Source organism: Pseudomonas abyssi (genome assembly GCF_003444685.1).
GTDB lineage: Bacteria > Pseudomonadota > Gammaproteobacteria > Pseudomonadales > Pseudomonadaceae > Halopseudomonas > Halopseudomonas abyssi.
In genome coordinates, this window is sequence record NZ_LMAZ01000006.1 from 38646 (window position 1) to 87821 (window position 49176).

The following is a 49176-nucleotide window of genomic DNA, read 5'->3' on the forward strand; positions in this document are numbered from 1 at the left end:
CCCGCGTAAACGGGAGGAAAGCCGGTGCCCACTCGACCATGTGTTTGGAAATCAAAACGTCACCCGACCAGCCTCATCAAACTTGAAATCAATAACCACGTCATCCCCGCGCAGGCGGGGATCCATCACTGTGCCCAGCGTCTCGGTGGATTCCCGCCTGCGCGGAAATGACGAAAATTCAGCAAGCATCGATCAATAGGGCTTCGCTTAAGCCGATCTTAAGATTCGCCCGCCATTCTCCTCCCCAACATGAGGAGGAATGCCATGTCACAGACCCCGGTTCCACAGGCTCGGCAGCTCGCCCGCCTGGGCGATGACGCCACCCTGCTGCACGCACCCCAGCATTCCGACTGCCGACTGCGGTCACGGCTGGAGCACTTTATTCACGATTGCTTTGCCGTCACCTACGGTGCCGACGTCCAACAATTCATGCCGGAACTGCTGGGCCTGTGCCAACTGGGCGAACTACGCGCCGGTGTCGGCATGCGCGGCGGTGCTGAAGGCCCGCTGTTTCTCGAACACTATCTGGATCAGCCGGTGTGCGACGCCATTCGCCAGCACACGGACCTGCCGGTGCATCGTGAGCGGGTTGTCGAGGTCGGCAATCTGGCCGCGCTGGCACCCGGCGCGGGCCGTCTGCTGATCATCGCACTGACCCACTACCTGGCAACCAGCGGATACACCTGGGTGGTCTTCACCGGTACGCCGATGCTGCTCAACAGCTTCCAGCGCCTGACCCTGAGCCCGATTGACCTGGGCCCGGCCGACCCGCTGCGCCTTGGCGAGGCTCGCTTGGAGTGGGGCAGCTACTACGCCACACAACCCCGCGTGATGGCCGGTTACATCCCCGAAGGCTTCAACCAGCTGCAGCGTCGGGGTCTGTTCGAGCGCATGCGCTACCAACCCGATTACCTGCAAACTGGCCCGGAGATCGCCAATGATTGCGCCTGACGTACTCTGGCACAGCCTCGACCGCTTCGCGGCTGAGCGCCCCAACAAGCTCGCGCTGAGCGACGAGCAGGGCAGCATCAGCTACGCCGAGCTGCCCGCCGAGATCCAGCGCCGCGCCGAACATCTGCGCGCCGTCGGCTGCCGCTGCGTTGCACTGGCCCTGCCCAACGGCCGCGAGTGGCTGCTGTGGGATCTGGCGATTCTCAAGGCCGGCCTGACCTGCGTGCCGATTGCGCCGTTCTTCACCCGCCAGCAACGCGCGCATCTGCTGACCAGTGCCGGGGTGGATACCGTGCTGGGCATGGCTGACGACGCCGCAGAGCTGCAACCGTTGGGATTTGCCGCCACGTCACTGGGCTGGCAGCGGGCACCGATCAGCGTCGGCATCCCGGCCGGCACCGCCAAGATCACCTTTACCTCCGGCACCACCGGGACGCCCAAGGGCGTCTGCCTGTCTGCCGAAGCCATGCTGCAGGTCGCCGACAGCCTGCGTGAGGCCTGCTCGCCGGTTGATCCCCAACAGCACCTGATTCTGCTGCCGCTGGCCGTGCTGCTGGACAACCTGGGCGCCATCACCGCGCTGCTCAACGGCGCCAGCATCAGCGTACCGACCGACACCGGCCTGCAGGGCGCGCAAATCAACGCGCCACGCCTGCTCAGCGTGTTGCTGCAAAGCCAGCCGCATAGCCTGATTCTGGTCCCGCAGTTGCTGCAGGGGCTGTTGCAGGCAGCTGATGCGGGCGCGCCGCTGCCACGCAGCCTGCGCTTTATCGCGGTTGGCGGCGGTCGGGTTGCACCGTCACTGTTGGAGCGGGCGGCCAAACACGGTCTGCCGGTGTTTGAGGGTTACGGCCTGTCCGAGTGCGCCTCGGTGGTCTGCCTCAATCGCCCCGACCACAACCGCCCGGGCACGGTCGGCCAGCCGCTGCCGCACGTACAGATTCGCTTGGCCGACGACGGCGAGATCATGGTCCGCGGTGCCCGCGCGCTGGGTTATCTCGGCGAGCCGCCGCTGACCGTCGACGAATGGCCGACCGGTGATATCGGCAAACTGGAGGACGGCTACCTGAGCATTCTCGGCCGCAAGAAGAACCAGTTCATCACCGCCTACGGCCGCAACGTCAACCCCGAATGGGTCGAGGCCGAGGTCGCCGCCCATCCAGCCATTGCCCAGGTCCTGGTCTACGGCGAAGCCCTGCCGGTCAACGTGGCACTGATCGTGCCGCGCAGCCCGGCCTTCCGCGTAACCGACATAGAAGAGGCGATTGCCCAGGCCAACAGCCGCCTGCCCGACTACGCCCGCATCGGCCCCTGGCTGACCGCCAGCGAACCCTTCACCCCAGACAACGGCCTGCTGACCAGCAATGGTCGCCTGCGCCGTGAGCAGATCATTGAACACTATCGTCCGGCCCTGTTGGGCCTGCTGACCGAGGACATTGCGCTATGACTTTCTTTGAGCAACTGCAAACCGAAACCACCAGTGAGCGCGAATACCTGTTCAGTTCGCCGCTGATCCAGGCCGCCCTGCGCGGCGAGGTGCAACGCCACAGCTACATCGCCTTTCTCGCCCAGGCCTTCCATCACGTACGCCACACCGTGCCACTGCTGATGGCCTGCGGCTCGCGATTGGACAGTGACCACGAATGGGTGCGCGAAGCCATGGCCGAGTACATCGAGGAGGAAATCGGCCATCAGGAGTGGATTCTCAACGACATCCGCGCCTGCGGTGGCGACGCCGAGGCGGTCCGCCACAGCACGCCGGCGCTGGCCACCGAGCTGATGGTCAGCACCATGTACGACCGTATCAACCGACTCAATCCGATGTCGATGCTGGGCATGGTGTTCGTGCTGGAAGGCACCAGCATCGCGCTGGCTACCCAGGCTGCCGGCAGCCTGAAAGAAGGTCTCGGACTGCCGCCGCAGGCGTTCAGCTACCTGACCTCGCACGGCTCGCTGGACCTGGAGCACATGAAGTTCTTCGAGCAACTGGTCAATCGCATCGACAACGACGCCGACCGCACCGCGGTACTGCACACCGCCAAGGTGATCTATCGGCTCTACGCCGAGATGTTCCGCAGCCTGCCCGGCTCGGTTGAAGAGGAGGTGCGCCATGCAGCTGTCAGCTAGTCGCGTGCTGCTGACCGGTGCGACCGGCGGCATGGGCCGCGCCATCGTAGCCGCGCTCTGCGCGCGGGGAGCGCAGGTGCTGGTCGTCGGCCGCCAGGATCAGGCGCTGCAGGCGCTGGTCGAACGCAACCCGTCCCAGGTCAGTTGCTTGCAGGCAGACCTGCGCCGCCCGGCCGACCGCGCCAGCGTGCTGCGCCAGGCCCAGCAGTTGGGCAACATCAACCTGCTGATCAACGCCGCCGGCATCAATCATTTCGGCCTGTTCGAGAACATGCAGGAGCAGGCCATCAACGACCTGATCGAGACCAATCTGACTGCCACCCTGCAGCTGACCCACGCTCTGCTGCCGCTGCTGCGCAGCCAGCCGCAGAGCTGCGTAGTCAATATCGGCTCGACCTTCGGGTCCATCGGCTACCCCGGCTTCAGCGTCTACTGCGCTACCAAGTTCGCCCTGCGCGGTTTTTCCGAAGCGCTGCGCCGGGAGCTGGCCGATACCAACGTGGGCGTGCTCTACATCGCTCCGCGGGCGACCCGCACCGAGATGAACAACGCCGCAGTGGAAGCCATGAACGCCGAACTGCAGGTCAGCATGGACAGCCCCGAACTGGTCGCCGAGCGCTTGGTTCAGGCGCTGGATGCCGATCTGCGCGAGGTCCATCTGGGCTTTCCTGAGCGACTGTTCGTACGCCTCAACGGCCTGCTACCGCGACTGGTCGACAAGGCCCTGCGCCGCCAGTTGCCGACTATCCGCCATTACGCCACACCTTCTGTTCACACCAAGGAGCACTGATCATGTCCATCTGGGTTCGTTATCTTCTCGCCGGTCTGCTGGCCACGTTCAGCCTGAGCACCTTTGCCGCCGATATCGCTCCGCTGCAAAAACGCTGGGCAGAAATTCAGTATCAGTTGCCGGAAAATCAGAAAGCCGATGCCTTCGAAGCACTCGCAGCCGAGGCCGAACAGGCCCTGGCAGAGGAACCGGACAGTGCGCCACTGCTGATCTGGCGCGGCATCATTCTCAGCAGTTGGGCCGGCGCTGAAGGCGGGCTCGGCGCGCTGGGCAAGGTGAAGGAGGCCAAGAGCCTGTTCGAACACGCTTTGCAGGTTGATCCCCAGGCCCTGCAGGGCTCGGCCTATACCAGTCTGGGAGCACTCTACTATCAAGTGCCCGGCTGGCCGATCGGCTTTGGCGACGACGAGCAGGCCGAGACGTTGCTGCAACAGGCACTGGTGCTGAATCCGGACGGCATCGACAGCAATTTCTTCTGGGCCGATTACCTGATCGACCAGAAGCGCTATGCTGAAGCCCGCAGCGCACTGCTCAAGGCGCAGGGCGCTGCACCGCGCCCGGACCGTCCGCTGGCCGACGAAGGCCGCCAGGCTGAAATCCGCGCCCGACTGGACAAAATCGCCAACAGGTAATACATGCGACTGCTGCTGGTAGAAGACGATACCTCCCTCGCCGAGGGCATCCTGACCTCGCTCAAGGGCGAGGGCTATACCCTAGACTGGCTGCAGGACGGCGCCAGCGCGCTGCACGCCCTGAGCAGCGAGCCCTTTGATCTGGCCATCCTCGATCTGGGCTTGCCGCGGATGGACGGCCTGCAGGTACTGCGTGAGTTGCGTGACCGCCATCAGGCCGTACCGGTGCTGGTGCTGACCGCCCGCGATGGCGTGCAGGACCGCATCGCCGGCCTGGATGCCGGCGCCGACGACTACCTGATCAAGCCCTTCGACAGCGCCGAGTTGAAGGCCCGCATCCGTGCCTTGCTGCGACGCAGCGCCGGGCGCGCCGAGCCACTCATCCAACTGCGCGGGGTTACCCTCGACCCGCAGAGCCAGCAGGTCACGTTTGAGGGCCGCAACGTCAACCTGTCACGCAAGGAGTTCGTGCTGCTGCATGAACTCATGGCCCAGCCCGACCGGGTACTGACCCGCGACCGGCTGGAGCAGTCGCTGTATGGCTGGAATGAAGAAGTCGACAGCAACACCCTGGAAGTCCACATCCATCACCTGCGACGCAAGCTGTTCAGCGGACTGATCCGCACGCTACGCGGCGTCGGCTACATGATAGAACGCGACGCATGAAATCCATCCGCAAGCGCATCCTGATTCGGGTGCTCGGGCTACTGCTGGTCGGCACCCTGATCATGGGCTGGGCCAGCCATCATGATTCTACCCATGAGGTAGAAGAACTGTTCGACGCCCAACTCGGTCAGAGTGCGCGGGTGCTGATCGGGCTGCTGGGAGCCTCGCAGGGCCAGATTCCGACCGAACAGCTGGCCCAGGCGCTGCTGGAAACCACCGGCGAGCACCCCAAGCTCGGCCACCGCTATGAAAGCAAGCTGGCGTTTCAGGTCCGCGACGCCAACGGCACCGTGATTGCCCGCTCCTTCAACGTGCCGCAGCTGACTGATGCCGACTGGCAACCGGGTTTTGCCGACCTGCAACAGGAAACGTACCGGTGGCGCGGCTACGTGCTCGAGTCACCGGACAGCGCTCTGGCGGTCTGGGTCGGTGAGCGCAGCGATGTGCGCGGCGAACTGGTCGACAAGATCGTGCGCGGCACCCTGGTCCCCGATCTGCTCGGCATCCCGCTGATGATGCTGCTGGTCTGGTTCGCCATCGGCTCCGGACTCAAGCCCCTCGACCAGCTGGCCCAGCTGATCCGCCTGCGCGAACCGAACAGCCTGCAACCGATCGTACTGGGTGACCTGCCCGCCGAACTGGAACCGGTGCAAGCCGCGCTCAATCGCATGCTGGAGCAGTTGCACCAGTTGCTGGCCCGCGAGCAGCGCTTTATTGCCGATGCGGCCCACGAACTGCGCACCCCACTGGCAGTCCTGAAGATTCACACGGAAAACGCCATGCAGGCCACTGACCCGGGCGAGCGCGAACAGGCACTGCAGCACCTGCGGCAGGGGGTCGAACGGGCCACCCGACTGATCTCGCAAATGCTGACACTCGCCCGGCTGGCCGATGATCAGCAGCGCCAGCGCAGCCCGGTCGCCTTGCTGGAAAGCTGCCGCGATGAAGTCGCCGAACTGCTGCCACTGGCGTTGCGGCGCAATCAGGAGCTGGAGCTGATCAGCGACAACGGCCTGCCTGACAAGGTCGATATGGAGCCGGGCAGCCTGAGTACGTTGCTGCAGAACCTGGTTGGCAATGCCATCCAGCACGCGCCGGACGGTGGCCGGGTACTGGTCAGCCTGCAACGCCGAGCCGATCAGTTGCTCTTGCGGGTCGAAGACAGCGGTGACGGCGTACCCGAGGGTGACCGCGAGCGCCTGCTGGAGCGCTTTCATACCCAAGGTAACAGTCAGGGTGCCGGGCTGGGCCTGTCCATCGTGCAGCGCATCATCGAGCGTCACCAGGGCAGTCTGTTGCTCGGTGACAGTCCACTCGGCGGCCTGCTGGTGCAGGCCAGCTTCCCGCTCGGCACACCCGTGTCCGGCTGATCGTGCGTCATCACACGGGCAGCACGCACTGGTATCAAGGGATCAGTTGGCCGATACTCGGGCGCGTTCAAGATGCCCAATAACAACAGGAGATCCGACCCATGACCACCTCGCGCTTCGATCTGACCGGCAAGACTGCCCTGATTACCGGTGCCTCCAGCGGTCTCGGTGCCCACTTCGCCCGCGTACTGGCTGCCGCTGGCGCACGCGTGGTGCTGGCCGCCCGCCGCGCCGATCGCCTGTCGGCGCTGGTGGACGAGCTCAAGCAACAGGGGCATGAGGCGATGGCGGTCACCATGGACGTGACCGACGCCGACAGCGTTGACGCCGGCTTCAGCGCCGCCGAGCAGGCCTTCGGCGTGTGCGACATTCTGGTCAACAACGCCGGCATTGGCGATCCAGTGCCCTTCCTGGACATGGACGAAGGCAACTGGCGCAGCATGCTCGACACCAACCTGGACGGTGCCTGGCGCGTCGCCCACCGCGGCTGCAAGGCGATGGCCGGCAGCGGCCAGGGCGGCAGCGTGATCAACATTGCCTCGATTCTCGGCCTGCGCGTCGGCAAGGCGCTGGCCCACTACGCCGTCGCCAAGGCCGGCGTGGTGCAGCTGACCAAGGCCATGGCGATGGAACTGGCCAAGAACGGTATCCGCGTCAACGCCATTGCCCCCGGCTACTTCCGCACCGAAATGAATTCTGACTACTTCGATACCGAGCATGGCCAGACCTACGTGCGCAGCAAGGTCCCGATGGGCCGCCTGGGGCTGCTCGACGAACTCGATGGCCCGCTGCTGCTGCTCGCCAGCGAGGCGGGCTCGTTCATGACCGGCACCATCATCAATGTGGATGGCGGCCACGTAAACAACAGCCTCTGAAAAGCCCCGCCGGCGGCTGGCTCACAGCCGACCAAACCGCTATGGTCAAGGGTGCAGCTTCTGCCAGCGAGTCCAGATGACAGCACCCATGACCACACCCGAGCACACCCGCAACGGACGCATTGCCCTGCCCTTGGGCATGCTGCTGTTGACGCTGTGTTTTCTCTACCTGGGTATCAGTGCCTGGCAGGAACGCGACCGTACCTGGCGCGCGCAGCAATACGGCCGGGCCGAAGCGGCACTGCGTGACCTGCAGCAGGAACAGCAATCCCTGCGCCTGCAGGCTCGCATCGCCGCTTTCAGTCTCAGCGAGGACCCGGACACCCTTCGTCTGCTGCGCCGCATCAGCTATCTGGTCAGACTGCATGGCCTGCAAGATCCGGAAGTTGCGCGCCTGCGCAGCCAGTTGCAGGACGACCTGGGCGGCTTCTGGCAACTACTGCAGCAGGCCGGTGCCAAGGAACTGCAGATTCACCTGGCACCCGATGGCGTGGCGCTGCTGCGCATGCAACGCCCGGAGCGTTGGGCCGACCCGCAGGACGCCCGGCGCTCATTGCTGCGCCGCAGCCAGCAAGAGGGCGCGACAGTCGACGGCTTGGCGCTCTATCCAGAAGGAGCCAGCGAGAGCGCAGTGGTCCCGGTGTTTGCCAGCCAGGCACCCAACAGCCGGGTGATCGCCACCTTGCAGGTCGGCTTTTCGGTCTTTGCCCAGCACCGTGACGATGGCCAACAGGCACTGGCACTGCTGGTACGACCCGCCAACAAGCTCGCCAGCACGCTGCCCAGCGTGCAAACTGACCGTTGGCTGCTGGCCGACAGCCCCGGGCCAGTCAAGCTCGATGTTCTGCGCCGGGCCGCCCAGGCCCTGAACGGTGCCAACGGCCCACAACTGTTCAGGCACGATGATCGCGTCTGGCTGGCCGACCTGTTGCCACGGGCCGCGTACCGGGTTGAACCCAGTGCCGGACTCGACGACGCCGCTGTGCTGCTGTGGCGCGACATCAGCGACGCCTACGCCGACCACCGCAACGCCTTGCTGAGCCAGGCCGGCAAGTGGCTGCTGGCCTGGCTGGTCGCCATAACCCTGTTCACCCTGCTGTTGCTCTACAGTCGCAACACTGCTCGGCGGCAAATGGCCCAGCACGCTGAGGCCATCGATGCGCAAAGTCAGCGCCGCGAGCGCGATCGCCGCCTGCTGGAGATCATCAGCCGCTCCCAGTCGGACTACATCCAGCAGAATGACTTCGGCAACGGGCTGCAGCACCTGCTGGAACAGATTCTCGCCCTGACCCACTTTACCCGCGCCGACTTCCTGCAGCTGCAGCCAGACGGCGACGGCAACCAGCGCCTGCACACGCTGAGCAGCACCAGCAGCGAGCCCCTGCCCGAAGCGCTGCAGCCCGGCCTGCAGCGGGTGCTGCGCGACGCTCACCCCGAGCAGACCACCGCCAACCCGGACAAAGGCGCCCCCAGGAGCCTGATGCTGCCGCTGATCTTCGCCGGTCGGCAGCTGGGGGTGCTGCTGCTGTCCGGCGACGAGCACCCCAGAGACCCGGCGCTACGCAGTTTTCTTGCCCCGCTGCAGACAGCACTCGGCCAACTGCTGCACGCCCAGCGCCAGCAGCAGGACAACGAGGCCATGCACCAGCGCCTCGAACGCCAGCGTCAGGCACTGCGGCAGCTCAACCGGCTGGCCGCCGACCCGGGTCTGAGCTTGCAGCAACGGCTGGTGCAGCTGCTGGATCTGGGCTGTGACTATCTGCGCCTGGACCTCGGCTTGGTCAGCCACATCCAGGACGACCGCTATCGTGTCGAGGCTGCCAGCAGCACGGGGGATACGCCGCCTGTCGGCAGCCTGTTCGACTTCTCCCAGACCTACTGCAGCCTGACCTGGCAAGCCAGCGATGTGCTGGCCATCGACCGTATGGGCCAGTCGCGTTTCAGCGGCCACCCCTGCTATAGCCAGTTCGGCCTGGAAAGCTATATCGGCGTGGCCCTGATCGTTGGTGGCCAGCGCTTTGGCACACTCAACTTTTCCAGCGCCAGCCCGCGCAGCCAGCGCTTTGATGAAGCCGATACCGACTTTGTCCGCCTGTGCGGGCGCTGGTGCGCCGGCCTGCTGGAGCAGGCTGCCGCCCAGCAGCAACGCGAGGCGCTGTTGCAGCGCTTCCACAAGCTGACCCTGCACCTGCCCGGCATGGTCTATCAGTATCAGGTCGATAGCAGCGGACACAGTTGGTTTCCGTACGCCAGTGCGGGCATCGCCAATATCTATGACCTGACGCCCGAGCAGGCCGCACTGGACGCGCAACCGGCGATTGACCTGATCCACCCCGACGACTGGCCGCAAGTACAGGCAGATATCCAGCGCTCCAGTATCGAGCGTTCCGAATGGCGTTCCGAGTACCGTGTGCGCCACCCCAGGCTGGGCGACATCTGGGTGGCCGGCTACGCCAGTCCGGAGCGACTGGAGAATGGCAATCTGGTCTGGCACGGGTTTATTGCCGACATCAGCGAGCGCAAGCAGATCGAACAGCGGCTGAACGAGGAGCGCGCGCGGCTGGCGCGGATCATTGATGCCACCCATGTCGGCACCTGGGAATGGCGCCTGGACGACAACACGTTAGAAGCCAGCCTGCGCTGGTACCAGATGCTTGGCTATTCGCCCGAGGAGTTGGCACCGCTGTCTATCGACACCTGGACCAACCTGATGCACCCGAACGATGTGCCGAGCATCCGCGCGCAGCTGTACGCCCACCTGCGCGGTGGCAGTGACCACCTGAGCTACCTGTGCCGCGCACGGCATCGCGATGGCCGCTGGATCTGGGTACAGAGTCAGGGCCAGGTGACCGAACGGGACGCGGCAGGACGCGCCCTGGCCATGAGCGGCATTCACAGCGACGTCAGCGCCGAAGTGCGCGCCAGCGAAGAGGTGCGCGAAGCACGTACCTATCTGAGCGCCGTGATCAACGCGTCCACCGAAGTGGCCATTATCGCCACCGACCCGGACGGCGTGATTACCCTGTTCAACAGCGGTGCACAGCGACTGCTGGGCTACAGCAGCGAGGAGGTAGTCGGCAGCGCCACGCCAATGCAGTTCCACCTGCCAAGCGAGCTAGCCGCACGCAGCAGTCAGCTCAGCGCCAGCAGCGGACAGCCGATCGAAGGCCTGGATATCTTTCTGCACGAGCCTCGCCAGGGCAAGTCCGATGTACGCGCCTGGACCTATGTGCGCAAGGACGGCCGTGAACGCCAGGTGCGCCTGACGGTCACCCGCATTGCCGACGACAACGGCCAGTTGATCGGCTTTCTCGGCATGGCCAGCGATATCACCGAGCTGATCTATACCAGCCGGGCGCTGGCAAACAGCGAGTCACGCTATCGCGGCATGGTCAGCAACCTGCCTGGCGCGGTCTATCGTTGTCACGCCAACGAGAGCTGGACCATGTCCTACATGAGCCAGGAAATCGAGCGTATCAGCGGCTACCCGGCAAGCGACTTTATCAACAACGCCCGGCGCAGCTACGCCAGCATTATTGTCCCCGAGGATCTGCCTCTCACTCTGCAGTGCCTGGCACTGACGCCGGACAACCCCAGCTTCGAACTCAATTACCGACTTATCCACGCCGACGGCCATCAGGTTCAGGTGCGCGAGAAGGGGCGCGGCGAGTTTGCCGCCGACGGCCAGCTGCTGGGCTTTGACGGCTTTATCTGGGACGCCACCGAGCAGGCCCGCGTGGAGCAAATGAAGAGCCAGTTTGTATCGACCGTCAGCCATGAACTGCGCACACCGCTGACCGCCATCATCGGCTCGCTCAAATTGCTCCACGGCGGCGCCCTGGGCCAGCTACCCGACAACATGCAGGGCCTGCTGGGCATCGCCGTGCAAAACAGCGAAAACCTGCACCGGTTGATCAACGACCTGCTGGACATGGACAAACTGGACGCCGGCAAGCTGCAGATTGAGCTTGTCCGCCAGCCGCTTGAGCCGCTGCTGCAACGGGCACTGCAGCTGAATCAAAGCTACGCCGCGCAGTACGGTGTGCAGCAGCAGTTGGGCCAGGTGGATGCGGTCGAGGTCAACGTGGATGCGCAGCGCCTGGGGCAGGTGCTGGCCAACTACCTGTCCAATGCAGCCAAGTTCTCCAATGCCGGCGACGCCATCACCCTGAGCGCCGTGGCAGAGAACGGCTGGGTAGAGATCAGCGTGGAGGACCGGGGTATCGGCATACCCGAGCAGGAGCAGCCGCGGATCTTTGACAAGTTTTTCCAGGTCGACAGCTCCAACACGCGCAAGCGCGCCGGCTCCGGCCTCGGGTTGGCCATCAGCCGCGAGCTGGCTCGCCGCATGGGCGGCGATGTCGGTTTTGTATCGACCGCCGGTGTCGGCTCGCGCTTCTGGATCCGCCTGCCCCTGGCCGACGTCGCCGCAGACGACCTGCGGCAGCTACACTGACGGGCAAGCCAAGGAGTCTATGTGAGCGACCACCAGAACACCGCAGACTACAGGGAAGCACGCCGGCTGGAAGCCTTGGCGCGGCTGCAGATTCTGGATACACCCAGCGAGCAGGCGTTTGACGACCTGACCGAGCTGGCCGCGCGCTGGCTCGACACGCCCATTGCACTGGTGTCGCTGGTCGATGATCAGCGCCAGTGGTTCAAGAGCCGCGTCGGTCTGGCGGCCGAACAGACACCCCGCGAGCTGGCATTCTGCGCCCATGCCATTCAGGCAGCTGGGCTGTTCGAGGTGCCCGACGCCGCCCGGGATGAGCGGTTTTGCGACAATCCGCTGGTCACCGGCGAACCCAACATCCGCTTTTACGCCGGTATGCCGATCGCCAGCCCGGACGGCGAGCTGGTCGGCACCCTGTGCGTCATCGACCGCATGCCGCGGCAACTGAGCGCCAGCCAGCAGGATACCCTGCGCCGTCTGGCGCGCATCGCCGAGTTTCAGCTGCAACTGCGCCTGAGCCTGCTAGACAGCGAAGACCGCGCACTGGAACTGGAGCACCAGGAGGCACTGAACCAGCGCCTGCTTGGCTCGCTCAAGGCCGGCGTGGTGGCCTGCGATGATGCCGGCAACCTGAGTCTGTTCAACAGCGTCGCCCAGCGCTGGCATGGTACCGATGTCATGAAGCTGGCCGCCGCCGAATGGAGCCGCTACTACGACCTGTATCAAGCCAACGGCACAACCCCGCTGCCGAGCGACGCCGTCCCGCTGCTGCGCGCCTGGCGCGGCGAGCCGGTGGAAAATATCGAGATCTGCATTGGCGCTGTCGGCCAGCCCATGCGCCACGTACTCTGCAGCGGCGGCCAGTTGAACCCGGAGCGCGGCGGTCCGGGCGCCGCCATCGTGGTGATGCACGACATCACGGAAATTCGCCGGGCCAGCGACCTGAAAAGCCAGTTTCTGGCCACCGTCAGCCATGAACTGCGCACCCCGCTAACGGCCATCAGCGGCGCCATCGGCCTGCTACGCAGCGGTGCCACCGGCAGTCTGCCGCCAGCCAGTGAACGCCTGCTGCGGATCGCCCAGGAGAACAGCCAGCGCCTGAGCGAACTGATCAACGACCTGCTGGACATGGAAAAGCTCGAAGCGGGCCAGTTAGACCTGCAGCTGAAGCCGCAGCTGCTGCGCCCGATCGTGCAACAGGCGCTGGAGATCAACCAGCCGTACGCGGCGCGCTATCAGGTAAGCTGGCAACTGGAGCCCGGCAGTGCTGACCCCATGGTGCGCGTCGATGAACGACGGCTGCAGCAGGTGCTCAGTAACTACCTGTCCAATGCGGCCAAATTTTCCCATGCCGGCGGGCTGATTCAGGTCCAGCTGCTCATCGAGGGTGACGAGGTTGAGGTACAGGTCGTCGATCAGGGCATCGGTATCGCCGAAGAACAACAGCCCCTGCTGTTCAACAAGTTTATCCAGCTGGACAACAGCAATGCACGCCAGCGTGGCGGAACCGGGTTGGGGCTGGCAATCTGCAAGGAACTGGTGGAACGCATGGACGGACAAGTCGGTGTCCGTTCGCGTGAAGGGGCAGGGTCGTGTTTCTGGTTCCGCCTGCCCTTGAGCCGGGCCGTGCTGTGAGGCGCAACACCCCAGCATGGCCAACTATCCACATTCAGGAGACAGGCATTAGATGACCGCACTTGAACGCATCATGCATATCGAAGACGACCCATCCATCCAGGAGGTCGCCCGCGTCGCCCTGGAAGTCGTTGGCGGCTTCACCGTGCGCAGCTGCGATTCCGGCGCCGCCGGTGTTGCCGCCGCCGACAGCTTCGCGCCGCAACTGGTCCTGCTGGACGTGATGATGCCTGGCATGGACGGCCCGCAAACCCTGACAGAACTACGTAAACTGCCGGTCATGGAAGGCGTACCGGTGATCTTCATGACCGCCAAGGCGCAAACCCAGGAAGTCACCGCCTATCGGGCGCTCGGCGCCGCCGGTGTCATCATCAAACCCTTCGACCCGATGACACTATCCGAGCAGATACGCGCCATCTGGGAGCAGCAGCATGGCTGATAACCCTCAACTGCAGGCGCAGCTGGCCGCCATTGAGGCGCGTTTTCGACAACGCCTTGACGACGAGCTGGACACATTGAACGACCTCTGCGCCCAGCTGCACGACGATCCCAGCGCCCTGCGCAGCCTGCGCGACCGTCTGCACAAACTGGCCGGCTCCGCCGGTACCTTCGGTTACGGCGAGCTGGGCAGAGTGGCCCGTCAGCTCGAACAGCAAGCGCAAACCCAGCTTGACGCCAAGCAACCGGACGCAGCCGTGCTCACCGACCTGAGCAGCGCCGGCGCGCAACTGCGCCCCCTGTTAAAGCGCGACGAGCAGCGCCAAGCCCAACCCCAGCAACTGGACGCCGGCATCAGCGACGAAGACCGCCATCGCCACGTTGGCCTGCTGATCGAGGAAGACGATCTTGCCAGCCAAATGACCCAGACACTCGACAGCTTCGGCTATCAGGTCACCCGTCTGGCGTCACCCGAGGCACTGCATACAGCGGCCCAACTGGATGCCCTGATCATCGACACCAGTCCGCCAGGCAGTCGCCTGCTGAGCCACCCGGTATTCCAGCAGGCGCCCGGCCAACTGCCGCCGCTGCTGATCATCAGTTCCCTCGACACCTTCAGCAGCCGGCTGCAGGCGGTGCGCGCCGGTGCAGTGGGATTCTTCACCAAACCGGTCGACCTGCCACTGCTGGAACGCCGGCTGGAACGCGGCTTCAGCAGCCAGCAGGGCGGCCCTTTCCGCGTACTTATTGTCGACGACGATACCGAACTGACCGCCCGCTACCAGCTGGTGCTCAGCAACGCCGGTATCCGGGTAGACACCGTCTCCGACGCCAACCTGCTACTGGACAAGATGCACAAGTTCATCCCTGAAGTCGTGCTGATGGACCTGAACATGCCCGAGTACAGCGGCCCGGAGCTGGCCCAGGTGATCCGTCTGGACGATGACTGGCTGCGGGTGCCGATTGTCTACCTGTCTGCCGAAACCAATGCCGAGCGCCAGATGTCGGCCCTGCTCAAGGCCGGCGATGACTTTATCACCAAGCCGATCAGCGACAGCACCCTGCTGACCACGGTCTATGCCCGAGCCCAGCGCGCACGGATGGTCAGCGACGCGCTCGCCCGCGACAGCCTGACCGGCCTGCTCAAGCACGCCGATATCAAGGAGCAACTGGAGCTGGAGGCGGAGCGCGCCAAGCGCTCCCACGCACCGGTCAGCGTGGCGATGATCGATATCGACCACTTCAAGAACGTCAACGATAGCTACGGCCACGCCTGCGGCGACAACGTCATCCGCGCCCTCTCGAACATGCTGCGTCAGCGCCTGCGCAAGGTGGATCGGCTGGGGCGATACGGCGGCGAGGAGTTCGTCGCGGTGCTACCCGGCTGCAACAGCGACGACGCCTATCAATTGCTGGAAAGTATCCGCGAAGCGTTCAACGCTCTGCAGTTTTCCTCGGGCGGGCAGCAATTTCACTGCAGTTTCAGCGCCGGCATCAGTGCCTGTGAGGCAGACGCCTGGGCCGACGAAGAGCTGCTTGAGCGCGCCGACCGCGCGCTTTACCGAGCCAAACAGAGCGGCCGGAATCGGCTGTGTCGTGACGACGGAGTGCCTGATTGAAGGTATTGATTGTCGAGGATGACCCCTGGATTGCCGAGCTGTTCAGCCTGGTGATTCGCGACCTGGATGCCAACACGGATGTAACCCTGTTCGCCAGCGCCGTCGCAGCACACAACTATCTGCGCGATACCACCCCGGACCTGCTGATCGCCGACCTCAACCTGCCAGACGGCAGCGGGCTGGATGTCGTGCGTACGCTGGCGCGCAAGGCGCCCGCCAGCCTGAGGCTGCTGACCACTGCCAACATCAGTCGCCAGCTGGTGCTGGACGCCCGCGCTGCGGGCATAACCGAGTTCATCGCCAAGCCATTCAAAGTCGATAACCTGCGCGGCCGCCTCGCGCGCCTATTCAGCACAGAGCTGACGGCAACCGCCGACATGGCCAGCATTGGCGATCTGCCGAGCTTTCTTCAGGCCCGTCTGCAGAGCCCACTGCGCCTGGCCTGGAGCACACCAGCGCGCCAGCAGCAGGCCGCCGCCAGCGCTGCTCAACTGGACCGCGCCGGCTTTATCCAGTTGGCTGAGGCCGAGCCGCTGCTCACCGTTGTGGCTCTTAACCGGGCCAATCGCCAGCTGGAGCGCGGACGCGACACCTGCCTGAGCCCAGAGGATGCCTGGGAGCGCCTGGGCCAGACCGCCTGCCGCGAGCTGGTGCAACGCCTGGCACAGGCTCGTATAGCGCTGGAGCACCCGCTGCTGCAGCAACTGGCGAGCGACCTGGCTGGCCAACAGCAACGCCTCGGCGAGGCGCTAACCCGGCTGGGCGCAGAACGCACAATACCCGCCGGCGCGCTGCGCACTACCCTCACCTGCAGCCGCCTGGGTGAGCTGGCGGTTATCAGCGCGATCCAGCACTTTCTCAACTACGGTCAGCAGGCCGACGAGGCCAGCATGCGTGAGCTGATCAACCAGCACGCCTCGGCCTTCGGCAACAGCATCAAGATCCAGCAGCAGCTCCCCTTCCTGCTGCGCGAACTGACCGGCGCACTCTTTCATCTCCCCGCCACAGGCCTGCGCAAGGATCGCATCCTGCTGCGCATCGCCGCACTGGAAACCGGCTTTGCCAGCCCGGAGCCGGCCCAGCTTGAGCAATTGCGGAGACTGATCAAGCTGAGCGCTACAGCCGCTGTCGACATCCTGCCCGCTGACGCCTGAATGGCGCAGCGTCTGGTCCCGCGGAATTATTGGAGCTCATACCGGTCTCTTGCATAGCATCCTGATTGGCGCGCCGGCTGCGCTGGCTGGCCTCTGCGCCGGCCCTCATTGGCTGAAGCAGCACTACGGCCGCGCCGCAAACCTCACCATCGAGAGGACCGCACGATGAATTCAGACGTTGACAGCAGCATCCCTTCGATTGGCCTGGGCACCTTTCGCCTCAAGGGCGAGGATGCCTACAACGCTGTGCGCACCGCGCTCAAGCTGGGCTACCGGCATATCGACACCGCGCAGATCTACGACAACGAGCAGGACGTGGGCCGCGCCATCGCCGATAGCGGCCTGCCCCGTGAAGAGGTGTTCGTCACCACCAAGATCTGGACCGACAACTTCGCCGAGGGCAAGCTGATCCCCAGCCTGCGCGAGAGCCTGGACAAACTGCAATTGGAGCAGGTGGATCTGACCCTGATCCATTGGCCATCGCCCGGCGGCGCGGTACCCATGCAGGTGTACCTGAACCAGTTGATGGAGGCCCGCGAGCAAGGTCTGACACGACTGACCGGGGTATCCAACTTCACCATCGACCTGCTCAACGAAGCATTCGAGCTGGTCGGGCCGGATAACATCGCCACCAACCAGGTGGAGATTCACCCCTTCCTGCAGAACCGCAAACTGGTCGACTTTGCCCGCGAAGAAAACCTGCACCTGACCGCTTACATGCCACTGGCCGTCGGCAAGGTGATGCAGGATGAAACCCTCGACCGCATCGCCGAGGAGCACGGCGCCACCCCCCCGCAGGTAGCCATGGCCTGGCTGATGCAGCAAGGCATCGCGGTGATTCCGTCCTCCACCAAGCGTCTGCATCTGGAGAGCAACCTGGAAGCGGAGCGCGTGCGCCTGAGCGCCGATGACCTCAATTTTATTGCACGTCTCGATGCCGGCGGGCGCATCGCCAACCCGGACTTCGCCCCCGAGTGGGACTGATCCCTGCACGCAGCCCCCACCTGCTGGTGGGGGCAGACAGGTCAGTCACCGCCCCCGCCGCAACCACCATCGCCGCCGGACGAATCACCTCCGCAGCCCCCGCCACACCCCGAGCTGCAGCCGATATGGCCGGCACAATAGTCATCACCCGGTGATCGCTTGCAGTCGAGCGCGTAGCGAAACCCGTCGGCAATATTGAGCTGCGCATCAATGGCAAACAGCAGCGGCAGACGATGCGCCGCACGCGGCCGCATGCCCTCACGCAGGCACGACAGCCGCCAGGCCGTCTTGATACCGACCTGGGCGCTGGTGGGCGAGCGCATGGCTTCAGCCGGGGTATGGTGCAGGAAGCGGCCAAGCGCCTTGCCGCAGAAATGCTCGTACTTGCGGGTAAACAGGATGAACTCGTGCCAGGCGACGTCCACGGCCTGGGATGGCATCGAGACCATGCGCCGACCGGCCATGTTGCACAGGTGGAAATACTCACGCAGCCCCTGCATGACCCGCATCACCTCGGCGTCGCTCAGGTGCGGATAGGTCTTGCCGACTTTCGCCGCAATTGATTCGGGAAAACGGTAGCTGTCGATCAACCGCTCGCGTCGGGCCTGGCGTGCCTTGCGGTAGGCCATATACAGCACAAACAGCACAATCGCCGCCAGTGCCAGGGAAATAAGGTTGTCAGCGCGCATACAATGGTCCGTCCTTGTCCACAGGATGACCGCAGCATAACCGATGCACGCAGCCTGTAGCGGCTCTGGCTACTCAAGGGTACAAGGTGGCCGAGGCTTTAGCCTCCACCACCTTGCCATCCCCTCAGCGATTCTCCTGCAGCCAGCGGCCCAGCACGCTGCGTTCTTCATCGTTCATGCCGCTCATATTGCCCAGCGGCATGTAATGCGTCGCTACCGCCGCCTGGTAGACCTTGTCGCCGTACTGCTTCAGGTGTTCCAGGCTGTCCAGGACGATGCCGGCCGGCGGGGCCTGGAAGGCCGGGCTGGTCGGCTTGGCGGCGTGGCAGGCCTGACAGTGGGTGGCCAACAGCTGGCTGATCTCGGCGTTGGTCACCGGAGTCGGTGCCGCCGCAGCGCCTTCACTGTCGGTCTGCGCCGAGCCGTGACTGTGGGTCGCCACGGTAGAAGGGGCGCTCGGCGCCATGGCCCAGATCAGGGCGACGGTGGCCAGCGCGCTGACAACCAGAATCGACGGCTTGAACTGGCCCTGATTGCGCAGGTTGAAGAAGTGCCGCGCGTAGGCCGTGATCGCACCGATCGCCGCCAGCGCCAGCCAGCCGTGGGCATGGGCATAGAACATCGGGTAGTGGTTGCTGATCATGATGAACAGCACCGGCAGGGTCAGGTAGTTGTTGTGACGCGAGCGCAGCATGGCGCGCTGGGCCAGCATGACGACCTCTTCACCCGGTTTCTCGCCACGGGCCACCGCATTCACCAGCGCGCGCTGGGCCGGCACGATGCCGAGGAAGACGTTGGCGACCATGATGGTGCCGATCACCGCGCCGACATGGATGTAGGCACCACGACCGGCAAACACCTGATACAGACCGAAGGCAACCGCCACCAGAATCAGATAGAGCACCACGCCGAAGGCCATGCCGTTACGCGACAGTGGGCTGCGAATCAGCGCCTCGTAGATCACCATCACACCAAGCAGGGTGCTGATACCGATAGCCATCGCGCCGGCGGCGCTGAGATCCAGCTTGCTCGGGTCGATCAGGTAACCGGGGTTACCGAGGTAGTAGACCACGAACAACAGCGCCAGACCGCTCATCAGGGTGCTGTAGGCCTCCCACTTGAACCAGTGCAGGTCAGTCGGCATCTGTTCGGGGCCGACTTCGTACTTGGCCACCTCGTAGAAACCACCACCGTGAATGGCCCAGAGGTCACCCTTGATGCCTTTTTGCTTTTTCCACGCTGGCGGCTCACGCAGGTTGTTGTCGAGCCAGACGAAGTAGAACGAGGCGCCAATCCAGGCAACCCCGGCAATCACGTGAAACCAGCGGATGATCAGGCTGAGCCAATCAGACAGATAGACCAGCATGGGCTGCTCCTTGTACGGCGGCGCGGTCGTACCGGCATTGGCCGGCGATGTAGGTGCGACGGATGCTGCGATCGTCGCCGAGGATCATCAGGTCGAACAGAATGCCCGACAGATCGCGCTCGGCGCTGTGTTTGAGTTGCTGAATCGGGCTGGCGGCGCGGTCGATGATCAAAAAGTCCGCCATCTTGCCAGGTGCCAGGTTGCCGGTCTCGGCCTCCTGATGCAGCACCTTGGCGTTGCCGAGGGTCGCCATGTAGAAGGCCTGGAACGGGTTGAGGCTCTGCCCGCGCAGCTGGCAGACCTTGTAGGCCTCGGCCATGGTGACCAGCATCGACAGGCTGGTGCCGCCGCCGACATCCGACGCCAGACCGACCTCGACATTCGCCGCGCGGGCGCTGGCCAGATCGAACAGGCCGCTGCCGAGGAAGGTGTTGGAGGTCGGGCAGAAGGCGATGCGGGTGCCGGTTTCGGCCAGCCGGGCGCGGTCGGCATCGTCGATATGAATGCCGTGCGCCAGCACGCTGCGCGGGCCAAGCAGGCCAAAGTGGTCGTAAACGTCCAGATAGCTGGCGCGGTCCGGGAACAGCTCGGCAATCCAGGCGATCTCGGCCTTGTTCTCGGCCCAGTGGGTCTGCATCAACAGGCCCTCGGCCTCGGTCATCAGCTTGCCGGCGTAGGTCAGCTGCGCATGGGTCGAGGTCGCGGCAAAACGCGGGGTCACGGCGTAGCGCTGACGGCCGGTACCGTGCCAACGGGCGATCAGCTCGCGGCTCTCCTCATAGCTGGCCTCGGCGGTGTCGCGCACGCCGTCCGGGGCGTTGCAGTCCATCATCACCCGGCCGGTGGTAATTGCCATGTTGTAGTCGTGCGCAGCGCTGAACAGCGCTTCACTGGCGACCTTGTGCGAGGTGCTGAACACCAGCGCCGAGGTGGTGCCGTGCGCCAGCAGCAGGTCGAGGAAGACCTTGGACTGCTTGGCCGACCAGTCGGCATCGGCAAAGCGCGATTCGGTCGGGAAGGTGTAGGTTTCCAGCCACTCCAGCAGCTGGGTGCCGTAACTGGCCATCACCGCCAGCTGCGGCATGTGTACGTGGGTGTCGATCATGCCGGGCATGATCAGCCCCTCCGGCGAATGCTCGACCGGGGTGCCTGCGGGAAGGGTCGGCAACAGCTCGGCGGCGTCACCGACCGCCTGAACCCGGCCATCAGCAACCACCAGCAAGCCGTCGGTGAAGTAGCTGTAACTGGCCGGATCGGGCGTGCCGAGGCCCGGTTCGGACAAAAAGTGCAGCAGCGGGCCGCGGAAGGCCGACACGCCGACGGCATCAGAGTTGGTCGTCATCCTAGCTCCCCCGGTAGGTCGAGTAGCCCCACTGGTTGAGCAGCAGCGGCACGTGGTAATGGGCCTGCACGTCGTCCAGGCGGAAGGCGATGGTGACCTGCGGGTAGAAACAGCGCAGGCCCTGGGCCGCGTAGTAGCCGTCGGTGTCGAAGGTCAGGCGGTAGACACCGGCGACCGCTTCGCTGCCAAAATCGTTCAGCACGCGGCCGTCGGCGTCGGTTTCGGCTGCCGCCAGGGTGATCCAGCTGTCGCCCTGCCGCTGTTCAAGGGTGATGCGCACACCGGCGGCGGGCTTGCCGCTGCCGAGGTCGAGAATGTGGGTGGTAATCGGGCTCTTGCTCATAGCAGCTTGTCCAGACGAATGTGGGTGATCTTGGCCTGTTCTTCGGCAGCGATACGTATTTCCTGCTCGCGGCTGTTGGGCAGGCGTTGCTCCAGCAGCTCAAGCATCTGTTCGGCGCTCTTGCCGGTGGCACAGACAATGAAGATAAAGCCGAACTTGTCGAAGTAGGCGTCGTTGCCGTCTTTCAGGCGCTGCAGTATCTCATCAGGCGCAACACGCGCGCCGGCCTGCTCGCCGCTGGCCAGCGCTTCGGTGCTGGCGTACTTGGCTTTCAGGCTCTTGATGTCACCGATCTTCGGGTGCGCCTCAAAGGCCACCAGCCAGTCGGCCTCGTGCAGGTTGGGCCAGAGCGCGCGGGCGGTGCCGTGCAGCGCTTCGGCACTGTGATAGGGGCGGGCGACGACCATCGGGCGCGCCCAAGCATCAGCGGCGCAGCAATCACGAAAGACCGCCAGCGCCTGGTCTTCAGGCAGGGTGTTCAGGTGTTCTAAAGTCATTTTGTCTCCACCGGCTGTTGCGGTGTCTCAAGGGTGTTGTCCTGTTTCATCAGATCGCGCAGTTGCGGCCAGCTCACGCCGCGACGGCGCTCGCGCGGGGCAGCCGGCTTGCCGAGGGCCAGCAATTCGGCACTGATCGATACCGCCACTTCCATCGGTCGCTTGCCCGGCACATCGCTGCGCCCAACGGGGCAGCGAATGCGCGCGATCTGCTCGTCGCTGTAGCCCCGGTGGTTGAGCCGCTGGTGAAAGCGATCGGCCTTGGTCTGCGAGCCGATCAGACCGATCGAGGCAGCATCGCCGGCGTCCAGCAGGGCGCGGCACAGGTCGTAATCGAGCTGATGGTTGTGGGTCAGGATCAGCACATGGCGGCCACGACACAGCGCCGGGGCATCACCGACCGGATCGTCGCTGTGCAGCGCCCTGATATTGGGTGCCAGGTCGGCCGGGAACACCTCGGCGCGGGAATCCACCAGTGTCGCCTGCCAGGGCAGTTGGCCCATGATCGTCATCAGCGCCTGCGCTACATGGCCGGCGCCGAATACCACCAGCTGCGCATCGCTGCCGGGCTGCCCTTCGAGCAGTACCGAGACGCTGCCGCCGCAGCACTGGCCCAGCGACGCGCCCAGCGGAAAGTGCTCCAGCAGCGTCTCGTAACGACCGGCAGCCAGCTGCTCGCGGGCCCGGGCGGTGACCAGATACTCCAGATGACCGCCGCCGATGGTGTCCCAGGTGTGTTCGCCGCTGATCACCATCTTGCTCGACGGCTCACGCGGCACCGAGCCGGCAACACCGACCACGGTGACCAGCACATAGGGCTCGCCGCGCTGCTCGCAGTCGGCGACCGCCTCGAACCAGCGCAGTTGCTTGTTCATGACACGGCCTCCTGTTCGGCCAGCGCCCACTGGCGCGCTGCCGTCACTGCCGCCAGCATGCGCTCGGGGGTGGCCGGGGTGTCCAGCGGCGGGCTGTAGCGGTAATCGGTCAGGCTGGCGACGGCGTCGCGCAGGGCGCTCCAGACCGCAATGCCGAGCATCAACGGCGGCTCGCCCACGGCCTTGGAACGGAATACCGTGGCTTCCTTGTTCGGGCTGTTGGCCAGCAGGTTGACGCGCAGGTCCGGCGGCGTATCCGACACCGCCGGAATCTTGTAGGTCGCAGGGCCCGTGGTCAGCAGGCGGCCCTGGTCGCTGTAGACCAGCTCCTCGGTGGTCAGCCAGCCCATACCCTGGACAAAACCGCCCTCAATCTGACCGATGTCGATTTCCGGGTTCAGCGACTGCCCGGCGTCGTGCAGGATGTCGGTGCGCAACACCCGGTACTCGCCGGTCAGGGTATCCAGCACTACCTCGGAGCAGGCAGCGCCGTTGGCGTAATACAGGAACGGGTGGCCCTGGCCCTTGGCGTGGTCGTAGTAGATGTTCGGCGTGGCGTAAAAGCCGGAGGAGGACAGGGCGATGCGGTTCATGTAGGCCTTCTGGATAAAGTCGGCCCAGTCCAGACGAATGTCGCCCGCTACCAGTTGGTTGTTCTCGAAGCGCACGGCGCTCTGCTCACAGCCATATTCGGCGGCGGCAAAGGCAATCAGCCGCGCCTTGATCTTCTCGCAGGCGTCCAGCGCCGCCATACCGTTCAGGTCCGAGCCGGAGGAGGCGGCGGTGGGCGAGGTGTTGGGTACCTTGTCGGTACGCGTGGCGGTCACCTTGACCTTGTCGACATCGATCTGGAACGCCGCAGCAACCACCTGCGCTATCTTGATGTACAGGCCCTGACCCATCTCGGTGCCGCCGTGGTTCACCTGCAGGCTGCCGTCGGTATAGATCAGCACCAACGCGCCGGCCTGGTTGAGGTGCTTGGCGGTAAAGGAGATACCAAACTTGACCGGCGTCAGCGCCAGCCCGCGCTTGAGCACCGGGCTCTGCTGGTTGAAGGCGCGGATCTCGGCGCGGCGGGCCTGATAGTCCGAGCTGGTCTCCAGCTGGCTGATCAGCTCCGGCAGCACGTGATGGGTAATAGTCTGGCCGTAATGGGTGGTATCGCGGCCTTCGCGATACAGATTGCGCTTGCGCACCTCCAGCGGGTCGAGCTGCAGATGGCGGGCAATGTCGTCCACCGCCTGCTCGATCACCATCATGCCCTGCGGGCCGCCGAAGCCGCGGAAGGCGGTGTTGGAGACGGTGTGGGTCTTGCAGCAATGGCCGGTGACCCGCGCCTGATCCAGATAATAGGCGTTGTCGGAGTGGAACATCGCGCGCTCGACAATCGCATTGGACAGGTCCGGTGAGTAGCCGCAGCGCCCGGCCACCATGATCTCGGCACCCTGAATCACGCCCTGCTCGTCAAAACCGATGTCGTAGGTATTGAAAAAGTCATGGCGCTTGCCGGTCTGCACCATGTCATCCGGACGCGACAGGCGATACTTCACCGCGCGCCCGGTGGCGTTGGCCAACAAGGCCGCGACGCAAGCCACCGGCGCGGCCTGGGTTTCCTTGCCGCCAAAGCCGCCACCCATGCGGCGGACCTCGGTGGTCACGGCATGAATCGGTACGCCGAGCACTTCAGCCACCAGCTTCTGTACCTCGGAGGGATGCTGACTGGAGGTGTGCACGAACATGCCACCGTCTTCCTGCGGCAACGCCACGCAGGCCTGACCTTCCAGATAGAAGTGCTCCTGCCCGCCGACGTTGATTTCGCCCTTGAGGCGATGCGGCGCGCCGGCCAATGCCGCATCCGGGTCACCGCGCTGCTGGGTGTGGCTGGGACGCACGAAGAACTGCTTCTCCAGCGCCTCACGGGTGTCCAGCACCGCATGCAGTGGCTCGTACTCGACCTTGGCCAGCTTCGCCGCCTTGCGCGCAGCGGTATGGCTGGTGGCCGCCACCGCGAAGATCGGCTGACCAATATGCTCGACCAGCTCGCCAGCCAGTACCGGATCACCGGGAAAAACCGGCCCGATATCGGTGTGGCCGGGCACGTCATCGACCGTCAGTACCGCCACCACACCGGGATAGGCGCGGACGGCGGACAGGTCCATGCTCTTGATCCGGGCATGCGCCTGCTCGCTATGGCCGACCGCCGCGTGCAGGATGCCTTCGGGCTCGGGCAGATCATCGATATAGCGAGCCTGACCACTGACGTGCAGCCAGGCGCTGTCGTGCAGCGTGCTCTGACCTGCCACGCCGACCGGCTGGCCGCTCTGGCGAGAGATGTCACGGGGCAGTTTACGCATAGTCGGTCACCGTCAGGGCTGGGGCACCGGTCTCGCCGGCACGACATTCAAGGAGGGCGCGCAGCAGCAGGTTACCGGCCACCGACATGCGGTAGCTGGCCGAGGCGCGCACATCGGACAGCGGCGAGAAGTCGCTCGCTAGCGCCGCCTGCGCGGCCGCCACGGCGGTGTCATCAAAGACAGCACCGCGCAACGCCGCTTCCGCCCCCGTCGCACGCTTGGGAATACCCGCCATACCGCCAAACGCCAGCCGGCAATCACTGACCGTATCGCCGTCAAACTGCAGCCAGAAGGCACCCAACACGGCGGAGATGTCGTCATCCAGCCGCTTGGAAATCTTGTAGATAAACAGCCGCTGGTTATCTTGCGGGCGCGGCACCTGCACGGCGCGAATGAATTCGCCCGGCGCCAGCCGGGTTTTCTTGTAGTCCACGAAGAAGTCTTCCAGCGCCAGCCAACGCTCGCCATTGGCGCCGTCGAGCTGAATCTGCGCGCCAAGGGCGATCAGCGGCGGCGGCATGTCACCGATGGGCGAGGCGTTACCGATATTCCCGCCGAGGGTGCCACGGTTACGTACCTGCAGTGAGCCAAGGCGCTCCAGCATGCCGGCAAAGGCTGGCCAGTCGGCACAGAGCGTAGGAGCAAACTCGCTGTAAGTGGCAGCCGACCCGATGGTCAGGTTTTGTTCGTCGCAGTCCAGGGCGTGCAGCGCGGCAACCTGCTCCACCGAGATCAGCTGCGGCAGGGTCTTGAGCTGCTGGGTAATTTCCAGCGCCAGGTCGGTGCTGCCGGCCACCAGCCGGGCATCCGGGTTGGCCGCCAGCAGGCTGCGCAGTTCGCTCAGCTCCACCGGCGCGTCAAAGCGCTTGCCCTCGTCATCTTCCAGGCTGGCGGCGCGTGCGCGGGTGTCGCTGAAGGTCTGCGCCGGTGCAGGTTCGAACAAGGCGGCACCATCCCAGTGCTGCACCGCATCGACCAGGGTGCGGCGACCCGCTTCGAGAATCGGTCGATAGCCGGTACAGCGGCACAGGTTGCCGGCCAGCGCCTCCATCAACTGGTGTTCGCTGGCGGTGCTGTTGCTGCCGGCTACCTGCTGATGCAGACCCACCATCGACATGATGAAGCCCGGTGTACAGAAGCCGCACTGCGAACCACTGCACTCGACCATGGCCTGCTGCACCGGATGCGCCTGCTGCGGCGACAGCGCGTCCACGGTAATCAGGTGCTTGCCATGCAGCGAGCCGATCAGGCTGATGCAACTGTTGATTGCCGTATAATGCGCGCCCGCGTCGTCGGCAGGGCTACCCAGCAGCACGGTACAAGCTCCGCAGTCACCGGAGGCGCAGCCTTCTTTGGTGCCACTAAGCCGCTTTTTGGTGCGCAGCCAGTCAAGGATGCTCATGTTTGGGTCAGCACGGTCAAGTTTTTCCGGCTGGCCATTTAGATAGAACTCAATCACGGTCGTCTCCGCTCTATGCACGGTTTGGCCCATTCAGGCGGGTTCAGGCGTGGCGCCACAGCAGTAGCGCACACAGAGGCTGGGAGTAGATTTGCAAAAACTTGACCAACTAGTCCGAAAAATTGATTTTCGCGGTTTTTTGACTTTTGGCAAGCAAATTGCTCTGACAGAAAATGTTGATTGATTGGTCAGTTATTAATAGGGCGTCGTCGCCCGGCCTGTCATCTATACGCGCCGGTACAACGCCCATAGAGGAAACTGAATGGCAACCGCACAACGCCTGAAGCTGGAAAACATCGTCAAGGAGTACCCCGGATGCCGGGCGAACGACGGTGTCCAGCTCACAGTCAACGCAGGCGAAATTCATGCTTTGCTCGGCGAGAACGGCGCCGGCAAGAGCACCTTGATGAAAGTCATCTACGGCGTCATCCAGCCCGACGCCGGCAGTATCACCTGGAACGGCCATCCGCTGACCCTGCAAGGCCCGGCCCACGCCCGGGAACTGGGCATCGGCATGGTGTTTCAGCACTTCTCGCTGTTTGAAACCCTGACAGTAGCCGAGAACATCGCTCTCAGCCTGCCCGCTGATCAGGCCCGCGACCGGCGCAAGCTGGAAGCCCGCATCAGCGAGGTCTCCGAGCACTACGGCATGGCGCTGGACCCGCGTCGTTACGTCAACAGCCTGTCGATTGGCGAGCGCCAGCGGGTCGAGATCGTCCGCTGCCTGATTCAGGAAAGCTCACTGCTGATTCTCGATGAGCCAACCTCGGTGCTGACCCCGCAGGAGGTCGAAACCCTGTTCCGCACCCTGCGCCAGCTGTCGCACGAGGGCTGCAGCATTCTATTTATCAGCCACAAGTTGCAGGAAGTGCGCGATCTCTGCCACCGCGCCACGGTACTGCGCCAGGGCCGGGTGACCGGCGAGTGCAACCCGGCCGAGGTCAGCACCGACGATATCGCCCGCATGATGGTCGGCAACGAAACTCCGCTGTCCACCCAGGTCGAGCCGCGCGAGCCGGGCGAGGTGCTGTTGAACGTGCGTGAACTGAACTACCGCACCAGCGATCCGTTCGGTACCAGCCTGCAGGCTCTGAGCATGAGCCTGCGCGCCGGCGAGATCGTTGGCATTGCCGGCGTCGCGGGCAATGGCCAGGACGAGCTGCTGCGCGCCCTGTCGGGCGAGGCGCTGGTCAGCAACGACAGCATCACCCTCAACGGTGTGGCCATCGGCCAGGCCAAGCCCGCTGTCCGTCGCCGCCTGGGCGTGGCGGTGGTACCGGAAGAACGCCTGGGCCGCGGCGCGGTCCCGTCCATGTCGCTGGTCGACAACAGCCTGCTGACCGCCTATGGCGAAGGCATGGTGAAAACCGGCTGGGTCGCCATGGGCAAGGTGCGTGACTATGCCAGTCGTATTGTCGAGGCCTTCGGTGTGCGCACCGCCAGCATCGACAGCCACGCCGCCAGCCTGTCCGGCGGCAATCTGCAGAAATTCATCATCGGTCGTGAAGCCATGCAGCAGCCCAAGCTGCTGGTCGCCTCGCACCCGACCTGGGGCGTTGATGTCGGTTCGGCGGTTGCCATCCACGAGGCGCTGGTGCGTCTGCGTGACGAAGGCGCCGCCGTGCTACTGATCTCCGAGGACCTGGACGAACTGTTCCAGCTCTGTGGCCGCATGGGCGCGATTTGCGCCGGTCGGCTGTCGCCGCTGGTCAACACCAGTGAGCTGACCATTGAACGACTCGGCCAGTGGATGGCCGGTGATTTCCCCAGCGCTGCACCTTCGGAGGTTTCCCATGCTGTCGCTTGAGCGTCGCGCCGTCGACTCCCGCGCCATGCAGTGGGCCTCCCCGTTGCTGGCACTGATCCTTACCATCATCACCGGCATGGGCATTTTTATGGCCCTGGGCAAGGACCCGGTCGAGGGCCTGACCTTCTTCTTCCTGACCCCGTTGAGCGATAAACACGGCTGGGCCGAGCTGGGCCTGAAGATGGCACCGCTGCTGCTCTGCGCGGCCGGCCTGACCATCTGCTACCGCGCCAAGCTGTGGAATATCGGCGCCGAAGGGCACTTCCTGATGGGGGCACTGTGGGCCAGCGCGGCTGCTCTGCAGTTCAGCGACCAGAGCGGCCCCTGGGTGCTGCCGCTGGTGCTGATCGCCGGCATGGTCGCCGGTGCCGCCTGGGCATTGCTGGCGGGGCTGCTGAAAACGCAGTTCCACTGCAACGAGATCCTCACCACCATCATGCTCAACTACATCGCCCTGAACCTGCTGCTGTACGCGGTTCACGGCCCGCTGAAGGACCCGTACGGCTTCGGCTTTCCGCAGTCGGAGATGTTCGCCGCTTCGGCGCTGCTGCCCAAGCTGATCCCCGATACCCGCCTGCACATCGGCCTGTTGTTCGGCCTGCTGGCGGCGGTCGCGGTCGGCGTGCTGTTCGCCCGCACCTTCGTCGGCTTCCAGCTCAAGGTGCTGGGCCAGGACGAGCGCGCCGCCGCCTTCGCCGGCTTCCCGGCCAAGCGTCTGACTCTGCTGGCGTTCATTCTGGCCGGTGGTCTGGCCGGTCTGGCGGGTGCGTCGGAGGTGACCGGCCCGCTCGGCCAGCTGGTACCGCAGGTGTCACCCGGCTACGGCTACACCGCGATCATCGTGGTATTCCTCGGGCGCATGCAGGCGGTCGGTATTGTACTGGCGGCCGCGCTGTTGGCACTGACCTTTATGGGCGGTGAGATGCTGCAGATCGCCATGGCGCTGCCCAAGGCGATCACCGGGCTGTTCCAGGGGCTGCTGCTGTTCTATCTGCTGACCTGTGACGCCTTTATCCACTACCGCATTCGCATTCGTCGGGCCCCCAAGGCCGTAGCAGGGGAGGCCTGAGATGGACGCCGTACTGATTACCAACGTACTCGCCGCGACCGTAGTCGCCGGCACCCCGCTGCTGCTGGTCGCCCTGGGTGAGCTGGTGTGCGAGCGCTCCGGCGTGCTCAACCTCGGCCAGGAAGGCATGATGCTGATGGGCGCGGTGATCGGCTTTATCGCCGCCACCTCCACCGGCAGCCTGAGCATGGGCATTCTGGCAGCCATGCTGGGCGGCGTGCTGATGTCCATGCTGTTCGCGCTGATGGCCATCACCCTGGCCGCCAACCAGTATGCCGCCGGCCTGGCGCTGACCATCTTCGGCATCGGCCTGAGCTCCTTTGTCGGCAGCGGCTTTGTCGGTCAGTCGATCGACGGCTTCGACAAGATTGCCATTCCGCTGCTGTCCGATATCCCGGTCATCGGCCCGGTGCTGTTCAACCAGGACCTGCTGGTCTACGCATCCTTGCTGATCTTTGTGCTGGTGTTCTGCTTCCTCAAATACAGCCGCGGCGGCCTGATTCTGCGCGCCGTCGGCGAGTCCCCGGAAGCGGCCAACGCCAATGGCCTGAAAGTGCTGCCGGTGCGCTACATGGCCGTGGCCTTTGGTGGCGCCATGGCCGGCCTGGCGGGCGCCTACCTGTCGCTGGCCTACACCCCCATGTGGACCGAGAACATGACTGCCGGTCGCGGCTGGATCGCGCTGGCCCTGGTGGTCTTCGCCACCTGGAAACCCGAGCGTGTGCTGCTCGGCGCCTATCTGTTTGGCGCCGCCAGCATCTTGCACCTGGTGCTGCAGGGGCTCGGCTGGAACAGCTCGACCGAGCTGCTGGCCATGCTGCCCTATGTCGTCACCATCATTGTCCTGGTGCTGTTGTCGTGGAATCCCGCGCGGACCCGCCTCAACACACCCCTATCAATCGGCCAACCCTATAGGCCGAGCAAGTAACTTGAGCACCCACTATGCCAATCAAAACTAAATCACTGATTCCAGGAAGCATCGAATATGAGCACACTGCAAAAAACCCTGATCGCCGCGTGCATCGCAGGCGCCTTTGTCCCGGCTGCACACGCTGAGAAGTATTTCTCCGACTCCAGCATTTCGATTCTGTACAGCGACGACTATCAGGCCTTCGGCAAGACCAAGACCACGCAAACGTTCTTTACCTTCGAGAACGCGACCGGTCACGACTGGGGCAGCACCTTCTTCTTCGTTGACCGCAACCAGGGTCACGGCAAGGACACTGACACTGACGATCTGTATGGTGAATTCGCGCCTAACCTGAGCCTGAGCTGGCTGACCGGCAACAAGCTGGGCGGCGATGGCCTGATCAAGGACTTTACTCTGTCCGGTCAGTACGAGTTTGGCGGCGGCACCAACGTCAACAACTACATGGTCGGTCCGGGTATCGACTGGAACATGCCGGGCTTCATGTACTTCGCGACCCGTTTCTACTACGTAGACAACAGCGAGACCTCTGACGATTATCAAACCACCGTCGTCTGGGGCAAGGCGATGGAATTTGGCAGCACCCGTATTCTGTTCGACGGTTACATTGACTGGTCCACTGCCGAAGACGACCACAAGTCCGACTTCCACTTCAACCCGCAGCTGAAGCTGGACCTGGGTAACTACCGTGGCAGCCCGGGCGTACTCTACGCAGGTATCGAGTACTCCTACTGGAACAACAAGTACGGTCTGAATGATGATGTGATGGACACCGAAAGCGCCGTCAGCGCGCTGGTGAAATTCCACTTCTGACAACACCCGTGGGGCCGGTCAGGCCGGCCCCGCACTGGAACAAGGCGACGGATGACCATGACCAGCAAGAGCAAACCCCGGAGTTACAAGCCCGGCCGCATTCGCGAACGCAACCACGAGATCATTCTGGCGGCAGCGGAACAGGAATTTGCCTTGCACGGCTATCGTGGTGCCACCATCCAGAACATCGCCGAACGGGCCGAACTGCCCAAATCGAACGTGCTGTATTACTTCAGTAACAAGAAGAAGATCTATGCAGCCATGTTCGACGATATTCTCTCGCGCTGGAACGCGGTTTTTTCCAGCGTGACCGTCGACGACGACCCCGCCGAGGCGCTGGCCAGTTTTATCCGCGCCAAGGTCGAGATGTCGCGTCTGTACCCCTTGGCCTCCCGGCTGTTTGCCATGGAGATCATGCAGGGCGCGCCCTTTTTGATGACCCACCTGCGCACCAACATGCGCGAATGGGTGCGTGGCCGCGCCGCCGTGATGCAGCAATGGATCGATCAGGGCCGCATGGCACCGGTGGACCCGGTGCAGCTGATTTTCCTGATCTGGTCCTCAACCCAACACTACGCCGATTTCCAGGTGCAGGTGCTGATGGTTGAAAACAAGGCCGAGTACGAACAGAAAGACTTTGACCACGCCGCCAACTTCCTCACCGAAGTGATCCTGCGTGGCTGTGGTCTGGCCGTACCCGCAACAGCCGTGCAGAGCGCACGCACGGCCTAGGGTCTGTTGACGCTTCATTCATCAGCCTGCCCTAAACCCTTCCGCCGGTGGTGCTGAGCGCTGCTGCGGGGGATAATACCAACCCGTTTTAATGTGTTCCGCTCGGACAGCCTCCGAGGAAGACATCAGCCAAGCTGACCGCTTCCGTGCCCGCCGTGCCGTCACAGTGTCCTGAACCGACGCTGCGTCAGTTCAGTCAACTGCCAGGAGTAGCCAGTGAGCCAGTTTGCGCTGCGTGATGCAGCTATCTTTACCGTCGATCCGCACAACCGCGTCATCCCCCGCGGCACGCTCATCGTGCAGGACGGGCGCATCAGCGCCGTCGGCCCCAGCGACGAGCTGATCATCCCGCCCGGCGTGCCGGTGATCGACGCCAGCGGCCATGCACTGCTGCCCGGTCTGATCGACGCCCACTCCCATTCCAGCCTGATGCGCGGCGTGACCGAGAACATGCAGCTGATGGAATGGCTGCCCTGGTATCAGCTGGAACACCGCGCGCTCACCGAAGAATACGCCTTCCACTCGGCACGCCTGTGCTATCTGGAAGCGCTGAAGAGCGGCACCACCTGCGTGATGGACATGTACCGCTTTATGGATCGCTGCGCCGATGCCGCCAGTGAGGTCGGATTGCGGGTGAATCTGGCGCCCTACGTGGCCGACGCGCCCGGCAAGGACTTCTTCGCCACCCGCGCCGAGAACCGCGCGCTGATCCACAGCCACCACGACGCACAGAACGGTCGTATTCAGGTCTGGATGGGGTTGGAGCACCTGTTCTACTGCACCGCCGATGCCTACCGCGAAGCGCTGGAATGCCAGGCCGAATACGGCGTCGGCATTCACACCCACGCCAGCGAGCAGAAGGAAGAAGACGACGCCGTCAAAGCCGAGTTTGGTCGCCGCTCCATCGCCCAGCTGGATCACTACGGCATCCTCGGTGAGCGCACCCTGCTGGCCCATTGCGTCTGGCTGACCGACGAGGAGATCAAGCGCGTCGCCGACACCGGCACCAGCATCGCCCACTGCCCGATCAGCAACGCCAAGCTCGCCAGCGGCGTCGCCCGCGTGCCGGAAATGCTCGCCGCCGGCATCACCGTCGGCCTCGGCACCGACGGCCCGGTGTGCAACAACAGCCTCAGCCTGTTCGAGGAAATGAAGTTCGCCTCGCTGATCCAGAAAGCCACCCGGCTGGACGCCACCGTGCTGCCGGCCGACCAGATCCTGCGCATGGCGACCATCAACGGTGCTCGCGCCCTGGGCCTCGGTGATCGCATCGGCTCGCTGGAAGTCGGCAAGCAGGCCGACCTGCTGCTGCTCGATCTGGCCCAACCCAACCTGACACCGATCGAGATCAATAACGCCGGCGGCAATCTGTTGTGGAATCTGGTCTTCGCCGCCGACGCCCGCAACGTCGCCGCGGTCTGGGTCGATGGCCGACAGTTGATCGACAACGGTCGCGCCACCCAGGTGAGCGAACAAACGGTTATCAGTGAAGCCCAGCAGCAGGGCCTCGCACTCTTTCAGCAGTGTCGCGATATCGCGCACCTGCGTACCTCGATGATCTAAACGACTGCCCGCCCGCAGTCAGGAGCCAAACCATGCAATCACTGCCCCTTATTTCCGTCGCTGGCCTGAACAGCGAAGACCCCGCCGTCCGCGCCGAGACCGCTCGCCAGCTGGGCGTTGCCTGCCGTGAAATCGGTTTCTTCTACGCCGTCGACCACGGCGTCCCGGAAGAGGTCATGGCCGGCGCGTTCGCCAACGCCAAACGGGTGTTCGAGCTGCCGCTGGAAACCAAGCAGGCCATGTCGATCAAGAAATCACCACACAACCGCGGCTACGTCGCCATGGCCGACGAAAAACTCAACCCGGAAGCGGGTGCGGACATGAAGGAAGCCTTCAACATCGGCACCGACTTCCCCGCCGATCACCCGGACGTGCTGGCTGGTAAGCCCTTCCGTGGCGTCAACTTCTGGCCGCCGATCGACGGCTGGCGCGACGCCATGCTTGGCTACTTCGACGGCTGCCTGAACCTCGGCCGGCTGATCCACAAGGGGTTTGCCATCGACCTGGGCCTGCCGGAGGATTTCTTCGCCGCGCATCTGGATAGTCCGATCGCCACCCTGCGCATGCTGCGCTATCCGGCCAGCGCCGGTCAGATTGACCGCGAAGACGGCGGCGCCGGCGCCCACACAGACTACGGCAACGTCACCCTGCTGGCCACCGACAAGGTCGCCGGCCTACAGGTGCTGACCCGTCAGGGTCAATGGATCGACGCCCCGCACGTACCGGGCGCCTTCGTCTGCAACATCGGCGACTGCCTGATGCGCTGGAGCAACGACACCTACGTCTCCACCCCGCACCGCGTGCGCCCGCCGGAGCAGGAGCGCTACTCCATCGCCTTCTTCCTGGAAGTGAACCCCGACTCCATCGTCGACCCGCGTGACGTAATCCCGGATGAAGCGCCGAAGTACGAGCCGATTACCTGCGCCGAATACCTCACCGCCCGCCTGAATGCCACCTACGAGCATCGGGTAGAGCCCAGCTAAGCCAGCACCGGGCAGGCCAAGCAGAAACCCGGCCTGCCCGGCTACTGCAACCCGGGCAAATCGCGAAACAGATCCAGCGCCTCGGGGTTGGCCAGCGCGTCGGTGTTCTTCACCGGCAGACCGTGCACCACATTGCGTACCGCCAGTTCGACGATCTTGCCGCTGCGGGTGCGGGGGATATCGCTGACGGCGATGATCTTCGCCGGCACGTGGCGCGGGGTAGCGTTGGCGCGAATCACCTGGCGGATCTCGGCTTCCAGTGCCGCATCCAGCGTCACGCCGTCGCGCAGGCGCACAAACAGCACCACGCGCACATCGCCCTGCCACTGCTGGCCGATGGAGAGCGACTCCAGCACCGCTTCGACCTTCTCCACCTGCCGGTAGATTTCCGCGGTGCCGATGCGCACCCCGCCGGGGTTGAGCACCGCATCCGAGCGGCCGTGAATGATCAGCCCGCCGTGCGGGGTCTCTTCGGCGTAATCGCCATGTGCCCAGACGCCGGGGAAGCGCTCGAAGTAGGCGGCGCGGAAACGGCTGCCGTCCTCATCCTTCCAGAAGCCCAGCGGCATGGACGGGAAAGGTTTGCTGCAGACCAATTCGCCCTTGCCTTCACTCAGCCGCTGACCTTCGTCGTCCCACACCTCGACCGCCATGCCGAGGCCCTTGCACTGCAGTTCGCCACGCCAGACCGGCGCGGTCGGGTTGCCGAGGGCGAAGCAGGAGACGATGTCGGTGCCGCCGGAGATCGACGACAGGCAAAGGTCCGGTTTGAAGCAGCGGTAGACGTAGTCAAAACCCTCGTGCGCCAGCGGTGAACCGGTCGACAGCACCGCCTTCAACCGACTCAGCTGGTGGCTGCGATTCGGCTCGACCCCAGCCTTCTCCAGCGCGGCCAGATACTTGGCGCTGGTGCCGAAAATACTGATGTTCTCGGCGTCGATCAGGTCGATCAGTCGCTCGGCAGAGGGCTCGAACGGTGAGCCGTCGTAGAGCACCAGCGTTGCGCCCAGCGCCAGCCCGGAAACCAGCCAGTTCCACATCATCCAGCCGCAGGTGGTGAAGTAGAACAGCACGTCCTCGCTGCCCAGATCGGTGTGCAGGCCGTGTTCCTTGAGGTGCTGCAGCAGGGTGCCACCGGCACCGTGAACGATGCACTTGGGCACCCCGGTGGTGCCGCTGGAATACAGAATGTAGAGCGGCTGGGCAAAGGGCAGGGCGGTGAACGCCGGGCTGCCGGCCGGCTGGCTGACGTCGTCCCAGTGGGCGGTCGAGACCACCGAGGCAAACTCCGCCAGACACGGCTCCACGCCACCGTAGGGCACCATGATCAGCTGCTGCAGGCCGCCCAGTTGCGGCAGGATTTCCGCCAGCTTGCTGCTCATGTCCAGCTGCTTGCCGGCGTAGCGATAACCGCTGCAGGCGATCAGCACCCGCGGCTCGATCTGGCCGAAGCGGTCGACCACGCCCTGCGCGCCGAAGTCAGGCGAGCAGGAGGACCAGACCGCACCGATGCTCGCCGCCGCCAGCATGCCGACCACCGTTTGCCAGGTATTGGGCATCAGCGCCGCAACGCGGTCACCCGGCTGCACACCGAGCTTCAGCAGGTGCTGCTGCAACCCGGCCACCCGCGCGGCCAGCTCGGCGTAGCTGAGCTGTTCACGCTGACCGTCTTCGCTGAGCGCAATCAGCGCCGGGTGGTCGTCGCGCCGGCGCAGCAGGTGGGCGGCAAAATTCAGCTCGGCACCGGCAAACCACTGCGCGCCGGGCATGGCATCCGCGTTATCCAGCACCTGCTGCGGCGGGGTGCTGAAGTCCACCGCAAAGAAATCCGCCACTGCCTGCCAGAAATCGGCAACCGCGCTGACGCTCCACGCATGCAGCGCGGGGTAGTCGGCCAACGCCAGCCCATGGCGCTGATTGATAAAGCGCCGGAAGCTATCCATCCGGCTGGACGCAACCCGCTCGGGCGCCGGCCGCCACAAGGGTTCGCTCATACCTGCTCCCGCGCCAGCAAGGCCCGCGCCACGCGCGAGCCGTTGACTTTGCCGAGCACGTTGCAGATGTGCTGGCCGGCCTGCACCAGCGCCGCCATATCGACGCCCGTCTCGATACCCAGCCCATTGAGCAGGTAGAGCACGTCTTCGGTGGCGACGTTACCGGTCGCGCCCTTGGCGTAGGGGCAACCGCCCAGCCCGGCGACCGAGCTGTCGAATACCGCTACGCCTTCCAGCAGGCTGGCGTGAATGTTCGCCAGCGCCTGCCCGTAAGTATCGTGAAAATGCCCGGCCAGCAGGCTGCGGTCGATATCGCGGCCAACCACCTCGATCAGCCGGCGGGTATCACCGGCTGTGCCGACGCCGATGGTGTCGCCGAGCGAGACCTCGTAGCAGCCGCTGTCGAGCAGCTCGCGGGCAATCGCGGCGACCTGCTCCGGTGCCACGTCACCGTCAATCGGGCAACCCAGCACACAGGAGATATAACCGCGCACCCGCACGCCATGCTCCCTGGCCGCGGCCATGATCGGCTCAAAGCGCTGCAGGCTCTCGGCAATCGAGCAGTTGATGTTCTTCTGCGAGAACCCCTCGCTGGCAGCGGCAAACACCGCCACTTCCTTTACTCCGGCTTCCAGCGCGCCCTCAAAGCCCTTGAGGTTCGGCGCCAGCGCCGCGTAGGTCACGCCGGGCTTTTGCTGAATTGCGGCAAACACCTCGGCAGACCCGGCCATTTGCGGCACCCACTTGGGCGAAACGAAGCTGCCGACCTCGATATAACCCAATCCGGCAGCGCTCAGGTCATCGACCAGACGCACCTTGTCGGCGACGCTGATCGGTTGTTTTTCGTTCTGCAGGCCATCACGCGGGCCGACTTCGACCAGACGCACCTGTTGCGGCATGCTCATGCCGTTGCCTCCTCAGCAAGCGGTTGCAGCGCCACAAGCACCCGGCCTTCGTCAACCAGATCACCCTCGGCGCAGTGAACGGCCGTGACCTCACCGGCCTCGGCAGCGCGAATACTGTGCTCCATTTTCATTGCCTCGACCACCACCAGCAACTCGCCAGCGGCGACCCGCTGACCCGGCTCGACCAGGACCCGCACCACACTGCCGTTCATCGGCGCGGTCAGCCCGCCGTGGCCGTGTTGCTGGGCCTCCACCTCGCTGACCGGGTCTACCAGGGTGACCCGCTGCAGTTGCCCGTCCCACTCGACAAACAGCCATTGCCCACGGCGCTGCACGGCGTGGCGACGGCCATCCACCACTAGCTGATCGCCCTGCAGGCTGACGCCCCCGGCGGGCAGGGCGCGCGCCTCGGCCTCGCCACAGCGCAGATGCAGGCGCTGCTCGCCGGCCAGCCCCAGGCGCAACCCGGAGGCACCAGCCCAAGGGCTGTGCGGATCATCAGCGCGTTTGGATGCGGGCTGAGTCAGCAACCAGGCACGGGCCGCCAGCGCCCAGAAGGCCTCGGGCAACGGCGCCGGGGCGGGCAGCAGAACGTCGGTATGACGCGCGATGAATCCGGTATCCAGCTCGGCGGCAGCAAAGGCCGGATGCGCCAGCACCCGGCGCAGGAAGGCGAGGTTGCTGTGCAGCCCGCCCAACTGCTGCTCGGCCAGCATTGCCAGCAGACGGCGACGGGCGGTTTCCCGGTCCTCGCCCCAGGCGATCAGCTTGCTCAGCATCGGGTCATAGAACGGCGAGACGCGGTCACCCTCGACCACCCCGCTGTCGACCCGCCGCCCAGCTCCCGCAGCCGGTTCGCGGTACAGCGTCAGCTCGCCGCTGGCGGGCAGAAAATCCTGTTCCGGGTCTTCGGCGTAGAGCCGCACTTCAATCGCGTGGCCGCGCAGCACAATCTGCTCCTGCGTCAGCGGCAGCGGCTGCCCTTGAGCCACGCGAAGCTGCCAGGCGACCAGATCCTGCCCGGTGATCAGCTCGGTCACCGGGTGCTCGACCTGCAGGCGGGTGTTCATCTCCATGAAGAAGAACTCGCCGCGGGCGTCGAGCAGAAACTCCACGGTCCCGGCGCCCACGTAGCCAATGGCGCGCGCCGCGGTGACCGCCGCCTCGCCCATGGCGCGGCGCAGCTCGGGCGATAGACCCGGTGCCGGGGCTTCTTCCACCACCTTCTGGTGACGGCGCTGGATCGAACAGTCGCGCTCGGCCAGATACACCGCGTTGCCGTGCTGATCGGCAAACACCTGAATCTCGACGTGGCGCGGCTGCAGCACGTATTTCTCGACCAGCATGCGCGCATCGCCAAAGGCCGCCTGCGCTTCACGCTGGGCGGACGACAGCGCCTCGCTCAGCTCCGCTTCCGATTGGACCACCTTCATGCCCTTGCCGCCGCCGCCAGCCGCTGCCTTGAGCAGCACCGGATAGCCGATCTTGGCGGCCTCGGCACGGAAGGTCTCCAGCGCCTGATCGGCGCCGTGATACCCGGGCACCAGCGGCACCCCGGCGGTTTCCATCAGCGCCTTGGCCGCCGACTTGCTGCCCATGGCGTCAATCGCGCTGGCCGGTGGGCCGACAAAGATCAACCCGGCGGCGGCCACCGCGCGGGCAAAGTCGGCGTTCTCGGAGAGAAAGCCGTAACCCGGGTGAATCGCATTGGCGCCGGAGGCTTTGGCCGCGGCGATGATCGCCTCGACCTTGAGGTAACTGTCGCTCGGGCGGGCGCCACCGAGGTTGACCGCCTGATCGGCGCTGCGCACGTGCAGGGCGTCGCGGTCGGTATCGCTGTGCACCGCCACGGTAGCGATACCCAGCTCGCGCGCGGTGCGCATGATGCGGCAGGCAATTTCGCCGCGGTTGGCAATCAGCAGGGACTCAATCATGGCTCGCGCACCAGTCGGGTTGGCGTTTTTCCAGGAAGGCCGACAGGCCCTCCTGACCTTCGGGGCTGATCCGCACCCGGGCAATCGCTGCCTCGGTGTAGCGGCGCAGCGGCGTGCTCATGGCACCCAGCCCAACCTCCTGCAGCAGCGCCTTGGTGGCCATCATCGCCTGCGGGCCGTTCTGCAGCAGGTTGGCGACCCACTGATCGAGCGCCGCCTCCAGCCCGACCGCCGGATAACACTCGGCCAGCAGCCCCAGCTCGCGGGCCCGCAGCCCGTCAAAGCGTTCGGCGGTCAGCGCGTAGCGACGGGTGGCGCGGGCACCGATGGCCTGGGTGACGTAGGGGCTGATCACCGCCGGCAGCAGACCGATGCGCACCTCCGACAGACTGAACAGCGCGTCCTCCGCACCAATCGCCATATCGCAGCAACTGATCAACCCGAGTGCGCCACCAAAGGCCGCGCCCTGTACCACCGCCAGCGTCGGCACCTTGAGCTGCGCCAGCGAGGCCATCAGCTGGGCCAGCTCGCGGGCGTCGTCCAGATTGGCGTTGTAATCCAGCGCCGCGCAATCGCGCATCCAGGCCAGATCGGCACCGGCAGAGAAGTGCTTGCCACGCCCCCGCAGCAGCATAAAGCGCACCGCCGGGTTAGCCGCTACCGCATCCAGGGCGTCCAGCAGCTCGCGGATCATCTGCGCGTTGAAGGCGTTGTTCTTGCTTGCGCGAGCAAGCCAGAGCGTCGCCACACCGTCTGCGCGGAATTCAATTTCTATAGTCTGGTACTGGCTCATTCGATTCTTCTCGATTGGTGGCTGGCGGCGCTCTTGCTCGCGCAGCTGCAAGCTACAAGCTACAAGCGGCAAGCTGTCCGTGCAGCCCACAGGCCTATTTCCTAACCCAAGCCAACGCCGGGCTTTCTAAAACGCACAAGCCAGAAGCGGACTCGGTCAGCTTGCGGCTTGCGGCTTGCAGCTTGCCGCTGATGTGCGCCGCTACATCCGAAACACCCCAAACCGCGTTGCCTCAATCGGTGCGTTGAGGGCCGCCGATATCGCCAACCCCAGCACATCCCTCGTCTGCGCCGGGTCGATCACGCCGTCATCCCACAGGCGGGCGCTGGCGTAGTAGGGGTGGCCCTGGCGTTCGTACTGATCGAGGATCGGCCGGCGCAGGGCTTCGGCCTGCTCGGCGCTGAACTGCTCGCCATTGCGCTCGGCCTGCTCCTGCTTGACCTGCACCAGCACGCCCGCGGCCTGTTCGGCGCCCATCACCGAGATGCGCGCATTCGGCCACATCCACAGAAAGCGCGGATCGTAGGCGCGGCCACACATGCCGTAGTTTCCGGCGCCAAAGCTGCCGCCGATAATCACCGTGAACTTGGGCACCCGGGCGCAGGCCACCGCGGTAACCAGCTTGGCGCCGTGCTTGGCGATGCCGCCTTCCTCGTACTTCTTGCCGACCATAAAGCCGGTGATGTTCTGCAGGAAAAGCAGCGGAATGCCGCGCTGGCAGGCCAGCTCGATAAAGTGCGCGCCCTTCTGCGCGGCCTCGGAAAACAGGATGCCGTTGTTGGCCAGAATCGCCACCGGATAGCCGTGCAGATGCGCAAAACCGCAGACCAGCGTGGTGCCGAACAGCGCCTTGAATTCATCGAAGGCGCTGTCGTCGACCAGCCGCGCAATCACCTCGCGCACGTCGAACGGCTGCTTGCTGTCAGCCGGAATCACCCCGTACAACTCGTCCACCGGATAGCGCGGCGGCAGCACCGGGCGGCAGTTCAGCTCACCCTGCTTATGCCAGTTCAGATTGGCAATGCAGCGACGGGCGAGGGCCAGGGCGTGTTCGTCGTTCTCGGCGTAATGGTCGGCCACGCCCGAGGTGCGGCAATGCACATCCGCGCCGCCCAGCGCCTCGGCGCTGACCACCTCACCCGTCGCCGCCTTCACCAGCGGCGGCCCGGCGAGGAAGATGGTCGCCTGTTCGCGCACCATGATGGTCTCGTCGGCCATCGCCGGCACATAGGCGCCACCCGCGGTGCAGGAGCCCATCACCACAGCAATCTGCGGAATGCCCGCCGCGCTCATATTGGCTTGATTGAAGAAGATCCGCCCGAAGTGCTCACGGTCCGGGAACACCTCGTCCTGGCGTGGCAGGTTGGCGCCGCCCGAATCAACCAGATAGACGCACGGCAGACGGTTCTCGCGGGCGATAGTCTGCGCCCGCAGGTGCTTCTTCACGCTCAGCGGATAGTAGGAACCACCCTTCACCGTGGCGTCATTGGCGATGATCATGCACTCAACGCCCTCGATCCGGCCGATACCGGCAATCACCCCGGCCGCCGGCACCGACTCGCCATAGACCTCATGGGCGGCCAGCTGGCCGATCTCCAGAAAGGCCGAACCCGGATCGAGCAGCGCATCCACGCGCTGACGCGGCAACAGCTTGCCCCGCGCCAGATGCCGCGCATTCGCCGCCTCGCCACCGCCCTCGGCAATGGCGGCAAGCAGGGCTTGCAGCTCGCTGACCAGGGAGCGCATGGCCGTTGCGTTGGCCGCGTATTCCGGTGAGCTGGGGGTAATTTGGGTTTGCAGGACGCTCATCGCTTTTGCTCCCCGGCCAGCTGCAAGCCGCAAGCCGCAAGCTGCAAGCCAACCCTAGCCGCTCCACCATTTTTGCCAGACAGGACTTCGCCACCCACGTTAACTAGGTGCACCCAACCCCAAGGCATCTCAGTGCTGCTTGCCGCTTGCCGCTTACAGGGGGCGGCCATCCGTCTTGCCGCTGCCTCACCGCGTCTCATTAAACAACTCCCGTCCAATCAACATCCGCCGAATCTCACTGGTGCCGGCACCAATCTCGTACAGCTTGGCGTCGCGCAGCAGGCGGCCGGTGGGGTAGTCGTTGATGTAGCCGTTGCCGCCGAGAATCTGGATCGCGTCCAGCGCCATCTGCGTTGCGCGCTCGGCGGTGTAGAGAATCACCCCGGCGGCGTCCTTGCGGGTGGTTTCGCCACGGTCGCAGGCCTGCGCCACGGCATACAGATAGGCGCGACTGGCGTTGAGCTGGGTATACATGTCGGCGACCTTGCCCTGGATCAGCTGGAACTCACCGATGCTCTGGCCGAACTGCTGACGGTCGTGGATATAGGGCACCACCACGTCCATGCAGCTCTGCATGATCCCGGTCGGGCCACCGGAAAGCACCACGCGCTCATAATCCAGCCCGCTCATCAGCACCTTCACGCCGCCGTTGACCTGACCAAGGATGTTCTCCACCGGCACCTCGACGTTGTCGAACACCAGCTCGCAGGTGTTCGAGCCGCGCATGCCCAGCTTGTCCAGTTTGGGACTGCGGGAGAAGCCGGCCCAATCGCGCTCGACGATAAAGGCGGTGATGCCGTGCGGCCCTTTTTCCGGCTCGGTCTTGGCGTAAATAACGTAAACGTGCGCGTCTGGGCCGTTAGTGATCCACATCTTGCTGCCATTGAGCACGAAGTGGTCACCACGGCGCTCCGCCCGCAACTTCATGCTGACCACATCGGAACCGGCGTTCGGCTCACTCATCGCCAGCGCCCCGATATGCTCGCCGCTGATCAGCTTGGGCAGGTATTTTGCCTTCTGCTCCGGCGTGCCGTTGCGGTTGATCTGATTCACACAGAGGTTGGAATGCGCCCCGTAGGACAAGCCCACCGACGCCGACCCGCGGCTGATCTCCTCCATCGCCACCACATGCGCCAGATACCCCAGCCCAGAGCCGCCGTACTCCTCAGGCACGGTAATGCCCAGCAGCCCCATGTCACCAAAGCGCCGCCACATGTCCTGCGGAAACTGATTCTCCCGGTCGATCTCCGCCGCGCGGGGCGCCAGCTCGGCATCAACCAGATTGCGGGTCTGCTCGCGCAGCATGTCGATGGTCTCGCCAAGACCGAAGTTCAGCGATGGGTAATGCATGGGGTCACCTGTGTTTATTGTTGTTGGTGCATCAGTGTTGTTTTTCAGGGCAGGCCAGGCCCGTGATGGTCAGCGCCCAGCCAGCTCCATATGCAGTAGCGGATAGGGCTTGCCCTGCCCATCGACCGGTGAGCGGCTGACCACCGCAAAGCCAACGTGCTCATAGAAGCCCAACGCCTGCACGTTCTGTTCGTTCACATCCACCTTGGTGGCGCCCTGATGTTCAATCGCGTACGTGGTCAAACGCGCGCCCACGCCCTGCCCACGGGCTTCGGGGGCGATAAACAGCATCTCGATATTGCCGTCGCTGACTCCACAAAAGCCCAGCAACTCGCCATCGCTGCCCTTGGCGACACGCAGATCCACCGCAGCAAAATACTGCTCCAGAATCAGCGGCTTCAGCTCCAGCAGATCAGCCTCGGCTAAAAAGTCATGGGTGGCGCGCACCGACGCCTCCCAGATGGTCAGGAGTTGCGGATACTGCGATTGATCGACGGTTTCTATATGCATGATTCACTCAAAAAGGGGGGTACGGTTGGCGTTAATTCGTTTGCTCCAGCGCCGTTCGACAGCGCTCCTCCGCGGTATCCAGCTCGATCTGCATCTGCTCGATATCCAGCAACTGCTGCGCCAGCTGCGCACGGCGCTGGGTGATCTTGTCCAGAAAGGTCTCCAGCTGCTTGCGGTTACCGTGGCCCGGGTCGTACAGCTCAATCAGCTCCCGACACTCCGCCAGTGAAAACCCAATGCGCTTGCCGCGCAGAATCAGCTTCAAAATCACCTTGTCCCGAGGGCTATAAACCCGCTCCTGCCCACGACGCTCGGGGCTGAGCATGTTCTGCTCCTCATAAAAACGAATCGCCCGCGTGGTGATATCCAGCTCACGGGCGAGGTCGGAAATGCTGTAGGTCTGGGTCATGGAGCGCCAGCTTGGGTTGCTTTACGTTAACGTAAAGGTAAGCTGGTAGACGCTGGTGCGTCAAGCTGCAAGCTGCAAGCTGCAAGCTGCAAGCTGCAAGTGATCAGCTTTATCTGCGGGCGAGAGAGTCAATATCTGGATTGCAACGAATACTGCCCCACTCACATCTACAAATAGAGGAGGACGAGACAGCCGCGATGTCGGACGCGGCGCTCAAGGGAAAAGTGACAAAAGGCTCAGTGCCAATCACCGAGTATGCGGTTTTTCGTGACCACCGAACGGGGCCGACATCAAGTAAGTTTGGAAACTGCGTAACGTCGCAAATCAGCCGCGCGCGCCTTTGGCGCGTCGGCTGGATTTGCTTTGTTATGTTCATCTTGCATTGAAAATAGGACCGAGCAAGGCGCGTAAATCTCCAATAGCATTCCCATATTTATGCTTAGTGTATATTTTATATAGAGCTCGACGAATCTGTATTTCATCGATTCCGGTGGTTAGACTTATGCTTTCAACCACATTGGCAATCTTTTTCTTGGCCAGATCGCGTGGGTTTTGACTTTGAAGGGCTTGATAATCCGCAGTCTGAATGATTCGCTCTATGTTGATGGCGTGACCAGGAAAGCTATTTCGTATTTCTTGCCTAACATGTTGCCCCTCAATCATACCGACAAGCCCGACCTCCGGTGTGCACGGTAAGTAATTCAATATCTGTCCAGATCTGTTAAAAAGATCTAAAAGCCGATGATCGTTGCGCCGTTGAGCAGACCTAAGCGATTCAGTCTTAACGTCCTCATCTAAGAAAGCAAACCTACGGACGTAGCTGGGAAATATCTGTGACGAACCGTTTACAAACTCCAAGACCTGAACGAAGCCACCAACTGGTGCAATTTTGCAGAGAGGCTGATAGTTAATGTCGGGATTAGCTATTGCTAAATACTCTTGAATCATCTGTTCAAGTAGTAACCTTGCCTGCTTGTCTTCAACGAAAAACACGAAATCGGCGCCCAATTCATCATCAAAAGCAATCTCGCCGAGTATCTGCGCAGGATAGGGGTTCCTAATTGCCTCAATCGTATTTCGGCCTTTGTTTACTAGGTGAATGAGGTTTCGCCTTCCTGCTGATTTTACAATTGATGCGGAGTGAGTAGAAAAAATGACTGTAGTGTTCTTGTCCCGACTTACGGAGCGCAATTTTTCGAGCAATCTAACCTGTGCCTGAGGATGTAAGGCCATTTCGATTTCATCAATCAGAACTAGGCCGTCATTTGGAATCTCCGATATGCGTTTGGCAAGCCTAAGGATACAAAGCTCACCAAGGCTGAAGCTTTTTTCAGAATAGTATTTATATGCGCGCTCCCGCCCGGGGCGATAAGGAATCAAGAATGCTTCGTTCCCTCTACCTCTACGGGTGTTTACGAACTTTAAATTATTCCATTTATCGTCCGCTAAGACAGCGACTAAAAAATCCTTTATATCGTCACTCGCGTCTCTTAGCCGGTTGGGTGCTATTTCATCGGAAAAAGGTTCAATTCGTTCAGAATTGGCTTCGAGGTAAGACACTGTAGAAAATGGAAAATCTTCCAATACTAAGGAATTGGCTCTGGGGCGTGCCCTCCACCTCTGGCCGCCGTATCTATACGTTACCGATCTGCCATTGATCTCATAGGTTATTGATGCGTTGTCATATAGGTCAACCCTATCAGCTAAAGGACTTGTTCGGAAAAATTTCTGAAAACCATAGGAATTCCTAATACGATAAAGAGTCGCCAATACAGTAGACTTACCAGTCCCGTTTAGTCCGGTAAGAATCCAAACGCCGCCTGATGGGATCTCAAAATCGAGACTCACTATCCCTTTCACATTCTCGAATGTTATTCTCATGATTTTCTAAACATAACGCCAATATTGAGCGGCGGCCTTTGCGTAGCGAAGCGGAGAAAAGGCCGTCCGGTGGAGGCCCGTCAGGGCCGGAACGTACTGGAATGACTGGTTAGGCCAAGACGTTTGCACTGGCACTCTCCGCCTGGACTGCCAGAATTGCACCAGACATAAAATCAATTGCTGTAAGCCAGTGAGGCTCAGCCTTTTGATTAGGCTCAACCATAATGACACCTTCCGCCCAATCCTCGTCTACCCAATACCCAAAGGAGTTGATGCAGTCATCTTCGGTAAAAGGCATTTCGGTATCTCGGGGCAAAAAGCGAAATTCGCTAACCCCCTTGAACTCGATGGTTAATGCCTCGGGCGTATCGGAACCTACCCAATCTCCGTTAGATCGTTGCCAGCGTAATATCAGCAAACGCTCTCCCACGGAGTAATCTAAGCCCTTGAAGTCAAAATTGTTATGCAGATCAAGCTCGTGACTTTCCTGCACGAGGCAGATCCCGTCTACTATTTCGAAGTTTCGATTCATAAGGGCCTAACGCCCGCAGCACGGGCAAAGTTGAAGCGCAGCGGAAACTTTGTCCCCGTGCCTGCGATTGTTAGGGCTAGGTATCCATTGGCACTTCATCCCAGTTCTCCTCAACACCATAAGCCCAATCAATCGCTTTCCGTCGCTCGGAGATGATGCTTTCACTCAGATCGCATTCTCGCCCAGTAAGTCGGCAGTTTCTCGCATACCAGTGCATTCTATAAAGCAGGTCTGATTGCGCTTGAATTTCGGTAATCGGTCGCAGCTTGGCACCCTTAATGAATTCACTCGGATCTATTTTGAATGGAATCTTTTGGGCCAAATTGTCATCACAATGGTGAAAGTGGTCGAGTTCAACAAGGCCAATGCACCATGCCAGGGCCTGGACGCATTCCGTTTGCCAAGACATATCTACTTTATCTTGGTCGCCAATAACCTCTTCGCAAAGTAGTCTTTTTTCACGTTCGCTTACGAAGGACATTAGGTCGTACTTTTGAAGTTGCTCCAGAAGCTCGCTGCCTTTTGCACCGAAACCGAGACCAATGACATAAGCAAGAGCACTGAGCCTTCCAGCTACGTCTTTCGCGCTTCTTGGCGTGACCTCATTCATCCCCTCAATCGTCGGAAGATGCGCAGGCACTTCCATACCAACCGAAGCAAGGTAGTCTGTGGTTCTGGATTTAAGTTCTTCCATACTCATCTCTCGGAGAGCCCTAACGATTAAGCTAACGGGCGGCCAAAAGCGCAGCTTTTGGACATCCAGCGAACGAAGTGAGCGACAGTTGAGCGCGTTGTTAGACGCTCCTAGAAGCAGAAGCCGTTGCTTTGATTTATTTTCCACTCCCTGCCTTCTTGATCCCTTACGCTTGTTGAAAAGGCTGGGACGCTACCTAGGGCGCTCGAAGGGAGTTCAAGGATGGTTGCCTGATCGTTACTCCAGAACACAACGGCATAGGTAGAAAATGCTCTAAAGCGAGTGTAGTTACCAGTGGCAGAGCTTAAGTCTGAGCCGCTCATGATTTTTGCTTCAACTGAATAGCTGGGGGACCACCCATACTCTTTCTTATATTTCAGGCACACCGGCTCTTGGGATGAGGCATGCACTGCTTCAGACAGCAGAAAGCCTAAGGCGATTAGCAGGAGTTTGTGCATGGTTTCTCCTCGTGTGTCTAACGTTTGGTTAAGGGCCGGCTTTAGCCGGTCCCGAGTGAGCGAAGCGAACGACTTGAACCACTTGTTATGCGCTTACTCTGACCTATTTCTAATATTGTTTTTGTTGGCAACATCATTGTTCCATTCAGTAATTCTTGCTTGGCATTCCTCCTCAAAATCACTTAGTGCATGCCGAGCTTCATGGATTTTTTTAAAAATCATTTCCAGTGACTCTGCCGAGAACCGGCAAAGTTCGTGATCTAGGCCGTTTGCGCCAAGCTTATATTTTATTTGAGTGTAGCCATCGTTATTGGTTTGCTCCCAGTTGGCGTGCACTACTTTATTTCTTAGGTCGCCGCACTCTTTTAGGAGGGGTATTAAGGTTTTATAGATTGGAATTTCCCAGTTGAATGCCCTTAGGAAGTCCTCGGTAAATTTCTTATAAAGGTCAACTTTTGTTGAGTACATCATGGAGTGAAGAACTAGAAGCCCTTTTTGGTCCGAGCGATCAGAGAATGTCTCGCAAAGAAGGCTGTCTAAAGATGATTCCAAACCGTTAAATGCAACGACTATCTCACCTATCCAAGGTATGAGGCCTTCAATATATTCATAAGCATCATCAGTGTCCCCTAGGTTTTCCAGCATGTATTGCCCGACGGGTACTTTTTTAATTTTCATATGGATGCGGTATTAGGTCCTGATGTGCATAACGCCCGGCTTTGGGGCGGACTTGTAGCCGCGCAGCGGCGGAAAGGCCGTCCCAGCCCGCAGGGGCGACAACAGCCGCTTGTTAAATGCCCAACCACGCTACGACCAATAGTGAGGTGCCAGGAAGAGCCACAATAACTGGCATCCAATAATTATAGAAACGACCCTCGGGCATAGCATCCTGCCATACGAAGGACACACATGCGGCAAACCATGCTAATGGGGTGGCAATGATCAAAGCCAATAAAACAGCGCCTAGACTAAGAGCTGCCAGAAAAGCTCCTCCGTCCCCCATTCCAGGAGCTAGCGAGGCAAGGTTTGAAGCAACAAATACTGCCGCGCCCGCTAAGACGAACACTGCCAACAGAAGGCTGATTCTATATATCACTACCACCGAACTCTCCACAGCTGGGCATTTAACAGTGATTAGATCGCACTAACTTTAATACGCGGCATAACGCCGGATGAGGCGATCTAATATTTTCTTATATTTCAATGGATTAGCGACCATCGCGCACGAGTGCTGAACGTTAAACCGCACGAGGCTTAACGCTCCACTGATCGACGGCAGTGGCTTGCACGCAGGTGAGGGTGCTGTCGGGTATTCGAGGTGAAATGAGTCGGGTCTATGTAGCATCCATGCCTCCTGACGGGGCCGCGAGAAGTGCGGTGATTTGATAGTGCG

Annotated in this window: 42 protein-coding genes; 21 read left to right on the forward strand and 21 right to left on the reverse strand. The window is 62.8% G+C overall.

Translation table 11 applies throughout. The features are described 5' to 3' along the window. Positions 1 to 264 precede the first annotated feature (264 nt). The 14 genes from ASB58_RS15865 to dkgB all read left to right on the forward strand — a co-directional run bounded on the left by ASB58_RS15865 (position 265) and on the right by dkgB (position 17694). Positions 265 to 951 carry a thermostable hemolysin gene (locus ASB58_RS15865; protein WP_118131587.1) on the forward strand — a complete coding sequence of 229 codons (687 nt, stop codon included), beginning with the start codon at positions 265 to 267 and terminating at the stop codon, positions 949 to 951. Beyond that, positions 938 to 2398 carry an AMP-binding protein gene (locus ASB58_RS15870; RefSeq protein ID WP_118131588.1) on the forward strand — a complete coding sequence of 487 codons (1461 nt, stop codon included), beginning with the start codon at positions 938 to 940 and terminating at the stop codon, positions 2396 to 2398. Before ASB58_RS15865 ends, ASB58_RS15870 begins: the two co-directional genes overlap by 14 nt. Further along, positions 2395 to 3078 carry an iron-containing redox enzyme family protein gene (locus tag ASB58_RS15875; RefSeq protein WP_104736760.1) on the forward strand — a complete coding sequence of 228 codons (684 nt, stop codon included), beginning with the start codon at positions 2395 to 2397 and terminating at the stop codon, positions 3076 to 3078. The genes ASB58_RS15870 and ASB58_RS15875 overlap by 4 nt, the downstream gene beginning before the upstream one ends. Further along, on the forward strand, positions 3062 to 3868 hold the full coding sequence (locus tag ASB58_RS15880) for an SDR family oxidoreductase (RefSeq protein ID WP_104736759.1): 807 nt from the start codon (positions 3062 to 3064) through the stop codon (positions 3866 to 3868). The genes ASB58_RS15875 and ASB58_RS15880 overlap by 17 nt, the downstream gene beginning before the upstream one ends. Positions 3869 to 3870: 2 nt before the next feature. After that, on the forward strand, positions 3871 to 4500 hold the full coding sequence (locus tag ASB58_RS15885; RefSeq protein ID WP_118131589.1) for a tetratricopeptide repeat protein: 630 nt from the start codon (positions 3871 to 3873) through the stop codon (positions 4498 to 4500). Positions 4501 to 4503: 3 nt separating this feature from the next. Continuing rightward, on the forward strand, positions 4504 to 5166 hold the full coding sequence (locus tag ASB58_RS15890; RefSeq protein WP_104736757.1) for a response regulator: 663 nt from the start codon (positions 4504 to 4506) through the stop codon (positions 5164 to 5166). Continuing rightward, a complete protein-coding gene (locus ASB58_RS15895; protein WP_118131590.1) occupies positions 5163 to 6536 on the forward strand; it encodes an ATP-binding protein in 1374 nt (457 codons plus the stop codon). The genes ASB58_RS15890 and ASB58_RS15895 overlap by 4 nt, the downstream gene beginning before the upstream one ends. A 101-nt stretch (positions 6537 to 6637) precedes the next feature. Next, on the forward strand, positions 6638 to 7411 hold the full coding sequence (locus ASB58_RS15900) for an SDR family NAD(P)-dependent oxidoreductase (RefSeq protein ID WP_118131591.1): 774 nt from the start codon (positions 6638 to 6640) through the stop codon (positions 7409 to 7411). Between the two features lie 76 nt (positions 7412 to 7487). Next, on the forward strand, positions 7488 to 11867 hold the full coding sequence (locus ASB58_RS15905; RefSeq protein ID WP_118131592.1) for a PAS domain-containing protein: 4380 nt from the start codon (positions 7488 to 7490) through the stop codon (positions 11865 to 11867). Positions 11868 to 11888: 21 nt separating this feature from the next. After that, on the forward strand, positions 11889 to 13499 hold the full coding sequence (locus ASB58_RS15910) for an ATP-binding protein (RefSeq protein WP_118131593.1): 1611 nt from the start codon (positions 11889 to 11891) through the stop codon (positions 13497 to 13499). A gap of 52 nt (positions 13500 to 13551) precedes the next feature. Beyond that, positions 13552 to 13938, forward strand: coding sequence for a response regulator (locus ASB58_RS15915; RefSeq protein ID WP_118131594.1), 387 nt, complete (start codon positions 13552 to 13554; stop codon positions 13936 to 13938). Further along, positions 13931 to 15556 (forward strand): diguanylate cyclase, encoded by a 1626-nt coding sequence (locus ASB58_RS15920; protein WP_118131595.1) that lies wholly within the window; start codon positions 13931 to 13933, stop codon positions 15554 to 15556. The genes ASB58_RS15915 and ASB58_RS15920 overlap by 8 nt, the downstream gene beginning before the upstream one ends. Further along, a complete protein-coding gene (locus ASB58_RS15925; protein WP_118131596.1) occupies positions 15553 to 16710 on the forward strand; it encodes a response regulator in 1158 nt (385 codons plus the stop codon). Before ASB58_RS15920 ends, ASB58_RS15925 begins: the two co-directional genes overlap by 4 nt. 165 nt (positions 16711 to 16875) lie before the next feature. Next, positions 16876 to 17694: a 2,5-didehydrogluconate reductase DkgB gene (dkgB, locus tag ASB58_RS15930; protein WP_118131597.1), complete on the forward strand. Its 819-nt coding sequence runs from the start codon at positions 16876 to 16878 to the stop codon at positions 17692 to 17694. A gap of 41 nt (positions 17695 to 17735) precedes the next feature. On the opposite strand, the gene ASB58_RS15935 is transcribed toward dkgB, so the two are convergent. The 8 genes from ASB58_RS15935 to xdhA form a co-directional block, all read right to left on the reverse strand. Beyond that, on the reverse strand, positions 17736 to 18383 hold the full coding sequence (locus ASB58_RS15935) for a glycine-rich domain-containing protein (RefSeq protein ID WP_118131598.1): 648 nt from the start codon (positions 18381 to 18383) through the stop codon (positions 17736 to 17738). A gap of 124 nt (positions 18384 to 18507) precedes the next feature. Beyond that, the gene (locus ASB58_RS15940; RefSeq protein ID WP_118131599.1) at positions 18508 to 19749 is read right to left on the reverse strand and encodes a urate hydroxylase PuuD; all 1242 of its coding nucleotides are present in this window, start codon (positions 19747 to 19749) and stop codon (positions 18508 to 18510) included. Further along, positions 19730 to 21091, reverse strand: a complete 1362-nt coding sequence (guaD, locus tag ASB58_RS15945; RefSeq protein WP_181977958.1) for a guanine deaminase — start codon at positions 21089 to 21091, stop codon at positions 19730 to 19732. The genes ASB58_RS15940 and guaD overlap by 20 nt, the downstream gene beginning before the upstream one ends. A gap of 1 nt (position 21092) precedes the next feature. Then, positions 21093 to 21434 (reverse strand): hydroxyisourate hydrolase, encoded by a 342-nt coding sequence (gene uraH / locus ASB58_RS15950; RefSeq protein WP_118131600.1) that lies wholly within the window; start codon positions 21432 to 21434, stop codon positions 21093 to 21095. Continuing rightward, positions 21431 to 21931 (reverse strand): 2-oxo-4-hydroxy-4-carboxy-5-ureidoimidazoline decarboxylase, encoded by a 501-nt coding sequence (uraD, locus tag ASB58_RS15955; RefSeq protein WP_118131601.1) that lies wholly within the window; start codon positions 21929 to 21931, stop codon positions 21431 to 21433. The genes uraH and uraD overlap by 4 nt, the downstream gene beginning before the upstream one ends. Further along, positions 21928 to 22806, reverse strand: coding sequence for a xanthine dehydrogenase accessory protein XdhC (gene xdhC / locus ASB58_RS15960; protein ID WP_118131602.1), 879 nt, complete (start codon positions 22804 to 22806; stop codon positions 21928 to 21930). The genes uraD and xdhC overlap by 4 nt, the downstream gene beginning before the upstream one ends. Further along, positions 22803 to 25160: a xanthine dehydrogenase molybdopterin binding subunit gene (xdhB, locus tag ASB58_RS15965; protein ID WP_118131603.1), complete on the reverse strand. Its 2358-nt coding sequence runs from the start codon at positions 25158 to 25160 to the stop codon at positions 22803 to 22805. Before xdhB ends, xdhC begins: the two co-directional genes overlap by 4 nt. Beyond that, positions 25153 to 26619 (reverse strand): xanthine dehydrogenase small subunit, encoded by a 1467-nt coding sequence (gene xdhA, locus ASB58_RS15970; RefSeq protein WP_268877917.1) that lies wholly within the window; start codon positions 26617 to 26619, stop codon positions 25153 to 25155. Before xdhA ends, xdhB begins: the two co-directional genes overlap by 8 nt. A gap of 262 nt (positions 26620 to 26881) precedes the next feature. Between xdhA and ASB58_RS15975 the strand changes: the two genes are divergently transcribed. From ASB58_RS15975 to ASB58_RS16005, 7 genes are all read left to right on the forward strand, one after another. Then, positions 26882 to 28426: an ABC transporter ATP-binding protein gene (locus ASB58_RS15975; protein ID WP_118131605.1), complete on the forward strand. Its 1545-nt coding sequence runs from the start codon at positions 26882 to 26884 to the stop codon at positions 28424 to 28426. Continuing rightward, positions 28413 to 29495, forward strand: coding sequence for an ABC transporter permease (locus tag ASB58_RS15980; protein ID WP_096005939.1), 1083 nt, complete (start codon positions 28413 to 28415; stop codon positions 29493 to 29495). Before ASB58_RS15975 ends, ASB58_RS15980 begins: the two co-directional genes overlap by 14 nt. 1 nt (position 29496) lies before the next feature. Next, positions 29497 to 30423, forward strand: a complete 927-nt coding sequence (locus ASB58_RS15985) for an ABC transporter permease (protein WP_118131606.1) — start codon at positions 29497 to 29499, stop codon at positions 30421 to 30423. Between the two features lie 57 nt (positions 30424 to 30480). Then, positions 30481 to 31236: a hypothetical protein gene (locus ASB58_RS15990; RefSeq protein WP_096005941.1), complete on the forward strand. Its 756-nt coding sequence runs from the start codon at positions 30481 to 30483 to the stop codon at positions 31234 to 31236. 57 nt (positions 31237 to 31293) lie between these two features. Beyond that, positions 31294 to 31968 (forward strand): TetR/AcrR family transcriptional regulator, encoded by a 675-nt coding sequence (locus ASB58_RS15995; protein WP_096005962.1) that lies wholly within the window; start codon positions 31294 to 31296, stop codon positions 31966 to 31968. Between the two features lie 216 nt (positions 31969 to 32184). Beyond that, positions 32185 to 33531 (forward strand): amidohydrolase family protein, encoded by a 1347-nt coding sequence (locus ASB58_RS16000; protein ID WP_118131607.1) that lies wholly within the window; start codon positions 32185 to 32187, stop codon positions 33529 to 33531. Between the two features lie 32 nt (positions 33532 to 33563). Next, positions 33564 to 34514 carry an isopenicillin N synthase family dioxygenase gene (locus ASB58_RS16005; RefSeq protein WP_118131608.1) on the forward strand — a complete coding sequence of 317 codons (951 nt, stop codon included), beginning with the start codon at positions 33564 to 33566 and terminating at the stop codon, positions 34512 to 34514. Between the two features lie 41 nt (positions 34515 to 34555). On the opposite strand, the gene ASB58_RS16010 is transcribed toward ASB58_RS16005, so the two are convergent. The 13 genes from ASB58_RS16010 to ASB58_RS16065 all read right to left on the reverse strand — a co-directional run bounded on the left by ASB58_RS16010 (position 34556) and on the right by ASB58_RS16065 (position 48461). Beyond that, entirely contained in the window at positions 34556 to 36508 is a 1953-nt protein-coding gene (locus tag ASB58_RS16010) for an acetoacetate--CoA ligase (RefSeq protein ID WP_118131609.1), read from the reverse strand. Next, positions 36505 to 37413 carry a hydroxymethylglutaryl-CoA lyase gene (locus ASB58_RS16015; RefSeq protein WP_118131610.1) on the reverse strand — a complete coding sequence of 303 codons (909 nt, stop codon included), beginning with the start codon at positions 37411 to 37413 and terminating at the stop codon, positions 36505 to 36507. Before ASB58_RS16015 ends, ASB58_RS16010 begins: the two co-directional genes overlap by 4 nt. Then, positions 37410 to 39347, reverse strand: a complete 1938-nt coding sequence (locus ASB58_RS16020) for an acetyl/propionyl/methylcrotonyl-CoA carboxylase subunit alpha (RefSeq protein ID WP_118131611.1) — start codon at positions 39345 to 39347, stop codon at positions 37410 to 37412. The genes ASB58_RS16015 and ASB58_RS16020 overlap by 4 nt, the downstream gene beginning before the upstream one ends. After that, positions 39340 to 40140 carry a gamma-carboxygeranoyl-CoA hydratase gene (locus tag ASB58_RS16025; protein WP_118131612.1) on the reverse strand — a complete coding sequence of 267 codons (801 nt, stop codon included), beginning with the start codon at positions 40138 to 40140 and terminating at the stop codon, positions 39340 to 39342. The genes ASB58_RS16020 and ASB58_RS16025 overlap by 8 nt, the downstream gene beginning before the upstream one ends. Before the next feature lie 201 nt (positions 40141 to 40341). Next, a complete protein-coding gene (locus ASB58_RS16030) occupies positions 40342 to 41949 on the reverse strand; it encodes a carboxyl transferase domain-containing protein (RefSeq protein ID WP_118131613.1) in 1608 nt (535 codons plus the stop codon). Between the two features lie 186 nt (positions 41950 to 42135). Further along, positions 42136 to 43299, reverse strand: coding sequence for an isovaleryl-CoA dehydrogenase (locus ASB58_RS16035; RefSeq protein ID WP_118131614.1), 1164 nt, complete (start codon positions 43297 to 43299; stop codon positions 42136 to 42138). A 69-nt stretch (positions 43300 to 43368) separates the two neighbouring features. Next, positions 43369 to 43809, reverse strand: a complete 441-nt coding sequence (locus tag ASB58_RS16040; RefSeq protein WP_118131615.1) for an acetyltransferase — start codon at positions 43807 to 43809, stop codon at positions 43369 to 43371. Between the two features lie 31 nt (positions 43810 to 43840). Beyond that, positions 43841 to 44218, reverse strand: a complete 378-nt coding sequence (locus ASB58_RS16045; RefSeq protein ID WP_088277659.1) for a MerR family transcriptional regulator — start codon at positions 44216 to 44218, stop codon at positions 43841 to 43843. 372 nt (positions 44219 to 44590) lie between these two features. Further along, complete coding sequence (locus ASB58_RS16050) at positions 44591 to 46066, reverse strand: ATP-dependent nuclease (protein WP_202974649.1); 1476 nt, start codon at positions 46064 to 46066, stop codon at positions 44591 to 44593. 142 nt (positions 46067 to 46208) lie between these two features. After that, on the reverse strand, positions 46209 to 46592 hold the full coding sequence (locus tag ASB58_RS16055; RefSeq protein ID WP_147336847.1) for a hypothetical protein: 384 nt from the start codon (positions 46590 to 46592) through the stop codon (positions 46209 to 46211). 115 nt (positions 46593 to 46707) lie between these two features. Then, complete coding sequence (locus ASB58_RS16060) at positions 46708 to 47325, reverse strand: DUF4272 domain-containing protein (RefSeq protein WP_181977959.1); 618 nt, start codon at positions 47323 to 47325, stop codon at positions 46708 to 46710. Between the two features lie 110 nt (positions 47326 to 47435). Continuing rightward, positions 47436 to 47783: a hypothetical protein gene (locus tag ASB58_RS19950; protein WP_147336848.1), complete on the reverse strand. Its 348-nt coding sequence runs from the start codon at positions 47781 to 47783 to the stop codon at positions 47436 to 47438. A 93-nt stretch (positions 47784 to 47876) separates the two neighbouring features. Next, positions 47877 to 48461 (reverse strand): hypothetical protein, encoded by a 585-nt coding sequence (locus tag ASB58_RS16065; RefSeq protein WP_118131619.1) that lies wholly within the window; start codon positions 48459 to 48461, stop codon positions 47877 to 47879. Positions 48462 to 49176: the final 715 nt, after the last annotated feature.

Bases quoted from the DNA above. Each gene is read 5' to 3' on its own strand.
- ASB58_RS15865 (WP_118131587.1), top strand. From the start codon at position 265: ATGTCACAGACCCCGGTTCCACAGGCTCGGCAGCTCGCCCGCCTGGGC.
- ASB58_RS15870 (WP_118131588.1), top strand. From the start codon at position 938: ATGATTGCGCCTGACGTACTCTGGCACAGCCTCGACCGCTTCGCGGCT.
- ASB58_RS15875 (WP_104736760.1), top strand. From the start codon at position 2,395: ATGACTTTCTTTGAGCAACTGCAAACCGAAACCACCAGTGAGCGCGAA.
- ASB58_RS15880 (WP_104736759.1), top strand. From the start codon at position 3,062: ATGCAGCTGTCAGCTAGTCGCGTGCTGCTGACCGGTGCGACCGGCGGC.
- ASB58_RS15885 (WP_118131589.1), top strand. From the start codon at position 3,871: ATGTCCATCTGGGTTCGTTATCTTCTCGCCGGTCTGCTGGCCACGTTC.
- ASB58_RS15890 (WP_104736757.1), top strand. From the start codon at position 4,504: ATGCGACTGCTGCTGGTAGAAGACGATACCTCCCTCGCCGAGGGCATC.
- ASB58_RS15895 (WP_118131590.1), top strand. From the start codon at position 5,163: ATGAAATCCATCCGCAAGCGCATCCTGATTCGGGTGCTCGGGCTACTG.
- ASB58_RS15900 (WP_118131591.1), top strand. From the start codon at position 6,638: ATGACCACCTCGCGCTTCGATCTGACCGGCAAGACTGCCCTGATTACC.
- ASB58_RS15905 (WP_118131592.1), top strand. From the start codon at position 7,488: ATGACAGCACCCATGACCACACCCGAGCACACCCGCAACGGACGCATT.
- ASB58_RS15915 (WP_118131594.1), top strand. From the start codon at position 13,552: ATGACCGCACTTGAACGCATCATGCATATCGAAGACGACCCATCCATC.
- ASB58_RS15920 (WP_118131595.1), top strand. From the start codon at position 13,931: ATGGCTGATAACCCTCAACTGCAGGCGCAGCTGGCCGCCATTGAGGCG.
- dkgB (WP_118131597.1), top strand. From the start codon at position 16,876: ATGAATTCAGACGTTGACAGCAGCATCCCTTCGATTGGCCTGGGCACC.
- ASB58_RS15935 (WP_118131598.1), bottom strand. From the start codon at position 18,383: ATGCGCGCTGACAACCTTATTTCCCTGGCACTGGCGGCGATTGTGCTG.
- ASB58_RS15940 (WP_118131599.1), bottom strand. From the start codon at position 19,749: ATGCTGGTCTATCTGTCTGATTGGCTCAGCCTGATCATCCGCTGGTTT.
- guaD (WP_181977958.1), bottom strand. From the start codon at position 21,091: ATGACGACCAACTCTGATGCCGTCGGCGTGTCGGCCTTCCGCGGCCCG.
- uraH (WP_118131600.1), bottom strand. From the start codon at position 21,434: ATGAGCAAGAGCCCGATTACCACCCACATTCTCGACCTCGGCAGCGGC.
- uraD (WP_118131601.1), bottom strand. From the start codon at position 21,931: ATGACTTTAGAACACCTGAACACCCTGCCTGAAGACCAGGCGCTGGCG.
- xdhC (WP_118131602.1), bottom strand. From the start codon at position 22,806: ATGAACAAGCAACTGCGCTGGTTCGAGGCGGTCGCCGACTGCGAGCAG.
- xdhB (WP_118131603.1), bottom strand. From the start codon at position 25,160: ATGCGTAAACTGCCCCGTGACATCTCTCGCCAGAGCGGCCAGCCGGTC.
- ASB58_RS15975 (WP_118131605.1), top strand. From the start codon at position 26,882: ATGGCAACCGCACAACGCCTGAAGCTGGAAAACATCGTCAAGGAGTAC.
- ASB58_RS15980 (WP_096005939.1), top strand. From the start codon at position 28,413: ATGCTGTCGCTTGAGCGTCGCGCCGTCGACTCCCGCGCCATGCAGTGG.
- ASB58_RS15985 (WP_118131606.1), top strand. From the start codon at position 29,497: ATGGACGCCGTACTGATTACCAACGTACTCGCCGCGACCGTAGTCGCC.
- ASB58_RS15990 (WP_096005941.1), top strand. From the start codon at position 30,481: ATGAGCACACTGCAAAAAACCCTGATCGCCGCGTGCATCGCAGGCGCC.
- ASB58_RS15995 (WP_096005962.1), top strand. From the start codon at position 31,294: ATGACCAGCAAGAGCAAACCCCGGAGTTACAAGCCCGGCCGCATTCGC.
- ASB58_RS16005 (WP_118131608.1), top strand. From the start codon at position 33,564: ATGCAATCACTGCCCCTTATTTCCGTCGCTGGCCTGAACAGCGAAGAC.
- ASB58_RS16010 (WP_118131609.1), bottom strand. From the start codon at position 36,508: ATGAGCGAACCCTTGTGGCGGCCGGCGCCCGAGCGGGTTGCGTCCAGC.
- ASB58_RS16015 (WP_118131610.1), bottom strand. From the start codon at position 37,413: ATGAGCATGCCGCAACAGGTGCGTCTGGTCGAAGTCGGCCCGCGTGAT.
- ASB58_RS16020 (WP_118131611.1), bottom strand. From the start codon at position 39,347: ATGATTGAGTCCCTGCTGATTGCCAACCGCGGCGAAATTGCCTGCCGC.
- ASB58_RS16025 (WP_118131612.1), bottom strand. From the start codon at position 40,140: ATGAGCCAGTACCAGACTATAGAAATTGAATTCCGCGCAGACGGTGTG.
- ASB58_RS16030 (WP_118131613.1), bottom strand. From the start codon at position 41,949: ATGAGCGTCCTGCAAACCCAAATTACCCCCAGCTCACCGGAATACGCG.
- ASB58_RS16035 (WP_118131614.1), bottom strand. From the start codon at position 43,299: ATGCATTACCCATCGCTGAACTTCGGTCTTGGCGAGACCATCGACATG.
- ASB58_RS16040 (WP_118131615.1), bottom strand. From the start codon at position 43,809: ATGCATATAGAAACCGTCGATCAATCGCAGTATCCGCAACTCCTGACC.
- ASB58_RS16045 (WP_088277659.1), bottom strand. From the start codon at position 44,218: ATGACCCAGACCTACAGCATTTCCGACCTCGCCCGTGAGCTGGATATC.
- ASB58_RS16060 (WP_181977959.1), bottom strand. From the start codon at position 47,325: ATGGAAGAACTTAAATCCAGAACCACAGACTACCTTGCTTCGGTTGGT.
- ASB58_RS19950 (WP_147336848.1), bottom strand. From the start codon at position 47,783: ATGCACAAACTCCTGCTAATCGCCTTAGGCTTTCTGCTGTCTGAAGCA.
- ASB58_RS16065 (WP_118131619.1), bottom strand. From the start codon at position 48,461: ATGAAAATTAAAAAAGTACCCGTCGGGCAATACATGCTGGAAAACCTA.